Genomic DNA, 56,501 nt, shown 5'->3' with positions numbered 1-56,501 from the left:
CACAACACGCGGTCCATCATCAGCGGCGTGCGCACCTCGTTATAACCACCTTCGATCAAACGCGCGCGCATGTACTGCTCGACCTGTTGCCACAGCGTCCAGCCCTTCGGGTGCCAGAACACCATGCCGGGCGCTTCGTCCTGCATGTGGAACAGGTCCAGCAGCTTGCCGAGACGACGATGGTCGCGCTTCTCTGCTTCTTCCAGCATGTGCAGGTAAGCGTCGAGCTCTTCCTTCTTCGCCCAGGCCGTGCCGTACACGCGCTGCAGCTGGGCGTTCTTCGCATCACCGCGCCAGTAAGCGCCAGCCACCTTCATGAGCTTGAAGAATTTGAGCTTGCCCGTGGAAGGCACGTGCGGGCCGCGACACAGGTCGATGAAATCACCTTCGCGATACAGCGAAATCTTCTCGCCCGCGGGAATGCTTCCAATGATCTCGGCCTTGTACTTCTCGCCAATGCCATCGAAGAATTTCACGGCCTCGTCGCGATCCCAGACCTCGCGCGTGACGGGAATATCCTTCTTGGCCAGCTCGGTCATGCGCTTCTCGATGGCGGCCAGATCTTCAGGCGTGAAAGCGCGTGAGTAGGCGAAGTCGTAATAGAAGCCGTTTTCGATCACCGGACCGATCGTCACCTGCGCATCGGGGAACAGCTCTTTCACCGCGTAGGCCAGCAAGTGCGCCGTCGAGTGACGGATTACATCCAAACCATCCGCATCGCGATCCGTAACGATGGCGAGCGATGCATCCTTGTTCATCACATAAGAGGTGTCGACAACGACACCATCTACCTTACCGGCCAGTGCGGCTTTGGCAAGGCCGGCGCCAATCGAGGCGGCGACGTCGAACACGGAAACTGCTGCATCGAAGCTGCGGACCGAACCGTCAGGAAGCGTGATGTTGGGCATGATCTGCTCTTTATGAGTTATTCAAGTACGGCCGGGGTGTTACAAAACTGCGGACGAAAAAAAAGTGCGGGCAAGCCGCACTTTATTCTTTGCACCCGTTCTGCCGGGTGCGGAGTCTCTCGAAAAAATGTTCCGGCCTGATTACGAAGTTTGCACAGCCGTAGTTCGGAACATCATTTCTTACTCCATCTGATCTGGTAGGCGCGGAGGGATTCGAACCCCCGACCTCTTCCATGTCAAGGAAGCGCTCTAACCAACTGAGCTACGCGCCTGAAGAGCTGCGCATTATACGGACTGGCTCCGGCGTGTCAAACAAACTCTGCAATGAATGTGCAATCAATCTGCAGCAGGCAAGCGCAGGAAGGTGTCGCGGTAGTGTTTGAGCTCCTCGATGGATTCGAGAATGTCCGCCAATGCAGTGTGGGCACCACGCTTCTGCACACCTTTGAACACTTCGGGATTCCAGCGACGTGCGAGCTCCTTGAGCGTGCTGACATCCAGGTTGCGGTAGTGGAAATACGCTTCGAGTTGCGGCATCCAGCGCGCCATGAAACGGCGATCCTGGCCAATCGTATTGCCACACATCGGCGTCGTGCGCGCGGGCACGTACTGTTTCATCCAGTCGAGCAACACCTGCTCCGCTTCCGCTTCATTCATCGTCGATGCCTTGACGCGATAGATGAGGCCGGAGCGGCCATGCGTACCCTTGTTCCATTCATCCATTGCGTCGAGAACGCTATCGGGCTGGTGCACGACGATGACGGGGCTCTCGGCAATCGTATTGAGCTGCGCATCGGTAACGATCATTGCAACTTCAATAATGTGATCGGTGTCTGGTTCGAGACCAGTCATCTCCATGTCCAGCCAAACGAGGTAATTCTGGTCCTGTGCCATAATCCTTGCGCCATTCCTGATGATTCGGGTTCGGCATTCTCTCATGTGGCACCCGCTTGCCAAGCCCGGTTTTGCCCCAGCCCTGACGCCAAGAAATCTCATGACCGCTTCGATTTTCACAACTGTCTTCGTGCTTGCCCTGTTGATCAGCGTTTCGGTACGAGTGTGGTTGAGTCTGCGCCAGGCGAAACACGTGGCCCAGCACCGTGACCGCGTGCCCGATGCATTCAACGGCAGCATTTCGCTGACGGATCATCGCAAGGCCGCTGCCTACACATTGGCCAAAGGCAAGCTCGGACGCATCGAACTCGCACTGGGCACGATCTGGCTGCTGATCCTCACGCTTGGCGGCGGACTCCAGTTCCTGTCTCAGGTCGCCGCGGAATGGTTCGAGCCGAGCGGCCTGTGGCATGGCGTCGTGCTTTTCGGGCTACTGGCGGCGGTCGGATTCATCTATGACTTGCCGGCAACGCTGTATGGCATCTTCAAGCTTGAGGCCCGCTTCGGCTTCAATCGCATGACGCCCAGAATGTTTGTTGCGGATACGCTCAAGCAGCTCGTACTGGCCGTTGTCATCGGCACGCCCGTGCTGTGGGCCGTGCTTTGGCTGATGGGACGCATGGGCGCCAACTGGTGGATCTGGGTATGGGCCTTCTGGCTGGGGCTCAACCTCGTGACGATGATCGTTTATCCGATTTTCATCGCCCCCTTGTTCAACAAATTTTCGCCACTGGCGGATGAAAGCGTCAAGGCACGCGTCGAAGCCTTGCTGACCCGTTGCGGATTCCGCTCCAAAGGGCTGTTTGTCATGGACGGCTCGAAACGCTCGGCGCACGGCAATGCGTACTTCACGGGCTTCGGCGCAGGCAAGCGCATCGTGTTTTTCGATACGCTTCTGTCATCACTACAGCCATCCGAAGTCGAGGCCGTGCTCGCGCACGAACTCGGCCACTTCAAGCACCACCACCTGTGGAAGCGTATCGGCGTGATGGGCCTTGCCGTATTGGGCCTGCTGTGGGTGCTCGGCTTCGTCACGCAACAGGACTGGTTCTATCAAGGCCTCGGCGTGCAGACGCATAGCAATGCCATGGCGCTGATCCTGTTCTCCATGGCCTTGCCTGTTCTTCTGTTCCCGCTCACGCCGCTGACCAGCATGTGGTCGCGCAAGCATGAGTTCGAGGCGGACGCCTATGCCTGCAAGCAAGCCAACTCGCGCGATCTGGTCACAGCACTGGTGAAGCTCTACAAGGAGAACGCTTCAACGCTGACGCCTGACCCGCTGCACTCGCTGTTCTACGACTCGCATCCACCAGCGTCGATCCGCATTGCGCGGTTGCAAGCGCAATGAGCGCCGCTGCAGACACGAAACTGCATGGGCGCATCGTTGCAGCGTTCGGTCGCCACTATGAAGTCGTGCTCGAAGGCGGCGAACGCGCGGGCGACAAGCTGCGTTGCTTTCCCCGCGCCAAGAAGAGCGTCTACGCCTGTGGCGACCGCGTCGAAATCGCGCTGACGGGCGACAAGCAAGGCGTCATCGACGAGCTGATGCCGCGCGACAACATCCTGTATCGCGCAGATGCCTTCAAGGAAAAACTCATCGCCGCCAACCTCACGCAGATCGTAATCGTGGTGGCGACCGAGCCGAGCTTCAACGACGAACTGGTGACGCGCTGCCTGTGCGGCGCCGAGTCGCAAGAGGTGCCGATTCCTGCCCTGATCGTCCTCAACAAATGCGACATCACCCCTGCCCTGCCTGCCGCACGCGAAGCGCTGAAGCAGTTCTCCAGCATCGGCTACCCGGTACTCGAACTCAGCGCGATGTCGGACGTGAGCCTGCTACGCGAACGCCTCATTGGCCAGACGAGCCTGCTGGTCGGCCAATCCGGCATGGGCAAATCCACACTCACCAATGCGTTGATTCCAGAAGCTAACGCAGCAACGCGCGAGATTTCGGAAGTGCTCGACTCGGGCAAGCACACCACGACGCATTCGCGCCTGTATGACTTGCCGGAAGGTGGCGCGCTGATCGACAGTCCTGGCTTGCAGGTCTTCGCACTGGCGCACCTCGGCACGGGTGAGATCGAAGCGAGCTTCCGCGAGATACGTGAGGTGCTCGGCACCTGCCGCTTCCGCGACTGCAAGCACGAGAAGGAACCGGACTGCGCGGTGCGACTGGCCGTGGATGAAGGGCGCATGTCTCCACGCCGCTATCAGGCACTGCTCGCCTTGCTGGCGGAAAAGCGCTTCTCTGTCGTAGCAAAGTACTGAAGTCTGAAATGCCTTCTGACGGCGACCTCCTCGCGTTTCTCGAAGAGCTTGGCGCAGGTGCGATCACCCATATGCATGGCCCGCTCGCTGAACATCTGCGTGGCACGGCACAGCTACTAAGAGCTTGGGGAAATCGCGAAGCGCTGTGCCGCGCGGGTCTTTATCACGCGGTCTATGGCACCGATGGCTTCGACCAATCGCTGATCGACCTGAACCTGCGCAGTCGCATTTCAGCAGTGATCGGCGAAGAAGCGGAAACACTCGCTTATCTCTACTGTGCCTGCGACCGGAAGAAGTTCTATCCCCGCATAGGCACTCAGCAACAACTCACCTTCTGCGACCGCTTTACGAATGGCGAATACGCCATCAGCGAATCGCAGCTCCGTGACCTGTGCGAACTAACCTTGGCCAATGAGCTAGAGCTTGCGGAAGCCGACGCTGACTTCCGTGCGCAATACGGGGCAAGCCTGGCTCAATTGTTCGAGAGAATGCGGCCTTGGGTGAGTTCAACCGGCTTCGAAACATGCAACCGCCTGCTTGGCTGACCCGTAACCTGATTGATTCTTGACTATTAAGAACCAGGTTAGAGCGAGCGTGTGACAAGGCAGTCCGCAAAGAGCAGGCGAAGGACAGCGCGCGGGCCAACGCACGCGGCGTGCGCCCAGTCCTTTGCTTGCGCGCTCTAAAGCCCCGCCAGCCAATCCGGCCGCGGAAGTTCGTCGAAGGCGTGGCGCAAGGAGTCGCCCCAGCGCTGGCGCAAGGCTGAGAAATAAGGATTCGACGAATCGATGCTTTGATGAACTGCAATGCTGTACTCGTCGGTATGCACGCACACCAGATCAAGCGGCAAACCGACTGACAGGTTTGATTTGACGGTGGAGTCCATCGAGATCAGGGCGCATTTCACAGCATCGTCCAGCGAGGTCTTGCGTGTGATGGTGCGGTCGATGATGGGCTTGCCGTACTTCGACTCCCCGATCTGGAAATAGGTCGTCTCGGTCGTTGCCTCGATGAAGTTACCGGCAGCGTAAACCGTGAACAAACGTGGAGGCTCGCCCTTGATCTGCCCACCCAGGATGATGGATGCATTGAACTCGATACTGAACGCGGCCAAGCCTTCAGCATCGCGCTGATGCACTTCGCGCAGCGTATCGCCGACGTGGCGTGCCGCAGCGAACATGTTCGGCGCGTTGTAAAGGCTCTCGATATCGTCACCGGCATCCAGCTTCGACTTGAGCATCGACACCATGGCCTGGGTGACCGCCAGATTGCCGGAGGTCATGAGGACGAGCACACGTTCGCCTGGCCGCTCGAAGATGAAAGTCTTGCGGAAGGTGCTGATGTGATCGACCCCTGCGTTGGTGCGGGAATCAGAGAGGAAAACCATGCCTGCATCCAGCAGCATGCCTACGCAATACGTCATGCAAAAACCTGCGAAAAGTAGTGAACAGCCCGGATTTTAGGCGGGCTTACTGCACGGAACAAGCAATAGCTTGCCCGCTCCGCGCTACGCGGTAGTCGCTGTCTGGGTTTGCGACTGACTGACTTCGACGACTGGCACGAGGAAATCATTGGAGATCTGGTTGCCAAGGTCAGCCACGCGTCCAATGAATTCGGTCAGGTACTCATGCAAGCCCTCGCCGAAAATGTCGTCGATACGGCCAAAGCGCAGCGACGCAGCCAGCTCGCCCGCCCGTCGCTCCGTCTCGGCGGAACGCTGGTTGGCAACCTGTTGCAGGAGCTTGTAGACCTCTTCCATGCAGCACGCCAGCGAGCGCGGCATGTCACGACGCAGCATGAGCAGCTCGACGACGCGCTTCGGTGTGATGACGTCACGATAGACGCGGCGAAAAATCTCGAAACCCGACACGGAACGCAACATGGCGCTCCATTCGTAGTACTCCGCCGCATCGTCGTGCTTGCCCGAGGTGCTCAGTTCGTGGAACTTCACATCGAGCAGACGTGCCGTGCTGTCAGCCCGCTCGAGGAAGGTACCCATGCGCGTGAAGTGCAGGGAGTCGTCGCGCAGCATGGTGCCCACGGTGACGCCACGCGAGAGATGCGAGCGGAACTTGACCCACTCGAAGAACTCACTCGCGCCGTCACCTTCGAGCCCGACCTGGTTGAAGCTGCGCATGGCGATCCAGGTGGCGTTGGTGGTTTCCCACAACTCCGAAGTCAGCGTGCCACGCACCGCATGCGCGTTCTCACGTGCTGCGCGCAGGCAGGAGTAGATACTCGATGGATTGCTGCGATCAAGCACCATGTAGCGCATGACATCCAGCGCCTGGAAGGCACCACCGAGTTTCTGGTAGCTCTCCAGTTGCCCCATCGTATCCAGCGCCGTGCGCCATTGGCGCTCTACGTCAGAGGCGCTTTGCGGCAGCAAGGACATGCGGTAGTTGACGTCCAGCATGCGTGCGACGTTCTCGGCACGCTCCATGTAGCGCGCCATCCAGAACAGGTGATCTGCGGTTCTACTCAGCATTGCTCAGCTCTCCAGAACCCAAGTGTCTTTTGTACCGCCGCCTTGTGACGAATTCACGACCAGCGAGCCCTCTTTCAGCGCCACGCGCGTGAGGCCGCCCGGCACGAAGCGCACTTCCTTGCCGCCCGACAACACGAAGGGACGCAAGTCGATGTGACGCGGCGCGATGCCACGCTCGACGAAGGTCGGGCATGCCGACAAGGCCAGCGTTGGTTGGGCGATGTATTTCTCGGGCGCTGCGACGATGCGCTTGCGGAAGTCTTCGATCTGCTCCTTGGTGGAAGCAGGCCCCACGAGCATGCCGTAGCCGCCGGCTCCGTGAACTTCCTTCACGACCAGGTCGGCAAGATTGTCCAGCGTGTAGGCCAGATCGTCTTTCTTGCGCAGCATGTAGGTCGGCACATTGTTCAGCAGGGGCTTCTCGCCAAGATAGAAGTCGACCATGTCCGGCACATACGGGTAGATGGACTTGTCGTCCGCCACTCCTGTACCGATTGCATTGGCGAGCGTCACGTTGCCGTCACGATAGACATCCAGCAGGCCGGGCACGCCCAGCATCGAATCCTTGCGGAAGGCCAGTGGGTCGAGGAAGTCGTCGTCGACCCGGCGATAGATCACATCGACCTTCTGTGGCCCTTGCGTGGTGCGCATGTAAACATGGCCACCATCGACAAAGAGATCACGCCCCTCGACCAGCTCCACGCCCATTTGTTGTGCGAGAAAGGCGTGCTCGAAATAGGCACTGTTATAGGCGCCCGGCGTGAGTACCACGACCGTCGGGTCGGTCACGCCCTTCTGCGAGACTGCGCGCAAGGTGTCGAGCAACAGGTCGGGGTAGTGCTCGACCGGTGCTACGCGGTACTTGGCGAAGAGTTCAGGGAAGAGCCGCATCATCATCTTGCGGTCTTCGATCATGTAGGACACGCCGGAGGGCACGCGCAGATTGTCTTCGAGCACGTAGTACTCGCCGGCCCCGGCACGCACCACATCGATACCGGCAATGGCCGCATAGATATTGCCGGGGACGTCGACGCCCTGCATCTCCGGCCGGTACTGTGCGTTGTTGAGCACCTGCTCGGGCGGAATGCGCCCTGCCTTGAGGATTTCCTGATCGTGGTAGATGTCGTGAATGAAGGCGTTCAGGGCTTTCACGCGCTGGCGCAAACCTGCCGCCATATCGACCCACTCCTTGGCCGGAATGATGCGCGGGATGACATCGAACGGGATCAGACGTTCGGTACCCTCTGCCTCGCCATATACGGCGAAGGTAATGCCTCCACGATGAAACAGCGCATCGGCTGCCTCACGCTTGTCGGCGAGACGTTGTGGCGGCGTTGTCTGCAGCCAGTCCGAGAACTTCTCGTAATGAGGACGGGTCTCGCCGCTGAAATCCGTCATCTCGTTGAAGAATTGCGTCGCTGACATTCAGTTACCTCGTCGAGTCCATCAATTCTGTACAAAGCATAAGCGAAACGTATGCCATACGACGAAAAGGGAAATGCTTCGCGCTTCACGGCGGCGCTGCACCAAGCGCGCCCACCGCAATATTCATGCACTCAATGATGGCACCAGAATAGAGCATTCATATGAAGGCCGCGAAAAAACAAAGGCCCGCACGGTGGCGGGCCTTTATCTGGCGTCGGGAGACTCGCGCTCAGGCGCGCAGGTTCAGATCGTCCGCCGCGTAGATCACGGACAGGGGCTCGATCACCACCTGCTTCGGCCCGGCCTCGACGCGGCCAGCCACCCAGGCTTGCACGCCAACGGATTGCGCAATGCGCACCACATCATCGGCCTGCTCGGCTGCAACATAGAAGGCAAAGCCGGCGCCCATGTTGAGGCTGCCATAGGCTTCGCGGTCGTCGATGCCTGCATGCTCTTGGATGAAGGACAGTACCGGCGGCACGCTGGGCAGCGTGTGGATGCGATAGGTCAGTTCGGCTTGGTGACGCATGATCTTGCGCCAGCCATGGCCGGTGATATTGGCGCTGTAATGCGGCACGATGCCGGCCGCGAACAAGGCTTCGGTGACGGGTACATACAAGGCTGTCGCATCCAGCAGCGCTTCGCCATACAGACGACCATCGGACAGCTTGGTGGCATAGCCTTCGGGCAAGCGCTCGACGAGCTTGCGCGCCAGGCTCACGCCATTGGCATGGATACCGCTCGAGGCAAGGAACACGATCGCGTCGCCAGCGGCGAGCTTGTCGCCAAGCGTCAGGCGATCGCGCGAAGGAATGATGCCAACGCTGGATGCCGCCAAGTCGATGCGACCCGCTTCGACCACGCCCGCCAGGGCCGGCGTCTCACCACCGCCCCAGCTCACCTTGCAGACATCGCAAGCCTTCTGCCAACCCGCCACCAGATCACGCATGCGTTGTTCGTCGGCAAACCAATCGCTACCGCCGGCAGACCAGTAAGCATGTACGGAGAGGGGCGTGGCGCCGACAGTGATCAGGTCGTTCACCGCCATGGCAATGGTGTCCTGCGCGATGCTGTCGTAATGCGTCTTGCCGGTGATGGCACGCACGGCATCTGCAACCAGCGCCTTGGTACCGAGGCACTCGGTGATCGAGGCAATGAGCTGGCCACCCACTTCCATCACATATGCCGACTCGCCGCGCGAGGCTGGGATTTCGCTCACGCCATGCGCAGCAAGATTGCCCTTCGTACTGCTGGCAGCCTGCTGGGCCAGGATCTTGAGCGGATCGATCTTGCTGTAATCCACCCCAGCGGCGGTGTAATCAAGAGGCGCGCTGGAGGAAACATCGGGGGTGGCAGGGCTTTGAGACATTACGGCTTCCGGCAGGGAGAAAGACCGGCATTTTACCCGTTCAGCGCGGCGCCCATGAAGCAATCTGAGAATCACGCCCTCACACCCCGGTTTCCCCACCAGAACCCTCCTCCGCCCCACTGCTGGATATGCACTTTGATGCAAAGCGCCTTGCACCTTGGGACGATGGCGGCCGCCGCGACTGCCTGTAACGTCGCCCAGGCAGCGTCAGCTCGTCCGTCCGGCCCCCTGGGCCAACGGTCAGCCACGCGAATGCTTCGGGGCTTTCGATCAGTCGACACCCAAGGTACAGAGGGCCGACTCATCTACTTCAGAGGGAGTGCGCCATGCGGTTTCCGGGGAAAATCCTCATCGGCCTGGGCCTTGTCCTGTCGCTCACGGGCTGCCAGAAGAAAGAGGCTGCACAGCCCGCGGCGCCCCATGCTGCCGACGTGGTCGTGCAGACTATCCAGCCCAAGGACGCGCCGGTCACCTTCGAGTTCGTCGGCCAGACCGAAAGCTCGCAGCAGGTCGAGATCCGTGCCCGTGTCGATGGCTTCCTCGAGCAGCGTGTCTATCGCGAAGGCGCCGTGGTCAAGCCCGGCCAGACGATGTTCATCATCGACTCCAAGCCCTTCAAGGCCGATCTGGTAGCGGCCCAGTCAGAGCTCGCGCAGCAACAGGCCCGCCTTACCACGGCACAGGCAAACCTCAACCGCGTCCAGCCTCTCGTTGCACAGAACGCGCTTTCTCAGAAAGACCTCGACGATTCGAAGGGCCAGACCCAGGCCGCGGCCGCAGCGGTAGAGGCGGCCAAGGCCAAGGTCACCAACGCGCAGCTGAACCTCTCCTACGCCACCATTCAGTCGCCGGTAGCGGGCCTCTCTTCGTTCGCCAAGGTGCAGGACGGGGCCTACGTCAACGCCACCAATAACCTGCTGACCTATGTCGCCAAGCTCGACCCGATGCGCGTCAATTTCAGCCTGTCGGAGAACGAGCAACTGCGCGCGGCGGACGAGATGAAACGAGGCTTGCTCAAGGGCGCGCCGAACAATCGCTGGGGCGTGCAGATCGTCCTCGCCGACGGCAGCGTCTATCCGCATACCGGCCTGATCACGTTCGCCGATGCGGCTTTCAGCCAGGAAACCGGCACCTTCCTGATGCGTGCCGAGGTACCCAATCCACAAGGAATGCTGCGGCCCGGGCAATTCGTCAGGGTACGGGTGCTGAACGCGACGCGACCGAACTCCATCGTGGTTCCGCAGCGTGCCGTCCAGCAAGGACCCAAGGGGCCCTACGTGTGGCTGGTCGGCAAGGATAGCAAGGCCGAACAGCGCGCCATCGAAACCGGTGAATGGCAAGGCGATGACTGGCTGGTGACCAATGGCCTGCGCGCCGGCGAGCGCGTCGTGGTCGATGGCGGCATGCGCCTCGCCCCCGGCCTGCCACTCAAGCCCACCGAGTTGCAAGCCAGCGCAGCCTCGCCGGCAGCCTCCGGGAACGCTGCACCCGCAGCGTCGACCGCGCCCCCACCCAACCTGCCGCCGACGCTCCAGACGCAGGCGGCCACCACGCCACCGCCTGCCGCAGCACCTACCGCAGCACCTACGTCCGCCGCGCCTATTGCTGCCGCAGGCAACACGACGTCGATCTACTTCGAACGAGCCAGTGCCCGCCTCGACGCCACCGCGCAGATGTTGCTCGCGCAGCTTGCCCGACAAGCGCAAAGCGGTGCCAGCCCGATCATCGTCAGTGGTTATGTAGATAGCGAGGGCACGCCCGAGCGCAGAAGCCGCCTGGCCCTCGCTCGTGCCGAGACTGTGCGCCAAGCCCTGCAGGAAGCCGGTGTGCCGGCAGAACGGATCCGCCTGCAGAAGCCGCAGGACATCGTCGGCGATGAGGACAAGCGCCGCGCCCGTCGTGTCGATGTCACGGCGGAGTGAGCGACGATGAGCCTCTCCCACTTCTTCATCGACCGACCTGTTTTCGCCTCGGTCATCTCCATCGTACTGGTGATTGCCGGCGCGGTGGCGATGGTGAATCTGCCAATCGCACAGTTTCCGGACATCACGCCGCCTACCGTGTCGGTCACGGCCACCTACCCGGGGGCCTCGGCCGAGGTGGTGTCGCAAAACGTTGCCGCGCCGATCGAACAGCAGGTCAACGGCGCCGACAACATGATGTACATGTATTCGACGACCTCGGCGACGGGTGCCATGACGCTGTCGGTGTACTTCAACATCGGCACCGACCCCTCGCTCGCGCAAGTGGACGTGCAGAACCGCGTGAACCTCGCCCTGCCGCTGCTGCCCCAGGCCGTGTCAGCGCAAGGCGTGTCGGTACAGAAGCGCTCCTCAAGCTTCATGATGGTCATTGCCGTCTACTCGCCCGATAACAGCCTCGACCAGACCTACGTCTCCAACTACGCCAGCATCTACGTGCTGGACGCACTCAAACGCCTGCCCGGCGCCAACCAGGCCTCCATCATGGGCTCGCCCGATTACGCCATGCGCATCTGGCTGAAACCGGACCGCATGGCCAGCCTCGGCCTCACCGCCACTGACATCCAGAACGTAGTGGCGGCCCAGAACCAGCAGTACGCCGGCGGCCGCCTCGGCCAGTCACCCACCAGCCGCCCGGTTCAACAGACCCTGCCCGTCGTCACCGAAGGCCGCATGACCGAGGCACGCCAGTTCGACAACATCATCCTGCGCGCCAGCAACGAGAATGCCGCCATCGTGCGCATCAAGGACGTCGGCCACTCCGAACTCGGCGCCAAGGATTACTCGATGCGCGCCAAGTACAACGGCAAGACAGCCACGCTGATTGCCGTCTACCAGCAACCCGGTGCCAACGCGCTGGATGTGTCGAAGCAGGTACGCGCCACGCTCGATGAGCTGAAAAAGAGCTTCCCGCAGGGGCTGGACTACGCCGTGTCGCTGGACACCACCGAGTTCGTGCAAGAGTCCATCAACGAAGTGGTACACACCTTCCGCGATGCGGTGATTCTCGTGATCCTGGTCGTGTTTGTCTTCCTGCAGAGCTTCCGCGCGACGCTGGTGCCCATCCTCGCCGTGCCGGTATCCATCATCGGCACCTTCATCGGCCTCACCATCTTCGGCTTCTCGATCAACATGCTTACGCTATTCGGCCTCGTGCTGGCGATCGGCATCGTAGTGGACGACGCCATCGTGGTCATCGAAAACGTCGAGCGCAACATGGCGGAGTTTCATCTTTCGCCCAAGGAGGCAGCCAAGAAAGCCATGGATGAAGTCAGCGGCCCGGTGGTCGCCATCGTGCTCGTACTGTGCGCGGTCTTCATTCCGGTGGCCTTCCTGTCGGGCATCACCGGTCAGCTCTACAAGCAGTTCGCGGTGACGCTGGCCGTGTCGGTCGTGCTGTCGGGCCTTGTCGCGCTGACGCTGTCACCGGCGCTGGCCGCCATCCTGCTCAAGCCCGAGCACAAGGAGAAGCGCGGCTTCTTCAAGTGGTTCAACACCAGCTTCGACAAGCTGGCCACCCGCTACACCAGCCTGTCCGCACTGGTGATCAAACGCGTCGTGGTGTCGCTCATCCTCATCGGCGGGCTGATCTTCCTCATGGTCGGCCTGTTCAACCGCATCCCGAGTGCCTTCCTGCCGGTCGAGGACCAGGGCTATGTGCTGGGCGCCAACATCATGCCCGATGCCGCCAGCCTCGACCGCACCGAGTCCGTGATGGATCGCGCCGCCACCTGGTTCGAGAAGCACCCCGCCGTGCATGCCGTCGCCGCCGCCACCGGCTACAGCCTCATCGATGGACAGACCAAGTCGAACGCCGGCACGCTCTTCGTCTCGCTCAAGCCCTTCTCAGAGCGCAAGGACGACTCGCTGCATGCGAGCACCCTGCTGGCGTCTGCCCAGCATGAATTCGCGAGCATCCGCGAAGGCGTCATCGTGCCGGTCAACCCGCCATCGATTCCCGGTCTTGGCACCACTGGCGGATTCGAGTTCTGGTTGCAGAGCAAGGGCAACGCTTCCTTGCAGAAACTTGAGGAAGTCACGCGTGCCATCATCGCCAAGGCCCGACAGCGCCCCGAACTGCGCGGCGTGAACTCCACCATCAACACCAATTCACGGCAGTTGATGGTGGAGGTCGACCGCGAGAAAGCGGAGACGCTGGGCGTGCCCGTGCAGGACATCTACTCGACCCTGCAGACGCTATTCGGCTCGCTCTACGTGAGCCAGTTCCCGAAGAACAGTCGCCTGTTCCAGGTGATCCTGCAAGCCGAGCCGGACTACCGCACCAAGCCCGAAGACCTGCAGAACATGTACGTGCGCAACCACAGCGGCCAGATGGTGCAGCTCAAGGCCGTCACCCGATCGCGCTACACGAGCGGCGCCGACATCGTGACGCGCTTCAACAATTTCCCGGCAACCAAGATCTCCGGCGATGCGGCGCCCGGCTACAGCTCGGGCCAGGCGCTTGCCGCCATGGAGGAGATCGCCAAGGAAGTGATGCCGTCCGATTTCGGCTACGAGTGGTCCGGCCAGGCGCGCGAAGAAAAGAGTTCCGGCTCTACGGCTGCCGTGGTGTTCGCCTTCGCGCTGGTGATGGTGTTCCTGATCCTCGCAGCGCAGTACGAGAAATGGTCGCTGCCACTGGGCGTATTGCTCGCCGTGCCCTTCGCGTTGTTCGGTGCGCTGGTGGCGATCTGGTTGCGTGGCATCCAGAACGATGTGTACTTCCAGATCGGCCTCACCGTACTCATCGCGCTCGCCGCGAAGAATGCCATTCTCATTTTCGAGTTCGCCGTCGAGATCCGTGAGAAAGAAGGCAAGTCGCCCTACGACGCCGCGCTGGAAGCCGCCAAACTGCGCCTGCGCCCCATCGTCATGACTTCGCTGGCCTTCATCCTCGGCTGCATTCCGCTCGCCATCGCCTCCGGTGCCTCGGCTGCCAGCCGACACTCGCTGGGCACGGGCGTTATCGGCGGCATGCTGGGCGCGACGGTGATTGCCATCTTCTTCATACCGATGTTCTTCTGGGGACTGGAGACGCTCTCCTCCCGCGCGATGAAAAAGCCTCAAGCGCCCGTCGCGCCAGCCAGCACACATCCCGATACGGAGCAGCCATGAGCGCCCGCGACAGTCTCTGGATAAAGTCGCCGCACGAGGCGGAAAGGCAGCAGCGTTTGCCTGTAACGCGCTCCGCTCGGCTGGCCGTGACCGCGCTGGCAAGCATGCTGGCCGCCTGCACGCTGGGCCCCGATTACAGTCGCCCCGATGTAGAGGTGCCTGCCGCCTACCGGTCGCAGAACGCATCCCCCACCCCTGCCCCCAGCAACGCCGAGATCGCTGGCCAGCACTGGTGGCAAGCCTTGCAGGATCCCGCCCTCGATACGCTGATCGCAGAGTCATTGACCAATAACCAGGACCTGCTCGCCGCCACCGCGCGCATCGATGAGTACTACGGCATTCTCGGCACGACACGCTCGGCAATGTTCCCGCAGGTCGGCGGCGAGATCGACGGTGCGCGCCAGCGTGCCAGCGAACGTACCAACACCGGTGCGTCGCCCCGCAACCCCTTCAATAGCGTGCAGGCCGACGTGTTTGCCTCGTGGGAGATCGACCTGTTCGGCCGCGTGCGGCGCCAGACCGAGGCGGCGCGGGCCAATCTGCTGGCGACCGAGGAGGCCCGGCGCGGCGTCGTGCTGTCACTGACCGCGGCCGTCGCCAACGGCTACATCAATCTGCGCGACCTCGATCAGCAACTCGAGGTTGCCAAGGCCACGCTGGAGAGCCGGCTCCGCGCCTTCGAACTCTTCGACAAGCGCTACAAGGGTGGCGTGGTATCGGAGCTGGAATACAGCCAGGCGCGCTCCGAATACGCCTCCGCACTGGCCGCCGTGCCGACCATCGAACAAGCTATCGCGCTGCAGGAGAACGCCCTGTCGGTCATCGTGGGGCGCAACCCCGGGCCCATCGCGCGCGGCAAGCGTATCGACCAGTTGATCCCGCTCGCCGTGCCCTCGGGCCTGCCCTCCGACCTGCTCAACCGCCGGCCTGATGTCCTGCAAGCCGAGCAGAATCTCGTCGCTGCCAACGCCAATATCGGCGCTGCGCGCGCGCTGTATTTTCCGAGCATCTCGCTGACAGGGCTGTTCGGCGGCGCATCGACTTCGCTCAATGGCCTGTTCAGCGGCCCCGGCCGCGTGTGGAGCTTTGCCGCCAACGCCACCATGCCAATCTTCACCGCCGGCAACATCAGCGGGCAGGTGCAAGCCGCCGAAGCGCGCCAGCAACAGGCACTCGCCCAGTACCGCAAGGCCATCCAGACCGCTTTCCGGGAGACGGACGACGCGCTCATCGGCCTGCAGAAAACACAAGCCGCGCGTGACGCAGTCTTCACGCGCGTCGACGCATTGCGCAGCTACTCGCGCCTCGCCCGCCTGCGCTATGACGGCGGCTACACGAGCTACCTCGAAGTGCTGGACGCCGAACGCAGCCTGTTCAGCGCCGAGTTGCAACTCGCACAGTCGCAGGCTGACGCGCTGACGCAGTTCGTGAATATCTACAAGGCCATCGGCGGCTCATGGCAGGTGAGCGACGACGAGGGTGCCCCCAGGCCCGCAGCGCACTGACGCTGCTAGCGCGGCAGCTCTACAGGAAACCGGCCCTTCCCGATTCCCGGGCGGCGCCATGCCCGCTGCGGTAAAATCCGGCCCTCCTGGCCTCATCGACAGGCTCTTTTCCCTCGCCGCCGGAATTCCGCGTGAAGCAGCTCATTCTCGACGTTCGCCCCGATTTCACGCCCAGCCTCGCCAATTTTGTCCCCGGCGATAACGCTCCTTTGATCGCCGCGTTACGCGAGCAACTCAGCCGCCGCGATGGCAGCCTGCTTTATATATGGGGCCCGACCGGCAGCGGCCGCAGCCATCTGCTCCTTGCCGCCATTGCCGAAATACAAGGCCAGCGCCCGTCGCGCCTGGTCAGCGATGGTGACGACATGGCCTCGCCCGGCGACCAGGGATTGCTGTGCGTCGACGACCTCGGCGCGCAAAGCGAAGCCTCGCTGGCCGAACTGTTCCGCATCCTGATCAATGCGCGCGAGCGCCAGCAAAGCCTGATCGTCGCCGGCAGTGAGCCGCCCGCCAGCCTGGTGATGCGCGACGACGTTTCCAGCCGCATCGCGCAAGGCCTGATCTTCGAGATGCGCCCGCTGACCGACGAGCAGAAGATCGAAACCCTGATGCAGCACGCCGACAGTCGCGGCATGCGCTTCACGCGCGAGATGGTCGGCTACCTGCTACGTCGCAGCCGCCGCGACCTGCCCTGGCTGATGGCCGTGCTCGATGCACTCGACGAGGCCAGCCTGAGCCTCGGCCGCCCGATCACCCTGCCCTTGCTGCGTGAGATACTGCGCGCGGAATGACATCTGCAAACCTCGCTACACACCCACTGGAATTGAAATCATGAAGCTCGCCCTGTTCGACCTCGACAACACCTTGCTTCACGGCGACTCCGATCACGCTTGGGGCGAGTTTCTTTGTGAGCGCGGCGCGGTAGACGCTGCCGAGTACCAGGCGCGCAACAACGAGTTCTTCGAGCACTACAAGGCCGGCACGCTCGACAACGCCGCCTTCCTGCGCTTCGTGCTGGCCCCCCTGGCGGCCATCCCGCGCGCCGAGCTCGACAAGCTGCACGAAGATTTCATGCAGACCCGCATCAGCAAGATGATGCTGGCCAAAGGCAAGGATCTCGTGCGCCGGCATATCGAAGATGGCGAACTGGTCGCCATCGTCACCGCCACCAACGCCTTCGTCACCGGCCCGATCGCACGCGCCTTCGGCGTCTCGCATCTCATTGCAACGGTGCCCGCGCAGGAACATGGCCGCTTCACGGGCGAGGTGCGCGGCACGCCGGCTTTCAAGGAAGGCAAGCTGATCCGCGTCGAGGCCTGGCTGGAATCCATGGCGCTGAACTGGGATAGCTTCGAGGAGAGCTGGTTCTACAGCGACTCGCTCAATGACTTGCCGATGCTCAAGCACGTCACCCATCCTGTCGCCATCGATCCCGACACCACGCTGCATGCGCATGCTCTGGCGGCGGAGTGGCCGGTGATGAGCCTGCGCGGGTAACCGACGTAGCTTCGATCAATTGTCCGCAACGTTGTAGTGACGCCACTCCCAGGGTTGCAGAACAATCACTGAACCCTTGCGATGGCACACGTCTGCAGCTTCCCTCCCCTTGCTGCCCATAACGCCCGCCTGCTGATCCTCGGCTCCATGCCGGGCATCGCCTCACTCGATGCGCAGCAATACTATGCGCACCCGCAGAACCAGTTCTGGAAGATTCTCGGCAGTGTGCTGGGGTTCGACCCGGCGGGCAGTTATGCATCACGCGTGCAATCCGTGACAGAAGCCGGTATCGCCGTATGGGATGTGCTGGAAAGCTGCGTGCGTGAAGGCAGTCTGGACACGGCGATAGACAAGACTTCGGCAGTGCCCAACGACTTTATTGCGTTCTTTGCGAGCCACCCGGCGATACGTCGTGTGTGCTTCAACGGCACGGCCGCTGAATCGCTCTTCATGCGGCAAGTGCAGCCACACCTGCCGCTCTCGCTGACCTTGCAGTATGCGCGCCTGCCTTCGACCAGCCCGGCCAACGCAGCAATCCGGCTGGGCGATAAACTGGCAGTCTGGTCGGCAGCCCTGCGCCAGGACTGAAGACGCCCCCTCGCGTTCGACTGGTCGGCACTCCTTCTACGGCGTAAGCGGTACTAAGTCACGCATTAGGGATTTGCGCAAATTGCAGCGACAACCCCTGCGGACCAGCATGACTGCAGAAGCGCGGTAAACGCCACCGCAGGAGGGCCCATCATGCAACGTACAGCCCCGCAGGAAATGCATCTGCCACCAAGCCGGCTCAGCCGATGGGTTACTCCAGTCTGCCTCGTGGCCATCGTCATCAATGCCGCACTGGGAGGCACGTTCTTCGGAACAACTGGCGCCGGTATCGCAACCGCGAGCAGCGTGCTGATGTCGCTCTTGCTGATCTTCGTCTCCCGTCTGCAGCAAGCCGAGTCGAGCATCGAACGCAAACAGGCTGCCAGTGCGCTGGCCGCCACGCGTGCCTACTTCGTGCGCGTGCTCGATGCAATTCCGGCGACGATTTTCATGAAGGATGCGAACAGCCACTACACCTTTGTCAATGAGGCCTTCTGCGAGCTGCGCGCGATGAGCCGCGAGGAAATCCTGGCCGCGCCCATCAGCAAGATGCGCGATGAGCGTGGCCATGCGACCGAGTCCGAAACGGAAGACAAGCAGGTCTTCAGCGGACGCAGCATCCTCAAGGAAGAGCGGGTCTTTCATCCGGACAGCGGCCAGGAGATTTTCCGGACGGTCTCCAAACGCCTGTGTCACGACGAGCATGGACAGGCGCTCATCGTCGGCAGTACGCAAAACGTGTCGATGTGGCGGCAAGCCGAGCGCGAAGCCCAGACACAAGGCAACAAGCACCTGCGGCAGAACCATTTCCTGAGTTTCGTTCTCAACACCATCCCGATCCCGGTGTACGTGAAAGACGAAGAGCTCTACTACCTGATGGTCAACGAGGCCTTTGCCGAACTCATGGGTTTGCCGGCCGAGCAGATCATCGGCCGCCGCGCCAACGAGTTGACCGACAACGATGTCATCCTCGGCGACGAGATGCACGAGATGTCGATGCTGGCCCAGATGGATTCGCCGCAAATGGCCGAGCCTTGCTGGCTGATCGACGCCCTGGGCAACGCGCGCGCGCTGATGTCGCGCAAGACCGCCGGCCGCAACGCGGAGGGCAACCGCGTGCTGATCGGCACCTATACCGACCGCCCGGCACAGGCCGATCCCGCCCGGCCGCGTGACACGGCCAACCTGCCGCGCGCAGGCTTGCTCAATGGCGCACCGGTGAACAGCGGCCGGGCCCGAGCCTCACCCAGCTGAGTCACTGCGCGGGTGTCTCCCCACGCCTTCCCGCGACGGGAAGCACGGCGCGCGTAGCTTGTCAGGACGAGCCTTAGCGGACGGTTCCCCGCTATAATTCCTTGTTTTACAAGCTCCCCTGTCCGGACCCTGCCTGAATGATCCGCAAACTGTTGCGTCGCGTTTTCAAGCGTGAGACTGCCCCGCTGAATGCCCCTGCTCTGATCCCTGTCGCATTGCACGGCATCCGCCGCGAAGATCTATCCCCTGCCGCAAGACGCGTTTGCGCGGGCCTGCAGGAGGCCGGCTACAAAGCCTACGTGGTCGGCGGCGCAGTGCGTGACCTCATCGCAGGCATTCCGCCGAAGGACTACGACGTCGCTACCGATGCCACGCCGGAACAGGTACGCGAGCAGTTCCGCCGCGCACGCATCATCGGTCGTCGTTTCAAGATCGTGCACGTCATGGTCGGCAACGAGACCATCGAGGTCTCCACCTTCCGCGCCCTGCACGACGCCGATACGGTCACCGACGAACATGGTCGCGTACTTCACGACAATGTGTATGGCACACAGGCGGAAGACGCCACGCGCCGTGACTTCACGGTCAACGCGCTCTACTACGATCCCTCTACCGAAGTGGTGACGGACTACCACCATGGTGTTGCCGACCTCAAGCAGAAAACCCTGCGCATGATCGGTGACCCGGTACAGCGCTACCGTGAAGACCCGGTGCGCATGTTGCGTGCAGTACGCCTCGCCGCGAAGCTTGGCCTAATCATCGACCCCGCCGCGCGCAAGCCGATCACCGAGGTCTCGGAACTGCTCGAGAACGTACCCGCAGCGCGCCTCTTCGACGAGATGCTGAAACTGCTCACCAGCGGTTACGCCGTGGTGAGCCTCAAGCGCCTGCATTCGGAAGGCTTGCACAAGGGCCTGCTGCCGCTGCTCGACGTGATCCTGAATCAACCGCAGGGCGAAAAATTCGTCTGGTTGTCGCTGGAGAATACCGACCAGCGCATCCGCGATGACAAACCCATATCCGCTGGTTTCCTCTTCGCCACCTTGCTGTGGCACGAAGTGCTGGCCAACTGGACTGCCCGCCGCGAAAAAGGCGAACACACGACGCCTGCCCTGCTGGCCGCCATGAACGAAGTGCTGGAAATCCAGGCCGAGAAACTGGCCATCACGCGCCGGGTCTCGGCGGACATCACCGAAATCTGGGGCCTGCAACCACGCTTCGAAAAGCGCTCCGGCAAGATGCCTTATCGCCTCATCGAACAGCCACGCTATCGCGCCGGTTACGACTTCCTGCGCCTGCGTGCCGAGAGCGGTGAGATCCCGATGGAGTTGCCGGACTGGTGGGATGCCTTTGCGCATGCGAATGCAGAAGATCGCGAAGGCATGATGCAACCGGAGAAACTCGACCCGGGCCGCAAACGCCGTCGTCGCCCACGCAAGCCCAAGGCCGCTGGCAGCAATGCCGCGCCGGTAAGCAGTGATGGTTCCGCAGGCTGATGTTGTTAACGACTGTTCAGGCATGGATCGGAATCGGCGCCAACCTGGGTGAAGACCCGATCGGCACTGTCAGTGACGCGATTGCAGCGCTGGGCAAACAGCCGCACTGTCGCCTGCAGGCGCAGTCAGGGTTGTACCGCACGGCCCCGATGGGCGTCGCCGAAGGCAGCGACACGCAACCCGACTACATCAACGCGGTGGTGCGCATCGAGACCGCACTGGGCCCGACCCTGTTGCTCGAAACCTTGCTGGCCATCGAAAAGAGCTTTGGTCGCACACGCAGCGTACAGAATGCGGCACGCACCCTGGACCTCGACCTGCTCATCTATGCCGATCGCATCGTTGACCAGCACGGCCTGCAAGTACCTCACCCGCGCATGCACGAACGGGCCTTTGTACTGGTACCGCTCGCCGACATCGATCCGGACCTGGCAATTCCCGGCAAGGGCATCGTAAAGACCTTGCTGCCGGGCGTTGCCACGCAGGTCATCACGCCCGTCTGACATCCACCGCAGTTCACGAAACGAGGTCCGCCATGCCAACCTGGCTCCCGACATGGGCACCCACAGTTCTTCTGTTGACCGCTTCGAACGTCTTCATGACTTTCGCGTGGTACGGTCACCTGAAGAATCTTGGCAACCGCCCGTGGATCATCGCGGCACTGGTCAGCTGGGGCATCGCGCTGTTCGAATACCTGCTGCAGGTGCCTGCCAATCGCATCGGCGCGCAGACGATGACGCTGGGGCAGCTGAAGATCCTGCAGGAAGTCATCACCCTGTCGGTCTTCGTGCCCTTTGCTGTCTTATATATGGGTCAGCAGCTCAAGCTCGACTACCTGTGGGCCGGCCTGTGTATGCTTGGCGCCGTGTATTTCATGTTCCGCAGCTGAGTGCTCCTGGCGCTCGTTCACCCCACCATTCCGGAATTGAGCAATGCTCGAAAAAGCACGCTACGTTGTTGTTGAAGGCCCGATCGGTGCCGGCAAGACCACACTGACCAGACGCCTGGCCGAGCGTATGAATGCCAATGTGCTGCTCGAACAGCCCGAGATGAATCCCTTCCTCGGCCGCTTCTATCAAAGCATGGAGCGCTGGGCGCTGCCGACGCAGATCGAGTTCCTGTTCCAGCGCACCGATCTGCTGCGTGAGCTGGATCCGCTGCGCCGCGACGGGCAGCGTGTGGTCAGCGATTTCCTGCTGGAGAAAGATCCACTGTTCGCCAGCCTGACGCTTGTCGATAACGACGAAGAGCGCCTCTACCAGCGCCTCTACGAGAGCCTGCATCCGCAAGCACCGGCACCGGATCTTGTGATCTACCTGCAGGCGAAGCCAGAGACCCTCATCGAGCGCGTCAGGCGTCGCGGCATGGACAGCGAGCGCAAGATCACCGAGGGCTACCTCGAGCGCGTCGTCGAGCGCTATGCGCAGTTCTTCCACCAGTACGACCGCTCGCCCCTGTTCATCGTCAATGCCGAGGAACTGAATCCGGTCGAGCAGGACGAAGACTTCGAACTGCTCTACAAGCGGCTGTTTGCGATGCGCAGCTACCGCGAGTTTTTCGGCTATTCGGCGGCGCAGTAAGCCGTCGTATCAGAACGCAATCAAGGAGCCATCATGAGCGCCCAGGCAGAAATCCGCTCCATCACCCTGCATGACCTCGGCAAGATGCGCGCCGCTGGTGAAAAGATCGCCATGCTGACCTGCTATGACGCGAGCTTCGCATCACTGTGCGAGCGCGCCGGCGTCGACGTACTGCTGGTGGGCGATTCGCTCGGCAACGTGCTGCAGGGACAGAACAGCACCTTGCCCGTGACGCTGGAGCACATGGTCTATCACACAGCCAGCGTGGCCCGCGGCTGCAAACGCCCGTGGCTGATCGCCGATATGCCATTCGGGAGTTATCAGGAGAGCCCGGCGCAAGCCATGCACAACGCCGCGAAGCTGATGGCGGCCGGTGCGCACATGGTCAAGCTGGAAGGCGGCGCCTACATGGCCGAGACAGTGCGCTTTCTCGTCGAGCGCGGCGTACCGGTTTGCGCGCACATCGGGCTGACTCCCCAATCTGTTTTCCAGCTTGGCGGCTACCGCGTGCAAGGGCGGACGGACGAGAGCGCGGCAGACATGCTGGCTGATGCACGGGCGCTGGAAGCCGCAGGCGCCGCGATGATCGTGCTGGAGATGGTGCCTGCGCAGCTGGCCGCGACGCTGACCACCAGCCTCACGAGCATGGCGACCATCGGCATTGGCGCAGGTGCCAGCACCCACGGTCAGGTGCTGGTATTGCACGACATGCTGGGCATCTACCCCGGACATAAGGCACGTTTTGTGCGCAACTTCATGCTTGGCGCAGAAAGCATCGAGGCTGCTGTCGCCACTTACGTGCACGATGTAAAAAATGGTGGCTTCCCGTTAGCGGAGCACACCTATTGATGGATTCATGACAAAGGGGTTCTGGATGCGGGCAGGGAGGCGTTTTGCAACACTGGCGACGTCAGTGACACTGGTATTCCTGGCGTTTGGCGCACGCGCCGCAAGCCCTGACATCACGACCCTGGCGCAATGCTTCAAATTGCGCGGTAGCGAAACAGACGAAGTTCGTCTCAAGTGCTATGACAAGGCTTTTGCGGAGGCCGAAGGCGGCACCTTGCAGGTTTCAGCATTGCCTGACCCGCCGAAACCAGCCCATCTGCGCAACCTGTGGCGCGCCGACGACGAACAGGCTGATCGCAGCACGGTTTTCCGCCAGTACAAGCAGAACTACATCCTGCCCTGGGCCATCAGCAAATCGCCGAACGAGCAGCCAAGCAGCCCCAATGCGGCCAACACGCTCTCCGCCCCCACCTCGACCGACGCGGCCGAGCTCAAATTCCAGCTGAGCGTGAAGTCGCGCCTGCCCTTCACCAACAATGAATCGAAGCATTCATGGTGGTTGGCCTACACGCAGCAATCACACTGGCAGGTTTACGATACGGAGAACTCGCGGCCGTTCCGCGAAAGCAACTACGAGCCCGAGTTCATCTACTCCTACGACCTGTCGGAGAAAGATGCACCCGGCTGGCCGATGGCGCCGCAGTTCCTGAATTTCGGCCTGGTACATCAATCCAACGGCCAACCCAAACCGCGCTCGCGCAGCTGGAACCGCGTCTATGCGCAACTCGGCATGGAGCAGCCCGTCGGCAACGGCAGCCTGGCCTTGTTGATCCGCCCCTGGATCCGCATCCCCGAAAGCAACGACGACGACAACCCGGACATCACGCGCTATCTGGGCTACGGTGACCTGGAATTGAAGTACTGGCTCAACGGCAAGGTTTACTCGCTGCTGGCACGCAAGCGTTCGATCCAGCTCGACATCCCGGTGCCGTTCCTGACCGGCCGCTTCACATCCGGCTTCTCCTTGCAGTACTTCAACGGCTATGGCGAAAGCCTGATTGATTACAACCAGCGCCATCAAACCTTCGGGATCGGCTACTCGCTACCCTACGGCTTGTAGCAACACACCAGGCCGTGCTGTCCAACAGTACGGCCCAGCGTTCTCGGCCCCGCAGGGCACGCGGCTGCCGCCTCGTCCAAATCGCGAAAACGCCCTCTCGCGGCGAATTGCTCCATCCCGCGTCATGCCTCTTTCCAGTTCATCCGTACATCTGCGGCTTGAACTCAGGCCTGCACTTACCCTCCTCATCACAGGCTGGCGACAGTGGCAGCGCGGGGAAAGGCTTTTATAAACAACACACTAAACCCAAAAACAACACAAACAACAAATACGACGTAAATAATAGTTAAGAACTCGTATTTTCGTCTTTCGCGTATTGACGAGTCTCGTCGCGGATCAGCATAGTCGCCCCCAACAACAAAAGTCTGGATGAACAACTTTTGTTGTCAGACGCCCTTCAAGGGCGCTTCAAACAGAACGGAGACTCAGAACATGATTCGCAAGATCCTCATCGGCGCCGCCGCTGCGCTGAGCGTTGCGGGTGCCCACGCCGCAACCGACTATCCATCCGGCTACACGAAATGCGCCCAGGTCGGCAGCGCCTGCACCATGAGCGGCACGCACACTGTCGCGCTCGGCAAGTCCGGCTCCTTCGTCTATGCAACCCTGACAGGCAACTTCACCTGTTCGACCTCGCTGTTCCCGTCGAACAGCTTCTCGGAGAGCGCCTGGTGCTCGGTCGGCCCGACCGCTACCTCCAGCTCGTCAAGCGTCGCAAGCAGCGCGTCTTCCAGCAAATCGAGCTCCAGTTCCAGCGTGGCCAGCAGCTCGTCCTCGAGCAAGTCCAGCAGTTCGTCCAGCGTCGCTTCCAGCGTCTCCAGCAGCGCCGCCTCGTCGGCAGGCAGCAGCGCCTGCGTGGCCGGTGCCGTGCTTGACGGCGTGACCGTCGACTGCGGTGGCAAGACCCTCGGCACCTCCTGCCTGAGCGATGACGAAGGCCAGGCCGCCGTCATCTCGCTGCAGAATGGCGCCGTGCTGAAGAACCTGCACATCAAGGCAGGCGCTGGCGGCCATGGCATCTCGTGCCTGGCAGGCAACTGCACGCTGGACAACGTGACCTGGGATGAAGTGTGCGAACACGCTGCGGGCAACTACAGCGCAGGCGGCACCTACAGCATCCTCAACAGCACGGCGTACCAGAACCTCGACTCGCTGGCCATCGACGGCAACAAGCCCGACAAGTTCTTCCAGGACAACGCTGTCGGCTCGAAGATGTACGTGCGTAACTTCACGGCCATCATGGTCGACACCGACGGCAGCCTGTCGAGCTCCGGCAAGATCCTGCGCACCTGCGGTGACTGCTCGGCCAACGGCGGCCCACGTACCCTGGACATGGACGGCCTGACCGTCAAGCACGTTGCATCTGACCGTGTGACGCGCTCCAGCGGCCCTGGCATCAGCACCATCGTCGGTATCAACACGCAATGGGACAGCAGTGTTCCAAGCGCACAGCAAGTGCCTGACGTTGCCATCCTGCGCAACATCAAGATCCAGGACTACAAGCTGTCGAGCGATGGCGTGAAGAGCACGCCGAAGGTCTGCGACGCCTACGTCGGTTCGCGTACCCACAATGCATCGACCAACATCGGTCAGCTGTGGAACACCTCGTCTTGCAACGTCAAGACGACGGACGTGACCTCGTTCTGACCATCACCAGTCATCACCGTGTGTCTTCGGGCGAAAGCCCGCTTCAGCCCCCGGCTTTCACGAGCCGGGGGCTTTTTCCTGCCGACGGATTGATCGCGCCATGATCCCAGCTCCGGTTGCGATAGCCTGCGACGAGACCCGGCAACAAGAACAAGGCAATCCATGAGACAGACGCTTCGTACCGCGCTCCTGAGCTTACTCATCTGCGCCGCCCTTCCTGGCCATGCGGCAGATGCATCCCGGCCCCGCGCGCTCGAGCAGACACAAGTTCTCAGCGCCGAGATGCTCACCCTGTGGGGCGATGCCAGCAGCAAGCTCATGCTTGCCGGCGGACAGGACGGCGCCCTGCTGCGCTCCACCGATGCGGGCGAGCACTGGCAGCAAGTGGCTATCAGCGGCTCGCCGGAAATCAATGCGTTTGTCGCCGGTCCCGAAGGTGTCCTGCTGGCCGTTGCGTCCGGTCTGCTGCTGCGCTCGGTCGATGCCGGGCTGAGCTGGGCGCCAGTCGCGACCCCGGCCGGCAATCTCGTGACAAAGCTGATGTACCACGCCCGCAGCAATGCCTGGCTTGCCACGAGCGGCACCGGTGCTGTGCTGCGCAGTGATGACAATGGACTGAGCTGGCGCGCCATCGCCACGGGTAGCCAGGTGCCCTTGCTGGCCATGGGCGAAACCAGCAGCGGCATCCTTCTCGCCGGCGGCGCACAAGGCACCCTCCTGCGCTCGACCGATGGCGGCGAGCACTGGAACACGCTGAAAACCCATATGTCAGCGGGCATCGCCCGCTTCCTGTCACTGCCCGGCAAGGGCGGCATTCTTGCCCTGTGGGCCAACGGCGGCATCATTGGCCTGGACGATGACGGGCAGCACATGTGGCAAGCCATGACAGGCAATACCGAATTCATCTCGGCGGCTGGCTACGACGTTCATCGCAAACAAGCCTTGCTCGCCACGGCGCGCGGCCAGGTACTGCGGTCGAGCGACGGCGGTCATAGCTGGAAGATCGCAGCAGTCGTCGACAATGCTTATCTCAGCGGCATATCGGCCGACCCGCAGACGGGTGATATCACCGTCGTCGGCCATCGCGCCACAATCGCACGCTCGCGCGATGGCGGCGCCAGCTGGACACTCAGTCACGGCAATGCCTGGACCAGTCGGCTCAACACGCTGGCGATCGGCGATGCTGGTGGAACCATCGTCGCGGCCGGTGGTGGCGGGCTCATGCTGCGCAGCGTGGATCGCGGCACCAGCTGGACGGAAGCGCGGCCCGACCTCGCGCGCTACGTCAGCGACCTGCTCGCCGTGCCCGAAAGCAATGCGCTCATCGCCATTGGCGATGTCGGCCTCATGCTTCGCTCCACGGACACGGGGCGCACCTGGTCGGTCATCAACCCCGGCATGAAGTCGCCCGTTTTCCTGCAGTCACTCATCTACGAACCGCGCAACAAGGTGCTGCTTGCAGTGGGCCCGGTCGGCACCTTCCTGCGCAGCCGCGACGCCGGCCTCACCTGGCAAGCCACCCAGCCTGTTGCGAACGCAAGCGACAGCTTCCTGAAACAGATCGTTGCCGATCCGGATTCAGACACGCTCATCGCCGTCGGCAACCCCGGCGCCGTGCTGCGCTCGGCAGATGCCGGCCAGACCTGGAGCACCACCGACGCGGCAGCCGGTAACGGAATCGATCAGGTCGCGGCGCTGGGCAAAGGTATATTCATCGCAGCACGCGCCGACGGCGTGCTGCTCCGTTCGGACGACGGCGGCAGTCATTGGCACACCACGGCAGAGCCACTCAAAGGGCCCCTGACCGGCATCTACGCCGAGCCGCGGGACAATGCCGTGTGGGTCATGGGTCAGGGCCTCATGATGGACTCGCATGACGGCGGCCTGACCTGGCGCAAGGCACCGGTCGCGGCCGACACGAGCATGGCGTTCATGGTGCGCACGCCTGCGAAGACCTTGCTGGCCTTCGGCCGCGCCGGCACGGTACTGCGCTCGGAGGACAATGGTGCGAGCTGGCAGAGCATGCCGAGCGGGACGCAATCCATCTTGCGCAAACCGCTGGTCGACACCCGAAGCAACGTCATCTACGTACCCGGCCGCGACGGCACCCTGCTGCGCTCTAAAGACGATGGCAAGAACTGGGAAGCCATTCCCCTGCATACGAAAGCGCACGTGAACCGGGTCGCGCTGGATAGCGCCACGAACTCGCTGGTGGTCACGGGCGAACGCATCGTACGCGTGGTATTGCCGGAGTAGATTGGCAAGGCGGAACTCCGCCGGGTCAGGGTCAAAACGTACGCTGGGTGAAGCCGCCTTGCGGCGGCTGGCGGAACCTCCAAAGGAGTTCCACCCTACGCTGCCATTCCCGCAAACAGGCGGCGCGTATTGGCGCTCGCCGCGGTGGCAAGCTCTTCGACGCTGATCCCGCGCAGCTTCGCCACTTCAGCGGCAACATGCGGTACATACGAAGGCTCGTTCATCTTGCCGCGATATGGCACCGGCGCGAGATAAGGCGAGTCTGTTTCGATGAGCAGGCGATCCAGCGGGATGTTGGTCGCCACGCCCTTGATCTGCGTGGCGTTCTTGAAGGTCACGATGCCCGAGAAGGAAATGTAGAAGCCCAGCTCAATCGCGGCATCCGCCACTTCCTGCGTCTCGGTGAAGCAGTGCATCACGCCGCCCACTTCCTGCGCATTTTCTTCACGCAGGATGCGCAGTACGTCCTCCGCGGAATCACGCGTGTGGATCACCAGCGGCTTGCCACATTCACGCGCCGCACGGATGTGCACGCGCAAGCGCTCGCGCTGCCATTCCGGCTTGTCCTTGTGCCAGTAGTAGTCCAGTCCCGTCTCGCCGATGGCCACGACCTTGGGGTTGTCCGCCAGCGCCAGCAAGCGCGCCACGCTGGGCTCTTCGCATTCCGTATGCTCGGGGTGCACGCCGACCGACGCATAGATATTGTCGTGGGCTGCGGCCAGGCCCAGCACGCGCTCGATGTTCTCAAGGCTCACCCCGATACACACAGCCTGCGTCACCTGCGCAGCCGCCATGCGCTCGAACAAGGCTGAACCCTGTTCCGCGAGATCGGGGAAGTCGATGTGGCAGTGGGAGTCGATGAACATGTGAGGCGAGGGAGGAGAGATGAGTGGGGAGAGAGGAGGAAAGAGCGAGGACACTCATCCCTCCTCACTCATGACTCTTCACTGCATTTAAAGCGTATGCGTCGGACGATTCGAGCCAAGCGCTGCACCCAGCACCTGCTCGATCTTGATCTTGCCCTGCTGGCCGCCTTCATCCGCGGCGAACTGCACGCCAACGCCCTGGGTCTTGCCGTTCTGCGCATTCGGCGGGGTGATCCAGATCACCTTGCCCTTGATCGCCAGCTTGGCCGGGTCGTCCATCAATTGCAGCAACAGGAAGACTTCGTCGCCGGGGTTGTAGGTCTTGGGCGTGGGAATGAACAGGCCGCCGTTTTTCACAAAAGGCATGTAGGCGGCATGCAGCGCGGAGCGCGAGTTGATGTTCAGCGACATCACGCTGGGGCGGGCAACGGCGGGACGAGCTTCCATTCACGACCTCGATTCAGATGACGAGCAGCCCACGCTGCCCTGGATTGCACAGACCTATTTACCGCCAGTCCCACGCGCTACCCGCAACAACACGTCTTCGAGAAACAGCCGTGCGTTCAAGGGGTGCTGCGCCACGCGGCGATACGCCAGCAATTCATTGTAACAAGCGATCCAGTTTTCACTGCGCCCGGCGCTCAGCGCGCCGAGTTGTGGTGCGAAATCACGGAAAAACCGGGCGCTGCTCCCCGCAGCCAGCCTTGCGCCGTCCGACAGCCAACGCTGCAACCAGCCCACCAGCAAGCTCATCGACAGGCCCATCTTGTCGGCATCCTTGCCCTTGAGCCAGGTCTCCCACTGCCCTGCCAGCTTCAGCGGGTCGGTCTTCGGCAAGGAAAGCATGTCTTTCGCGAAACGCTGGCGGGCCTCCGCGAGCGGCCCCTCAACAAATGTCAGCGCCGCGAGCGGCAGGCCGCTGGCAAAGCCGAGCACGGCGTCCGGACTCTTGGCTCCCCGCGCTTGCAACCACTGCGTTGCAACCGCCGGGTCCGGCACCGGAAAATCCCAGACCTGGCAGCGGCTGCAGATCGTCGGCAGCAAGCGCCGCGGCGCATGCGTTACCAACAGGAATACGGCATCAATCGGCGGTTCTTCAAGACTCTTGAGCAAGGCGTTGGCCGCAGCGGGATTCATCGCCTCGGCCGGGTCGATCAGCACCACGCGCCGACCGCCCTGGTGGCCGCTGATTTCCATGAGGGCCTGCATGTCGCGCAGCTGGTCGATGCGGATCTGGTCGGACTTCTTCTTTTCCTTCTTGCCGCTGTCTTCAGCTTCGGCTTCGTCTTCGGCCTCTTCGCTGGCCGGCACGATGCGATGCATGTCCGGATGGTTGGCCGCACCGAACCAGCCGCAGGAGCCGCACACGCCGCAGGCAAAGCCCTGTGCATCGCGGTTGTCGCACAACAGGCTCTGCGCCAGCTTCTCGGCGAACAGACGCTTGCCACTACCGGGCGCTCCGGCCATCAGGATGGCGTGCGGCAGACGCGCGCCCTGAGAGAACGCGCGCGCCCACAAAGGCATCAGCCAGGGCGGGAGATCAGCCGCGACGCTCATGACAAACGCGAACCCAGCACGTCCAGCACGTCGGCGGTCACGACATCCAGCGCACGTGCCGCGTCGATCACGGCGATGCGCCCGCCACTCTCTTCCGCGCGACGCAGATAGGCTGCGCGCACGCGCTCGAAGAAGTCGCGCTGCTCGCGCTCGAAACGATCCGTATCGCTACGGCCTTGCGCGATACGCTGCGCAGCCACGGCCGGATCAACATCAAAAAGAAAAGTCAGGTCGGGTTGCAACTGCGGATGCACCCAGCTTTCGAGTGTGCGGAACTTCTCGTCACTCAAGCCGCGACCGCCCACCTGATAGGCATAGGTCGCATCGGTGAATCGATCACAGACTACCCATGCGCCACGCGCCAGCGCCGGCTCGATGACGACTGCCAGATGCTCGCGTCGCGCCGCAAACATCAGCAAGGCCTCGGTCTCGAGGTTCATGGTTTCGTGCAGCACCAGCTCGCGCAGCTTTTCCGACAATGGCGTGCCACCCGGTTCACGGGATTGCACGACTTCGTGACCACGCTGGCGCACACGCTCGACCACGGCTGCGATCTGCGTGCTCTTGCCCGCACCGTCGATGCCCTCGAATGTGATGAAGCGTCCCCGACTCATCGTCCCTTGCCTTTCTGGTAGCGCGCCACGGCACGGTTGTGCTCTTCCAGCGAGCGCGAAAACTGGCTGCTGCCGTCACCTCGCGACACGAAATAGAGGAAGTCGGTACGCGCCGGATTGAAAGCCGCACGCATGGCAGCAAGACCCGGCATGGCGATCGGCGTCGGCGGCAGGCCGCGTCGCGTATAGCTGTTGTAGGGGTTGTCTGCCTGCAGATCACGACGGCGCAGGTTGCCATCAAAATTCACGCCGATCCCATAGATCACCGTCGGGTCGCTCTGCAAGGGCATGCCGATGCGCAGACGATTCACGAACACTGAAGCCACCTTGTCACGGTCGGCGGCCGTGCCCGTTTCCTTCTCGATCACCGACGCCAGCGTCAGGCCTTCATAGGCGGTATTCACCGGCAGGCCGGGCGAGCGCTGCGCCCATTCGCGATCCAGCACTTTCTGTAATTGCTCATGCGCACGACGCAAGACCTCGAGATCACTGACGCCACGTGAAACAAAATAAGTATCGGGGAAGAACAGGCCCTCAGGACTCGCATCCTGCATGCCAAGTTTTGCCAGCACATCGGCGTCGGACAGCCCGAGCGTGTCGTGATTCAGATCGGGCATCGCGTCGAGCGCGGCACGCAACTGGCGGAAATTCCAGCCCTCGATGAAAGCGACCTGTGCATAGGAAGTCGAGCCGCTCGACAGCAACATGATCAGCCCCCAGGGGGTGATGCCCTGCTCGATGCGGTAGTTGCCGGCCTGCATGCGGTTGGCACGGCCACTCAGCCGTGCGGCCCACACGAGGAAGGTCGGCGACACGTCGATGCCCTGCTGCGAAATCTGGCGCGCGACATCGCGCATCGTGCCGCCGCGTGCGACTTCGACATCGAGCACCGTCGCACGCTGCGACAGCGGTTGCAGCGCATACCAGACGGCCAGACCCGCGACGACAATCGCGCAGACGATGCCCCACCAGAACAAACGAGAAAACAGTCGGAGCATGAGACGAGGTCAACAGAACATGAAGCGGAAAACAGGAAACACTGCGAAGAAATACGGCGGAGAAAAAACCGCGGTCGCAGCAACTTGTTGCAAGATCAACAATTGCAACATCGGCACGCACAGGGAACCGGGGTGCCGCAATTAGTGCCAAAGTGATCACGCAGGCATGGGGCGTGCGGCGCCTATAATAGCTGAAACACCCCATCTGCTTTCCCACCGTTTCTTGCAGCAGGAAGCTCACGACCATGCAGTCCCCCTGGCTAGTTTTTCTCGATGAAATCGGCGCCCGTTTTGAAGAGGGTCCTGCAGGCGTTGTGCACTTTGGCGACGAACGCGCCGAAGTTGCACATGCAGCATCCGGCACCGTGCTCGTCCCGCTCACACACACCAGCCTGATCCGCGCAGAAGGCGAAGACACGGCCGTCTTCCTGCACAACCTGCTGTCCAACGACGTCAAGAAACTGCCCCTGCACGGCGCGCAATACACCAGCTTCAACACGCCCAAGGGCCGCATGCTGGCCAACTTCACCTTGTGGCGCGACAACACCGGCTACTTGCTGCAGCTGTCGACCGACCTGTTGGCCGCAATCCACAAGAAGCTGTCGATGTACGTGATGCGCTCCAAGGTGCGCCTCAGCGACATCACTCCCGAATTCGCGCTGATCGGCGTGGCAGGCGCCGACGCGGCTGCGGCGCTCGACGCAGCAGGCGTGTCGCTGCCACCGGAAGTCTTCACCGTCTCGCAAGGCACGGTACAGGTGGTGCGTGTCGACGCGAGCCGCATGGTGCTGATCGTCCCCGTCGGCCAGGCCGCTAGCTTGTGGCAGAAGCTCGCCAGCCGTGGCGCCAAGCCTGCCGGCACGGCTGCCTGGCGCTGGCTCGAAATCCAGGCCGGCGTGCCGCAGATCACCGCCACGACGCAAGATGAGTTCGTTGCCCAGATGATCAACTTCGAGGTGATCGGCGGCGTGAATTTCCAGAAGGGTTGCTACCCCGGACAGGAGATCGTTGCCCGCACGCAATATCTCGGCAAGCTCAAGAAGCGCATGTATCTCGCGCATCTCGATGTCGCCGAGGCTCCCGCCCCCGGCAGCGATCTGTTTGCGCCCGAATTCGGCGATCAAGCCTGCGGCAAGCTGCTTTCCGTCGCGCCTGCACCACAAGGCGGTTTCGACGCGCTGGCTGTATTGCAGATCGCCAGCTTCGAGGGCGCACAGGTTCACCTCGGCTCACTCGAAGGCCCTCTGCTGACTTTCGGCAAGCTGCCCTATGTCGTGAGTTGATGCGGGTCAGCTTCTACGTCTATTACAAGCTGGAAGCAACGCAGGACGAGGCCGCGCGCCTTGCAGTGTGTCGCCTGTTCGAAGCCTTGCAACACAGCGAAGGCATCACCGGACGCTTGTCGAGACGCGTGGACGACCCGGGGACGTGGATGGAGACCTACGAAGGCGTCACTGACCGCGCAGGCTTCCGCGCCGCGCTCGAAGCCGCAAGTGAGCGCAGCGGGCTCAGCGCCTTGCTGCGCGGGGAACGCCACATCGAAGAGTTTCAGGAAATGGACGAACCCGGCAGCGCGCGTCTTCAACCGCCCCCTGCCTGAGCTCTACGCAGCTCGGCAGCGCCCGCTCACAGGAACTTGCGCATCTGCACGTGCAGGATGCCTGCCTCAATGAAAGTTTCGTCCGCAGCAACGAAACCCAGGCCCTGATAGAACGCCAGCGCGCTCAGCTGGGCGTTCAACCACGCGGCCAATAGCCCCTGATCACGGGCAGCCTTGCACAGGACTTCCATCACCCGCATGCCGACGCCCTGGCGGCGCCATGCGGCGCGGACGGCAATGCGCCCGATGTGCCCGTCCCGCAGGATGCGCCCGGTCGCGATGGCCTCGCCGGCGGCATCCCAGGCGACAACGTGCATGGCCTGTTCGTCCATGTCGTCCATTTCGAGGTCGAGGGGCACGCCCTGCTCGACCACGAAAACCTCGTGCCGGATCGCCGCAGCCCGGGCACCCAGATCACGCCAATCCCCGGCCTGAAGAGTCAATTGCGCCATCGGTTCAAGTCTGCCGTCGGTTCACGGAAGTGCATCCTGCCGGAAGCCGTACTCCATCGCGTAGCCTGAAGCATCCGCACGCAGACGTGCATAGCCTCCGACGGGCAGACTCAGCTTGTCGGTCACATGGCCATGCATCAGGCCGGAAAATACTGGCACCCCGAGCTTGTCCTGCCAGTGCGCAATGACATCGCCAAGGTCGTAACCGTTGTCCCGCTCCGTCAGGCGATAGTCGCCGAACTGGCCGAAGACGATCGCGCGCTGCGCCTGGAGAATGCGCGCGTGCCAAAGCTGATACAACAGGCGCTCGAGGCGGAATGGCGTTTCGCCCGCATCCTCGATGAACAGCACGCCGTCGGAAATCTGCGGGCAATGCGGGCCGCCGACCAGATGCGCGAGCATGGTGAGATTGCCGCCCCACAGCAGACCGGAGACTTCGCCTGTCCAGCCGGGTGCGACCGGCACTGCGACGCTGTCGTAGGCCTCTTCGAACCAGCGGCGAAAGTGCGCGAGCGTGAAAGCACTGAGATGCTCGCCGCCGAAATCCGTCGCTGCCATCGGGCCCGCCAGGCTGGCGTGGCCGGTGTGCTGCAGCAACGCAAGCTGGAACGCCGTGAAGTCACTATGCCCGACCCACAGCTTGTTGCCCGCGGCGATGCGCGAGAAATCGAGATCGTCCAGCAGCCGGCTCATGCCGTAACCACCGCGCAAGGCCATCACGACGTTGACTTCCGGATCTTCGGCCGCGGCATAGAGCGCGGCGATGCGCTCGGCGTCCGGTGCGGGAAAGCGTTCGCTACGCCCGATCAATGCGGCGCGGTCGTAGCGCAGTTCCCAGCCTTGGGCCTGCATGGCCGCAACAGCGCGATCGAGAGACTCGATTTCGGGCAGAAAGGCCGAGGGCGCCACGATAGCGATCACGGGTTTGACCGCCGCAGCGGCTTGCACGGGGGGCACTTGGCTGGCTCTGGTTTTCATGGCCCGGCAAGCTTACACCGCGACATGTGGCAGAACGCCACCTGGGGGACGAAAGGGCAAGCAGCCGATTATGCCAAGGACGTGCGCTGGCGCTTGGCCGCGAAGAAACTCGACAGCAGGCCACCGCACTCTTCGGCCAGCACGCCGCCTTCAATGCTGGCATGGTGATTCAGGCGCGTCTCGGCATAGAGATCCAGCACGCTGCCCGCCACGCCGGTTTTGGCATCTCGTGCTCCGAAAACCACGCGGGCAATGCGCGCATGCATGATCGCGCCGGAACACATCATGCAGGGCTCCAGGGTCACATAGAGATCGCAGCCCGGCAGGCGGTAATTGCCGAGGTTCCGGGCCGCATCGCGCAGGGCCATGACTTCGGCGTGCGCAGTCGGGTCGCTGCTGAAAATCGGCTGGTTGTAGCCACGACCGACAATCTGCCCGTCAAGCACCACGACGGCCCCCACCGGCACCTCGTCAAAACTGCCCGCCTCTCGTGCCAGCGCGAGTGCTTCGCGCATGAAATATTCGGCCCGTTCGCGGCTTTCCGGCTGCATCTCCGTTTGCCCCATCTTGTTTCTACTCCACGATTAATCCTGGCCCGATGACGCTGGCGGCATGGGCGATTGCGACGATACGCGCTGTCCAGCGCCATGGCGTGCGGGCGCGGCTTCGTTCAGGACGCTGCCCGCCTCCTCCGAAATGCTGCGCAGATGCAGATCGTACTGGATGTACGGAATCTCTATCCCGGCTTCGTCGAGTGCACGCAGAACACGCGTAAACAGCTCGCTGCGGATGGCTGTCCAGTTATCGAAATCATAGGTCCAGGCGCGCACCACGAAGTTGAGGGCACTATTGCCATAGCCGATCATCAGGGCGTTGGCAGCAGGGTCACTGGCTACGCCAGGCGTATCGCGTGCCACGCCCGACAACAACTCCAGCACCTGCACCGGATCCGAACCATAGGCAACGTTCACCGCCACTTCAAAGCGACGCTTGTTGTCCATCAGCGTCCAGTTGGTGAGGTTACCCGCGAGCAGCGAGCCGTTGGGCACCACCACGTCAGCACCATCGAAAGTGCGTATGAGCGTAGCGCGCATGCCGATCTGGCGCACCTCTCCGGAGACACCGGTAATGTCGATGACGTCGCCGGGCTGGATGGGCCGCTCGAACATCAACACCAGACCCGACACGAAATTGGCGACGATATTCTGCAGGCCGAAGCCGATCCCCACGCCCAGTGCGCCAAACACGATCGCCAGTTGGCTGACCTGAAAACCAGCCGCAGAGAGCGCAACCAGGAAACCCAGTATCAGCACCGCGTAGTAGGAAAGCGACGCCACGCTATTGCTCACGCCACGCGGTAGCGACATGCGCGCCAACACTTCGTCGCGCAGGATGAGGCGAATGAACCCTGCAACCCAGGCGGCCACCAGAACAGAAAGGCCGAAAATGACCACGTTGCCAAGACTGATGGAGATCTTGCCGATCTCGAAATCACGACCGAACACATCCGCGAGGATCGACTGAACCGGCCTCAGCACCCGGAACCGGTCCATGGAATAGATTACCCAGAACAGTACAGAGGTCAGCGTCAGCACCCGTTGCAGCTGCCGCAGGAGTTCCGCTGCGTGCGTGCGCAGGAAAGGCAACCCCGCCACGGCGGGCTGCGCGAGCGCGCTGCGCAGCAAGGCCGTACCCACCGTCAGACCCGCATGCAGCAGCAAGCCCAGATAGGCGCTGTCTATCACACCGCGTGCCAGCGTTTCCGCGAGCGAGACGTTACCGAATACATTGCTCACGATCGAAACGCTCAGGAGGGTCACGCATACCCAGGCGAGGCGACGCACCCAGATCCGCAATGGCTCGGCTTCCATCTGCCCGCGGCGCCGCCACAGCAGCCACAACGTTATGACAAGTGTCAGGCTGGCCATGCCGAGCTGGAACAGCCGGTAGAAATAGCTGCTGTCCATCACCAGAAAGCCAAGGTGGTTCAGCAGGTACAGGCCGATGGCCACGTAAGGCCATACCCCCAGGGTGCGCAGGCTGTGCCGGGGGAGCAGACGCAACACCGGCACCAGCGCGATGAGCATTGCAGCTTCGCTCACCAGCAAGGGAGCGTCGGCCTCGAAAACCATCACCGCCAGCATCGCCAGCAAGACCCAGGACGACAATGGCCGGCGCAATACCAGCATTGCAGAGTCGTCACTGCCTGCCGGGGCTGGCTGGCGCCGATGCCGCCACGCGAGCCATAGCAACAGGAGCAGCAGCAGGCCCTGCAGCAATCGGACGCCTCGCACGGCCCCCGCGTTGCGGCCGTACTCCCGCGAGAAGCGCGCCTCGATGTCGAGGCCCTTCTCGATGGATTGCACGGAATCCCGACCGATCGCCTGCGTCGGCGTCGCCGCCCACAAGGGTGGCGCGTCAATGCGCAACAGGCGCTGATCAATATTCTCGATCGCTGCGGCGACCTCGGCCCGGTTGCTCTGGATGCGCGCGCTGACGGCGCTTGCACGGTGGCCCAGCTCGATCAGTTGCGAAAGCGGCGCCGAGAGGCTCTTTTCCGCGGCAGCAATGTCCGTCAGCATCGCCGGAATGCGGCGCCCCAGAGCCTCCGGCAAGCCGCTGACCCAGGGGCTCGCCTGTGTGGCTTCCCACTCGCCCTGCCGGCGCGACAGCTCGGCCATGATGTCGGAATATGGCTGCGAGGCTTGGCGCAGCTCGAGTTGCAGGCGCTCGATGCGGCGCGCGTCAAACTCCCAATGCCGCTCGAGGCTTTCCAGCCGCATCACCGGCAAGCTGCGCAATTCATCGGAATGAAAAGCCGCCAGTTTCTCGTCGACAGAGCGCGAAATCCCGTCCAGCGTGGTCGAGAGGCGCGCGCTCGCATTCGGCTCCCGCGCCTTGCGGGCGGCCCGCGCCAGCTCCCGCTCATCGTCATCGGCGCGGTTGAGGATGTCAGTGATGGGGATGGCGACGATGGCCGCGTTTTTCGGCTCAGCCGCCATCGTCGAACTCGACGAGGCTTGTGCATTGGCCGCCAGTCCCCATGTAGTGAAGAGCGCCGCCAGCACGACCAGCAGCGCGCTGCGCCACAGCTGCGGTGCGGAGCGCGTCACGACCCGGCCTCCGGGAGTCGGGCACGAAAAAGCGTATCTGTTTTGCATTTGCGCAGGAGAGTCGTCAAATGTTTCTTCGGATGAGAACACCATAGGCGCCACCGTGTTCCGTTTCAGCCGAGACTGTACGCCATCGCTGCGGAGTCCTGATACCTCGCGCAGCGATTGACGGCAGTGCTATCGTGGTCTGATGAAGGCTTGTCGACCGGGCCTTGCTCAGCACGTCCCATTGAGTATCACCAGGAAGGAGCAGAAATGTCGCGGTACCAGAAATCACCCGAAGCCATTGCCAGGCTCAGCCCCGAGGAGTTCCGCGTCACGCAGCAGAGCGGCACCGAACGCCCCGGCACCGGCAAATACCTCAACAACAAGGCCGCCGGCATCTACGTCGATATCGTGTCCGGCGAGCCCTTGTTTGCCTCCTCCGACAAGTACGAATCGGGCTGCGGCTGGCCAAGCTTCACCAAGCCCATCGAGCCCGCCAACGTCAATGAGCTACGAGATGTATCGCATGGCATGGTGCGCACGGAGGTCCGCTCGGCATCGGGCGACAGTCATCTCGGCCACGTTTTCCCCGACGGCCCCAGAGACCGCGGCGGCCTGCGCTACTGCATCAACTCAGCCTCCTTGCGCTTCGTTCATCGTGACGACATGCAAGCCGAAGGCTATGGCGACTATCTCGATCAAGTGGAGGACGTGTAATGGCAACGAATCAGGAACGTGCCGTGCTGGCAGGCGGCTGCTTCTGGGGCATGCAGGATCTGATCCGGCGCCAGCCCGGCGTCATCGGCACGCGCGTCGGCTACTCCGGCGGCGATGTGCCGAATGCCACGTATCGCAACCACGGCACGCATGCCGAAGCCATCGAGATCATCTTCGACCCGGCCCGCATCAGCTACCGCCGCTTGCTGGAGTTCTTCTTCCAGATCCACGATCCGACCACACTCAATCGGCAGGGCAACGATCGTGGCACGAGCTACCGCTCGGCCATTTACTTTACGAACGACGAGCAGGAAAGCATTGCCGAAGACACGATTGCCGATGTCGAAGCATCAGGCCTGTGGCCCGGAAAAGTCGTCACGGAAGTCGCGCCTGCTGGCCCGTTCTGGGAAGCCGAGCCGGAGCATCAGGATTACCTCGAGCGCATCCCGAACGGATATACCTGCCACTTCATCCGGCCAAACTGGAAATTGCCGGTGCGTCAGGCCTGAAGCGGCCAACGCCCCAGCACTTCGTAGCGACTCTGTCCGATGAGACTACGGACGAGGACGAACTCGCGAGCAGTCCAGATGACAGGCTCGATACTTTCATCGAGCATCACCGCATCCTCGTAGAGCAAGGTGAGGTGCGGTGTGAAGCCCGCAGGTCCTGCGGGCTTCAATCCTTTTAAACGCATCGCACGCACCAGATCGCTCTGGAAGTCATTCAAGGCAGCGAGGTCTTCACTACTTCGGAGAACAAGCGCGCGTTTGTCGTGCCCGAACTTCTGGACACGATCAAACCTCACCTCAAATGGAGCCGCTTTCAAAGCATCGCCGGTGGTGACAGCGCTCGAAACTACAGATTGGGGCACGCCTGAAAAAGCGCCGAGAAAGGTCAGCGTAACGTGCAGGCGCTCCGCCGGGATCGGAATCCCTTTGATGCCGCGCTCCGCTCGCAATCGCCGAGTAAGCTCGGCGATGCGGCTCGCGGTTTCGGCATTTGGCTGAAGAGCAAAGAAGAAGCTGTCCGTAAATACTGCGGGCTCGAATCCGCCCAGGGAAAGTTGAGCACTCATTTCAGACACCTCGCTTTTCTGCTCTTTCAGGGAATCACTCCCACTCGATCGTTGCCGGCGGCTTGCCGGAAACGTCGTAGACCACGCGATTGATGCCACGCACTTCGTTGATGATGCGATTGCTGACCTTGCCGAGCAGCTCATAGGGCAGATGCGCCCAGTGGGCCGTCATGAAGTCTTGCGTCTGCACGGCACGCAAAGCCACCACGTAGTCATAGGTACGACCATCGCCCATCACGCCGACGCTCTTGACCGGCAGGAAGACGACAAAGGCCTGGCTGGTCAGTTCATACCAGGTCTTGCCGGAAGCCGCATCGACAGCCTTGCGCAACTCTTCGATGAAGATCGCATCGGCACGGCGCAACAGGTCGGCGTATTCCATCTTGACGTCGCCAAGGATACGCACGCCCAGGCCCGGCCCCGGGAAGGGATGACGGTAGACCATGTCGTGCGGCAGGCCCAGCGCCACGCCCAGCTCACGCACTTCGTCCTTGAACAGTTCGCGCAGCGGCTCGAGCAGCTTGAGGCCAAGTTGCTCCGGCAAGCCGCCGACGTTGTGGTGGCTCTTGATGGTGGTGGCCTTCTTCGTCTTGGTGCCGCCGCTCTCGACGACATCCGGATAGATCGTGCCTTGGGCGAGGAAGGCCGCGCCCTTGTGGCCACCGTCTCCCGCCTTGAGCTTGGCGGCCTCGGCTTTGAAGACATCGACGAACAAGCGACCGATGATCTTGCGCTTCTGCTCGGGATCGCTGACGCCAGCGAGTTCGCCCATGAAGAGATCGGCAGCATCGACGCGGATGACTTTTGCATGCAACTTGCCGGCAAACATCTCCATCACCATGTCACCTTCATTGAGGCGAAGGAGACCATGGTCAACGAACACGCAGGTCAGCTGGTCACCGATGGCGCGGTGGATCAACGCGGCAGCCACCGAAGAGTCGACACCACCGGAAAGGCCGAGAATGACTTCCTCGTCGCCCACCTGCTCGCGGATCTTCGCAACTGCCTCTGCAATGTAATCGCCCATGATCCAGTCACCGGCACAACCGGCGATTTCGCGAACAAAGCGCGTGAACATCGCTGCGCCCTGCACGGTGTGCGTCACTTCCGGGTGGAACTGGACCGCGTAGTAGCCCTTCTCTTCGTTCGCCATGCCGGCGATCGGGCAGCTCGGCGTGGAGGCCATCAGCTTGAAGCCGGGCGGCAAGGCAGTGACCTTGTCGCCGTGACTCATCCACACCTTGAGCATGCCGTGGCCTTCGGCCGTCGCAAAGTCCTGTATGTCCTGCAGGAATTTCGTGTGGCCATGCGCACGCACCTCGGCGTAGCCGAACTCGCGCGTATCGCTCCAGCTCACCACGCCGCCCAATTGCACGGCCATGGTCTGCATCCCGTAACAGATGCCCAGCACCGGCACGCCAAGATCCCACACTGCTTGCGGCGCGCGCAGTTCGTGGTCCTCGTAGGTCGAGGCATGGCTGCCTGACAGGATGATGCCCTTGGGCGCAAAACTGCGGATGAACTCGTCCGACACGTCGTTCGGATGGATTTCGCAATAAACGTTTGCCTCGCGCACCCTGCGCGCGATGAGCTGGGTGACCTGGGAGCCGAAATCGAGGACGAGGATCTTGTCGTGCATGGCGTTGCTCGGATACGTAAAAATAGTGTCTGTAAAAGCAAGACGGTCGGCTTAGCCGACCGTCCCGTTCATCTTGCAGCTGCCATCATTCCTGATGGTAGTTCGGTGCTTCCTTGGTGATCTGCACGTCATGCACGTGCGATTCGCGAATACCTGCCGACGTGATCTCAACGAACTCCGCCTTGGCATGCATGATGTCGATGCTGGCACAACCCACATAGCCCATCGAAGCGCGTACGCCACCGCACAGCTGGTGAATCACGGCACCCACGGGCCCCTTGTAGGCAACGCGACCTTCGATGCCTTCAGGCACCAGCTTGTCGGCATTGTTCTCGGCATCCTGGAAGTAGCGGTCTGCAGAGCCCTTCTCCATCGCGCCGAGCGAACCCATGCCGCGATAGGACTTGTAGGAACGCCCCTGGAACAGCACCGTCTCACCCGGCGCTTCTTCCGTACCGGCAAACAAGCCGCCGAGCATCACGCAGTTCGCGCCCGCAGCAATCGCCTTGGCAATGTCACCCGAATAGCGGATGCCACCGTCAGCAATCATCGGCACACCCGTACCAGCCAATGCACGCGAGACATTGTCGATAGCCGTCATTTGCGGCACGCCGACACCTGCAACGATACGTGTTGTACAGATCGAGCCAGGGCCGATACCCACCTTGACGCCATCGGCGCCATGATCGATCAGCGCTTTGGCTGCAGCACCCGTGGCGATATTCCCGCCAATCACATCAACGTGCGGGAAGTTTTTCTTCACCCACTGAACACGGTCCAGCACGCCTTTCGAATGGCCGTGCGCGGTATCGACGACGATCACGTCGACGCCCGCATCGGCAAGCATCTCGCAGCGCTCTTCGGTACCTGCGCCGACGCCAACCGCTGCGCCGACACGCAGACGACCATGCGAGTCCTTGGCTGCGAACGGATGCTCCGTTGCTTTCTGGATGTCCTTGACCGTAATCAGGCCGTAGAGCTCGCCATTGTCCTTGAGCACCAGCACGCGCTCCAGGCGGTTACGGTGCATCAGGGCTTTGGCTTCATCGAGCGTCGCGCCTTCATTCACCGTCACCAGCCGCTCACGCGGCGTCATGATGGCGGACACGGACTGGTCGAGATTGGTTTCGAAGCGCAGGTCACGGTTGGTGACGATGCCCACCACGCGCTTGCCATCGACGACCGGCACGCCCGAGATGCGATGCTGGCGCGTCAGGGCGACAACTTCACGTACGGACAAGGTCGGTGGAATAGTGATCGGGTCGCGCAGCACGCCCGACTCGAAGCGCTTCACCATCGCAACCTGCTGAGCTTGTTGCTTGGCGGTGAGGTTCTTGTGGATGATCCCGATTCCGCCCTCTTGCGCCAGCGCGATTGCGAGGCGCGACTCCGTCACGGTATCCATGGCGGCAGAAACGAGGGGAATGTTTAGCTGAATATTACGTGTCAGGCGCGTGGCTAGGCTCACATCACGCGGCATCACATCGGAATGGGCAGGAACCAGCAGGACGTCATCAAACGTCAGCGCCTTCTGGATCAAACGCATGTCTATAATCCTTCCCGGCAAATGACTATTATACGTTCGTCAGCCGGCTCTGGCAAAACCTCCCGGAGCGGCCCAGTATCCGGGCAGGAGACCCTACATGCATTCTTGTGCCACGCTTGTTCGCCCCATGACCGCCCATCGCCCCCTCGCCTGCCTGTTCATCGCCATTTCCGGTCTGCTCTTCGCCTCCTCGGCGACGGCTCAGGTATATACATGGAAGGATGCCAGCGGCCGCGTTCATTACTCGGACCAGCCGCCACCAAACGGCGACAACAAGCCAGCCAAGGCTGCACCCGCAGCGAAATACGCACCCGCCACGCCGGAGCCAGCGGCTTCGCAGTCCGGCGCGGCAGCACAACCGGACACCAAACCTCCTGCAGCGACGCAATCCGGGCCAAAGACCTGGCAGGAAAAAGACCTTGAAGCCAAGCAGAAGCGCGCAGCAGACCAGGAGGCGGAAGCAAAGCGCAAACAGGAAGCCGACCGGGCAGATGAGAAAAAGCGTTATTGCGAGAGTCTGCGCAACAACCTGACCATGCTTGAGCGTGGCGGCCGTGTCACTACGACAAATGCTGCCGGCGAACGTATTTTCCTGGATGACAGCCAACTCAAACAGGAAGCAGAACGCACACGCGTCCAGCTATCGCGCGACTGCAAGTAACAATCGAAGCGTCAAAGTAACTAACGCCGACAGGCGGTGGGGTCAGCTCTCGATGAGCGGCCCGCCGCCTTTTTTCATGGCCTTGCCCTCTGCCGCACGCTGACGCCTGACCTCCTTCGGGTCAGCGATCAACGGTCGGTATATCTCGACCCGATCACGATCGCGCAATCCGGAGTCGAGCGAAACCAGTCGAGCGAAGATGCCAACCTTGTTGATATCGAGATTGATGTCCGGATAGCGCGCCAGCAGCCCTGACGCACGAATCGCCTGCAAGACACTTGCACCCGACTCAAGCTCTACACTGACCAGCTCCTGGGCGTGCGGCAAGGCATAGCAGACTTCGACTTTGATCCGCTCGAGCATCACTTCGTGCCCGACCCGTAGACCTGATCAGCGCGTTTGACGAATGCGTCGACGAAAGTATTGGCAATGTGATTGAACACGGGGCCCACGACCTTCTCGAGCAGCTTGCTGGAAAATTCGTAATGCAGCCTGAACTCTATTTTGCAGGCACTTTCACCCAAGGCCTTGAAAAGCCACTCACCTTCGAGCTGACGAAACGGCCCCTCGCGCAGACGCAACTTCATCGACGTCGGAAACTGCTTGTCATTGGCGGTCGAAAACTGCGAGCGGATACCGTGGTAGTTGATCTTCAGGATCGCCACAGTCAGCACCTCAGTACGCTCGACAACCTCGCTCCCGCCACACCATGGCAAGAATTTTGGATAGTCCTCAACGCCATCGACCAGTGCAAACATCTGCTCCGGACTACGCTCGACCAGTACGACTTTCCTGACTTCAGACATCGGGGATCCAGACCGCCAGACGCGGTGCTGCTAAAATCAGCATTCTAGCGCAAGCGCCAATTCCCCCGCCCCACCCACTCATGAGCATCATCGACAATCGCAAGGCCTTTCACGAATACTTCATCGAGGAGCGATTCGAAGCCGGCATGGTGCTCGAGGGTTGGGAGGTCAAGGCGATTCGCGCGGGCCGCGCCCAGATCAAGGAGGCCTACGTCGCGTTGCGTGGCGAAGAAGTGATCGTACACGGCATGCACATCAGCGCCCTGCTCTCGGCGTCAACACACGTCAAGCCAGACCCCGTGCGTATCCGCAAGTTGTTGCTCAAGGGCCACGAGATCTCAGGCTTGATCGGCAAGGTCGAACGCGCGGGTTACACCCTGGTGCCGCTGGATCTGCATTACAGCAAGGGACGCGTGAAGATGGAAATCGGCCTCGCCAAGGGCAAGAAGCAGTATGACAAACGCGAGACCGAGAAAGAGCGCGACTGGCAGCGCGAGAAGCAACGCCTGGTCCGCGACAAGCGCTGAACTGCGTCAGTGCTTTCTTTGCCTGAGTTGCTCGAACAGACACACCGCCGCTGCGGCAGCGACATTCAAGGACTCGATTCCGCCAGGCATGGGAATGCGCGCCAGATCTGTTGCGCGAGCAATCAGGCTGGCACTCAAACCAGAGCCTTCCGATCCGAACATCCAGGCCGCCTCTGGCCGCAAGTCGAGGTCGAACAGGTCCTGCGAGCGGACATCAAGAGCCGTCGCGATGATCTTGCCCTGCCAGCCATCGAGCGCTGCATTCAGGTCAACATGCTCGGCGATCGACAGGACAAAATGAGCGCCCATCCCGGCTCGTAACACCTTCGGCGACCAAGCCTGCGCGCAATGCTCGCTCAGCCAGACACGGCGAATCCCCACCGCCGCCGCCGTGCGCAACAAAGTTCCAAGATTGCCCGCATCCTGCACGGCCTCGATCACCAGGACATCACCCAAGGCTGAAGGCGAAACTGCGTCAGGAATGGCGATCTCGCCAAGAATACCGCTGGGCGTCTCAACCGGACTCAGAGCACGCAGCAATGCTTCGGGCATTTCAATGATTTCACTGCCCGTCGCTGCGAGCGCATTCACCAGACGGCCGATCTCCTGCATCTGCAAGGCCCTGGCGGTGACGACTACACGGCGGATGGCGCACTGCGCCGCCCTGGCTGCTTCGATGAGGTGAACGCCGTCCAGCACCGCAGCCTGCTCAAGGCGTCGGTAGCGGCCATCCTCCAGGAGGGCGCGCAGACGTTTGAAGGTCGGGTTATCGCGCGACGCAATCTGTTTCATGCACGCTTACTCGAACAAGCACCGCTGCGAAACAGCCTGACGCACGGGAGCAAAACTCATGCGGTGATGAGGCGTTGGCCCCAAGCGTGCCAGCACCGCCAGGTGCGCAGCCGTGGGATAGCCCTTGTGCTGGTCGAAGCCAAATTCCGGATATTGCGTATGCAATTGAAGCAGCTGCGCATCGCGATGCGTCTTGGCTAGAATGGACGCTGCAGAAATAGCCGGTTCGAGAGCATCGCCCTTGACAATCGCACGAGCAGGCAACGACAGATCGGGTACACGATTGCCATCAACGAGGACCTCGTGCGGCAGCTTGTCCAGCGCTTCGACCGCGCGTTTCATTGCCAGCATGGTTGCATGCAGGATATTGAGTCGATCGATCTCTTCGACATTTGCTTCAGCGATTGCCCAGGCCAGTGCGTCCCGTTTGATGATGGGCGCAAGCCGATCACGCGCACGCTCCGTCAGCTTCTTCGAATCAGCCAGTCCAGCAATGGGACAAGCCGGGTCGAGGATGACTGCAGCCGCCACGACGGATCCACACAGCGGACCGCGGCCCGCTTCATCCACGCCGCACACCAGAACAATGCTCATCTCATCCACGCATGCCCAGCAGGGGCAAGATCGCGCGAGCCGCGCGCTGAGCATGATTCTGGCGCAGTTCAAGATGCATGGCAGTAAAGCGCTCGATCAATCGCTCGCAAGCCTCGCGATCCAGCAGCCACTTCTCCAATCCATCTGCCAGTGCTTCCGGCGTCACGGCATCCTGAATGAACTCCGGCACCAGAAACTCCCCGGCCAGGATATTGGGGAGCCCCACATAAGGCAGGTAAGCGAGGCGCTTCATGATGCGATACGACAGATTGGCCAAACGATAGGCGATCACCATCGGACGCTTCAGTAACGCAGCCTCCAGCGTCGCCGTCCCGCTGGCCACCAGCACCACGTCGGCCGCCGTCATGGCATCTTGCGAGTGCCCGAACAGAATGCGGAGGGGCAGCTCGTGCGCTTCGGCGCGATGGATGGCCTGCTCGAACAAATTGCGGGTCTCGCGCGTCACGAGCGGCACGACGAAACGCAAATCCGGATCCGCCTCGTGGAGACGCTTCGCGGTACCGACGAAACTGTCGGCCATGCGGGCCACCTCGCCATTGCGGCTGCCGGGCAACATCGCAACGACCTTGGCTGCCAGCGGAATGTTCAGGAGCTCGCGCGCAGCATCACGATCCGGATCCAACGGAAATTCGTCAGCGAGCGGGTGGCCTACGAAATGGGCATTCACACCGTGCTTTTCGTACAGCGCCGGTTCAAACGGGAACAGGCACAGTACGCAGTCGGCCGCGCGCTTGACCTTGAACACGCGCCGGCCACGCCAGGCCCAGATCGACGGACTGACGTAGTGCACGGTGGGCACACCTGCGCCGCGCACTTTCTCTTCGAGCCAGAGATTGAAGTCCGGCGCATCGACGCCAATGAAGAGATCGATATTGCCCTGACGCTTGTCTTCTTTCAGGCGGTTGAGCAGGCTCTTGCGGATGCCGGACAGTTCTCTGTAGCGCTTGAGCGCATCCACGTAACCATTCACTGCCAGTGTCTCGGCAGGCCACCAGGCTTCAAAGCCTTCGGCCTCCATCTTGGGACCACCAATGCCCACGAACTGCGCGTCCGGCAGGTGCACTTTGAGTGCGCGCATGAGGTGACTGGCCAGCAGGTCGCCCGAGGCCTCGCCCGCAACCATCGCAATACGCATGATCGGGTCTGCTCCGCTGCGCGTCAGCGGACAATGCCGCGACCAGAGGCGGCAATGAAATCGCTGAAAATCTGCAACTCAGGCGTAATCACCGCCATCTCGGCAATTGCGGCACGCGCCTCGTCCATCGACAGCCCCTGGCGGTACAGCACCTTGTAGGCCCGCTTGATCTGCGCAATCGCTTCAGCCGAGTAGCCACGACGCTTCAGGCCTTCGCTGTTGATGCCATGCGGCGACGCAGGATTGCCCGACACCGTCACAAACGGCGGCAGATCTTGCGTCAGGACCGTGCCCACGCCGCAGAAACTGTGAGCGCCAACACGACCGAACTGGTGCACGCCGGTGAATCCGCCAAGAATGGCCCAGTCACCAACCGTCACATGCCCGGCCAGCGTGGCGTTGTTGGCAAAGATCGTATGGTCACCCACGACGCAATCGTGCGCGACGTGAACGTAGGCCATGATCCAGTTGTCATTACCGACACGCGTCACCCCCGTATCCTGGACGGTACCGACGTGCATCGAGACGTATTCGTGGATCGTGTTGTTGTCGCCGATGATGAGCTCGGTTGGCTCACCCGCGTACTTCTTGTCCTGCGGCTCTTCGCCGATGGAGCAGAACTGGTAGAAGCGGTTGGCGCGTCCGATACGCGTGTGTCCGGTGATCACCACATGGGGGCCGATGACGGTGTCGTCACCGATCTCGACGTGCTCGCCGATGATGCTGTAAGGCCCGACCTTGACGCGCTCGCCTAGACGCGCGCCCGGGCTGACTAGGGCTGTCGGATGGATCATCAGATTTGCTTGATAGCGCACATGAGCTCGGCCTCGACCGCAACATCGCCGCCAACCCTGGCGACGCCCTTGTACTTCCAGATGCCACGCATGGTGCGCGTGATGCTCACATCAAACAGCAGCTGGTCGCCCGGCACGACCGGGCGCTTGAAACGGGTGTTGTCGATGCCGGCAAAGTACAGCACGGAGTTTTCATCGGGCACGATGCCCTGGGTCTTGAACGACAGGATCGCCGCGGCTTGCGCCATGGCTTCAATGATCAGCACGCCAGGCATCACCGGCGCATGCGGGAAATGACCAGTGAAGAACTCTTCGTTAACGGTCACGTTCTTCAGCGCCAGCACGCGCTCGCCTGGCACCAACTCCAGCACACGATCAATCAGCAGGAACGGATAGCGATGCGGGAGGTACTTCATGACCTCCTTGATTTGCATCACACCCAAGTCCTGACCAAGCACCGCGTTATTCGTTTCGCTCACTTACCACTCCCAGTTTCGTTCGACTCGCCACGCGCAGTGTCGAGCCTTTCCAGTTTTTTCTCGAGTTGCTTGATGCGATCAGCCATCTCGTCCAGATGCTTGATATGAACGGCGTTGCGCAGCCATTCATTGTGCTGGATGGCCGGTATCGTCGAAGTGTAGACGCCCTTCTCGGTTGCCGACTTGCTCATGAAAGAACGACTCGACACGACAACATCGTCCGCCACTTCGATGTGGCCCATGATGCCGGCCTGACCACCGACCATGACGCGCTTGCCCAGCTTTGCGCTACCTGCCATGCCCGCAAAAGCGGCCATGGCGCTGTTCTCCCCTACGCGGCAGTTGTGCGCGATCTGGATGAGGTTATCGAGCTTGACCCCGTTCTCGATCACAGTGTCGTCCAGCGCACCGCGATCAATCGTCGTATTGGCTCCAACCTCGACGTCATCGCCCAGAATCACACGGCCGATCTGCGGAATCTTCTCCCAGCTCGCATCCTTGCGACGCGCAAAACCGAAGCCATCGCCACCGATCACGGCGCCCGAGTGCAACACGCAGCGCGCCCCAATCTCGCTACCCGCATAGACCACGACTTTGGCGTGAAGCAAGGTGTTCTCGCCGATCACACAACCGCGCTCGACAATCGACCCAGGGCCGATGACTGCGCCGACGCCTATGCGACATCCTTCCCCGATGAACGCCAGAGGGCCAACGCCAACACCGGCGGGCAATTCGGACAAGACGACCGCAGTCGGATGCACACCGGTGTAGTCATTCGCTGCAGGATTCAGCAACTGCGTAACGCGCGCAAAGTACAGGTAAGGATCATCCACGACGATTCGCGTGCCGGCCCAGGCATCGGCCAGGCTGCGCGGCAGGATCAGTGCGCCGGCGCGCGTCAGTTCGAGGGCTTTGCGGTACTTTGCATGTGCGACAAAACCGATCTCGGAGCCTGTTGCGCGCTCCAGCGGTGCCACCTGCGTGATGGCAACGGAATCGTCGCCAACCAGATCACCGCCCAAGGCATCGACGATCTGGCGAACGCTCAGAGAAACAACGGTCATTTCGAGGACGATACGGCAGTGGTGTCGGTCAAGGCCTTTATGACCTTGTCGGTAATGTCGAGACGCGGATTGAAATACACCGCTTCCTGAATGATCAGATCGAACTTTTCCGCTTCGGCCACTTGCCGGATGGCTCTGTTTGCACGATCGAGGACACCCGCCATCTCTTCATTCTGGCGTTGATTGCGATCTTCGAGATACTCGCGGCGCCGACGCTGGAAATCGCGGTTCAGATCATTGAATTCGCGGTCACGTGCACGCCGATCTGGCTCGGCCATTGTCACCGAGTTCTTCTCCAGATTGTCCTGCATGGTCTGCAATTGCTTCGCAACACGCTGCAGCTCCTGATCCCGCTTCTCGAATTCCTTCTCGATTTTCTTCTGGACCCGCAGGGCGGGCGCCGACTCACGCATCACGCGATCCGCGTTGACGAAACCGATACGACTCGGCTCGACCGCCGCCTGGGCCACCGTCGCCAACACCGCGCAGAAAAGCAATGGAATCAAGCGATACACCGCGTATCTCCTAGAAAATCTGGCCAATCTGGAACTGGAATTTCTGCGTATCGTCGCCGTCCTTCTTGTTGACCGGGAAGCCGAGACTGAACTTCAGCGGCCCGACCGGAGAAGTCCAGCTGAAAGCAAAACCGTACGAGAAACGCAAATCGGACCAGCGAATCTTCTCTCCATCCCCCCAAACCTGACCACCATCCAGGAAGGTACTCAAACGCATGCTACGGTCCTTCTCTTTCATACCCGGCACTGGAAACAGGAATTCTGCGCTACCCGTGATCTGACGCGTACCCCCCAAGGCCTCGCCATTGCTTTGCGGGTCAGTGGATTTGGGGCCGAGCGTGGAGTCCTTATAGCCACGCACCGTCCCGATACCACCAGCATAGTAGTTCTTGTAGAAAGGCAACTCCTTGTCACCATAGCCGCTCGCCCAACCAAGATCCGTCGCCAGCATCAGGGTGGTATTGGTCGTCAAAGGCGTGAAGTTCTGGATGGAGTAACCAATACGCGCGTAACGCAATTCTGCAGGCGGCAAGGCCAGCTCCGCATAGACCCTCTGGTATGCACCCTTTGTCGGGTACACAAAGCTGTCGCGATGGTCACGCGCCCAACCCACATTGGTCAGCAAGGTGGTGGCCGAATTGCCGTTTTCCTTGACGAAGTCCTTGTACTTGAGCGGGCTGTTGTCGAAGGTATTGACGTCGGTAATATCAGCGGACAGACCGTAGTTGATCGTGTCGTCTTCGGAGATTGGCACGCCAAAACGCACGCCCACCCCTGTCGAACGCGTCGCATAGCGACCCACATCGAGCTCGCCGGTATCGACCTTACGGTGATACAGGTCGAAGCCGCGACTGACGCCATCCTTGGTGTAGTACGGGTTGGTGTAATTCAGATTGAAGTTCTGGTTGACGCGACCCGTGCTCGCCTGGAGGGTCAGCGAGTTACCCGTACCAAACAGATTGTTCTGCGCGATAGATCCGCTCAGGACCACTTTCTCGGTCTGCGAGTAACCGACGCCAACGGACAGGTTACCCGTCGAGCGCTCTTTCACCTTGACGTTCAGATCGACCTGGTCGCTGCTCCCCGGCACGGCCTCCGTATCGATGGCCACTTCCTCGAAGAAGCCGGTGCGCTCAACACGAATCTTCGAGCGATCAATGCGCTCGCGGTCGTACCAGGAGCTCTCCATCTGCCGGATCTCGCGACGGATGATTTCACTGCTTGTGCGGTTGTTGCCGACGATGTTCACACGATTGACATACGCGCGACGGCCCGGATCCACGAAGAAAGTAAGCGCTGCAGTGCGGTTCGTCTTGTCGAGCTCCGGGATCGGATTGACTGTGGCAAAGGCATAACCGTCATTCCCCAGACGGTCGCTCAGTCTCTTGGAAACCACGTTGATGTGCTCGCGCGAGAAAACCTCGCCCGACTTGATATCCACCAGTGGCGACAGCTCGGTTTCAGGAACCAGAAAGTCACCAGCCAGCTTGACGGATGAAATCTTGTAGACCTGCCCCTCGGTGATGGCGATCGTCATGTAAACATCGCGCTTGTCCGGCGTGATCGACACTTGAGATGAGTCGATATTGAAATCGGCATACCCGTGATTCAGGTAGTGCGAGCGGATTTCCTCGAGATCCCCCTGCAGTTTCTGCTTGGAATAACGATCATCCTTGCTCAACCACGACCACCAGCCCGTTGTCGACAAGGACATCAGCTTCAGCAGCGTACTTTCCGAATAGGCCGAGGCACCAATGATGTGGATCTGCTTGATCTTCGCGATCTCGCCTTCCTCGATTTCGATGTTGATCGCCACGCGATTGCGCTCCAGCGGCGATGCTGTCGTGCGTACGCTCAGGGAGTAGTAGCTCTTGGTGAGATAGAGCTCCTTGATCTCCTGCTCGACCTTGTCGAGCACCGAACGGTCGAAGTTCTTGGATTCGGAGATGCCGGCATCCTTCAAGCCTTTGAGGAGGACATCATTCGAGAACTCCTTGTTGCCCGAAATCGTGATCTTCGAAATAGCCGGACGCTCGTCAACGATCACCACCAGCACATCTTTGTCTGACTCGATGCGCACGTCTTTGAAAAAACCCGTCGCATACAGGGATTTGAGTGCCTGGCTGATGCGCTGGTCGTCAACGGTCTCGCCAATACGGATAGGGAGATAGTTGAAGACCGTACCGGCTTCGACGCGCAGCGTCCCCTCGACACGAATGTCCTTGACTACAAACGGGGTAATAGCGAGAGCAAAAGGTGAGAACAATGCGGCAAGTGCCGCAGAGATAATTGTCTTGGTCATCAGCCTGGGCCGGGAAACTGGCGATTGATGTCGTTGAAAAAGGCCAGCAGCATCAGGCCCCCGAGGAGCGCAATGCCGACGTTCTGTCCAAGCAGCATGAAGCGCTCGGAGACGGGCTTGCCGCGAATGAATTCGACCACATAATACAGCAAGTACCCACCGTCCAGAATTGGCACGGGCAGCAGGTTCAGCACGCCAAGACTGATGCTGATCAAGGCGATAAAGGTGATATAGGGCTCAAGGCCCGCTTCGGCACTTTTGCCTGCATAGTCGGCAATCGTGATCGGTCCACTGACATTGCGCAGCGAAACCTCACCCGTCACCATCCGCCACATCACCTTGAGGCTGAAGGTCGTGGTAGCCCAGGTTTGTGACAGCGCATGCGAGATCGCCCCCAGCGGTCCATAACTCACCTTGACCAGATTTTCGCGGCCGGCATCGGCAGGGATTTTCGGCGCAATACCGATGCGTCCACGCGCCGGCTTCGCATCCTTCACCGCCTCGGGCGTCATGCGCAGGCTCAGCTCCTTCCCCTGACGCCGCAGCATGACTTCGATTTCCTGACCTGGCTTGCGCGCCACGGCCGCAGCGAATTCATGAAAATACGGCACCGCTACGCCGTCGACGCTGAGCATTTCATCGCCGGGAAGAACGCCGGCGCGCTCGGCCACACTTCCCTTCACGACTTCAGCAACCACGGGAGGCAACTTCGGCACAGGCATCTCGATGCCGAGCTGAGCCATCGGATCGGGCTGGCGGTCATCGATCTTCACATCACCCAACGGCAACTCATGCAGTACCTGGGCGCCGCTCGGGCTTCTGGCATCAAGCGTGATGGCACGACCGTCAAGCGCACCTTCCATGACAGCCCAGCGCAGATCCGTCCAGGACTGTATGGCCTCTCCGTTGACTTTCGCAATGCGCTCGCCGCTGACCAGACCGGCGCGCTCTGCGATAGAGCCGCTCTTGATCTGCCCGACAACAGGTGCAAGCTCGGTGGTGCCGACCAGGAACAGCGCCCAGTACACGACTATGGCCAACAGGAAATTGGCAAGCGGTCCGGCAGTCACGATCATGGCGCGCGACGCCAGAGACTGGCTCTGAAAGGTCCGGTGTTGTTCGGCCGGCGCGACGCCCCCCTCCTGATCATCAATCCACGACACATACCCGCCGAGTGGCAAAGCGGAAATGGCCCACTCGGTCTGATCTGCACCGAAACGTCGCGACCACACGACCTTGCCGAAACCCAACGAGAAGCGCGCCACCTTGACGCCGCACCAGCGCGCCACGAGGTAGTGGCCCAGCTCGTGGATGAGCACCAGAATGCCCAAGGCAAAAACGAAAGACAGAACGGTTTGCAGCAGTTTCATGATCAGCCCCTGGCCAGCGACTGGACGACCGCGCGCGCGCTCATGCGCGCCTCTTCATCTGCGTCCATCACGGCTCGCAGATCGGACAGACGCTGTGCAGGCAAGTTCTCCAGTACCGCTTCAACGACCTGCGCGATCTGATCGAAACGTACGGAGCCGTCGAGAAAGGCGGCCACGGCGAGTTCGTTGGCTGCATTCAGCGTCGTTGGCCCGCTGCCTCCAATGCGCAGAGCTTCATAGGCCAGTCGCAGGCATGGGAAGCGCTGCAGATCGGGCTCTTCGAAAGTCAGCTTGCCGACACGACACAGGTCGAGACTCGACACACCCGAATCGATCCGCTCCGGATAGCTCATCGCATGTGCAATCGGCGTGCGCATGTCGGGGTTACCCAATTGCGCCATCACCGACCCATCGTTGTAATCCACCATCGAGTGGATCACGCTCTCTGGATGGATCAGCACCTTGATGCGGTCGGCCTCCACGCCGAACAGCCAGCGCGCCTCGATGACTTCCAGCCCCTTGTTCATCATGCTGGCCGAATCCACCGAGATCTTGCGCCCCATCACCCAGTTGGGATGCGCGCACGCCTGCTCTGGCGTCATCGCGGCCAGCTGCTCGAGCGGTGTCTGGCGGAACGGCCCGCCAGATGCAGTCAGGATGATGCGCCGCACCCCACAAGCATGCAGGCCATAGTCGAAGCCAGGCGGCAGGGACTGGAAGATGGCGTTGTGTTCGCTGTCGATGGGCAACAAAGTTGCGTCGGCATCGCGCACGACGTCCATGAAAACCTCGCCTGCCATCACCAGCGCTTCCTTGTTGGCCAGCAGCAGACGCTTTCCCGCCCGTGCCGCAGCCAATGACGAGGAAAGCCCTGCCGCACCGACAATGGCAGCCATCACCGTTGTCACTTCCGGCGCGGCTGCGACGTCATCCAGCGCTACAGCGCCATGCAACACCTCTACCGTCGATTGCGCCCCCAGCAGTTCGCGCAAGCCACGCGCCTCATCGGGCCCGGCCACGACGGCATAGCGCGGCTCAAAGCGACGACACTGCTCGGCCAGAATCTGTATGCGGGAATTGCCGGTCAGGGCAAAGACTTCAAAACGATCCGGATGCCGCCCCACAACATCGAGCGTGCTGACACCGATGGAGCCGGTCGCTCCGAGAATCGTCAGTACCTGTTTCTGCATGATTGCTGCAAACCTGACGGAAAGAACTTCAGTCGATCACGACACGCCGGCCAATGCGAACTGGCCACGCGACCTTAGTGGAAGATCATCCACAACAAGCCCGCTAACGGCATGGTGGAAAGCAGGCTGTCGACGCGGTCGAGTACCCCGCCATGACCAGGAAGCAGCGTCCCGCTGTCCTTCACACCGGCTTGGCGCTTGAGCAGCGACTCGAATAGATCGCCCGCGATACTCAGGCAGGCAAAGACGAGCGCCAAGCCGATAACCAGAAACAGATTGACCTGGCTGGCCAGACCGGGCGCGAACAAATGCATCCCGACGGCATACAAGCCGACAGCCACCAGAGCCCCCAGCGCACCTTCGCGACTCTTGCCGGGGCTGATGGTCGGCGCAAGCTTCACCCGCCCCCACTTGCGGCCCACGAAGAAGGCGGCGACGTCTGCAATCCACACGGGCAGCATGAAACAGATCAATACCCATGGACCGGCGCGGCGCAGTTCAATCAGGGCCAAAGCCGTCGAAACCAGAATCAGCAAGCCGTAACCGAAGCGCGCGTAAACGCCATCCAGCCGAATCTGGAAACGCAGAAAGACCGGCACGGAAAACACCCACAAGGCGAGTGACGCAACATAGGCGGCTCCCAGCAGAATCTCGTCGCTCTTGGCAAAACTCCATGCCACGATCGGCAGCACTGCGAGCACGCCAAATACGTAACGCCCGACCGGGCTGGCATGAACGAGGCGCGACCATTCGCCACTGGCCAGCCAGACGATGGCGGCAATGGTCAGCCCCCACGCCCAGTCAGGCGCCAGAAAAACCAGCAGCAAGAGGACTGCAACGAGCCCGAGGGCCGTAAGAATCCGGGTCTTAAGCATGTTTGGCTGGGCTTTCGTCGCTGTCGAGTTTGACTTGTTCACTGGTGCGGCCAAAA

The 56,501-nt window shown here is 61.5% G+C and carries 56 protein-coding genes and 1 tRNA gene (2 of these 57 running past the window's edge); 24 read left to right on the top strand and 33 right to left on the bottom strand.

What is annotated here, in order from left to right; translation table 11 throughout:
- The 3 genes from thrS to orn form a co-directional block, all read right to left on the bottom strand.
- Positions 1-908, bottom strand: partial view of a threonine--tRNA ligase gene (gene thrS / locus VVD49_RS12495; protein WP_327599511.1) — the 5' portion only. It extends 1,009 nt beyond the left edge of the window; 908 of the gene's 1,917 nt are visible here — the first part of the coding sequence; the start codon lies at positions 906-908; its stop codon lies off the left edge, out of view.
- Positions 909-1,103: 195 nt separating this feature from the next.
- A tRNA-Val gene (locus VVD49_RS12490) sits at positions 1,104-1,180 on the bottom strand.
- 64 nt (positions 1,181-1,244) lie between these two features.
- Positions 1,245-1,802: an oligoribonuclease gene (orn, locus tag VVD49_RS12485; protein ID WP_327599510.1), complete on the bottom strand. Its 558-nt coding sequence runs from the start codon at positions 1,800-1,802 to the stop codon at positions 1,245-1,247.
- Between the two features lie 100 nt (positions 1,803-1,902).
- On the opposite strand from orn, the gene VVD49_RS12480 reads away from it, so the two are divergent.
- Genes VVD49_RS12480 through VVD49_RS12470 form a run of 3 tightly spaced genes read left to right on the top strand, consistent with a single transcriptional unit; the run spans position 1,903 to position 4,615 of the window.
- Positions 1,903-3,150 (top strand): M48 family metallopeptidase, encoded by a 1,248-nt coding sequence (locus tag VVD49_RS12480; protein WP_327599509.1) that lies wholly within the window; start codon positions 1,903-1,905, stop codon positions 3,148-3,150.
- On the top strand, positions 3,147-4,070 hold the full coding sequence (gene rsgA / locus VVD49_RS12475) for a ribosome small subunit-dependent GTPase A (RefSeq protein ID WP_327599508.1): 924 nt from the start codon (positions 3,147-3,149) through the stop codon (positions 4,068-4,070). The genes VVD49_RS12480 and rsgA overlap by 4 nt, the downstream gene beginning before the upstream one ends.
- Before the next feature lie 8 nt (positions 4,071-4,078).
- Positions 4,079-4,615, top strand: a complete 537-nt coding sequence (locus VVD49_RS12470) for a DUF6817 domain-containing protein (protein WP_327599507.1) — start codon at positions 4,079-4,081, stop codon at positions 4,613-4,615.
- Positions 4,616-4,752: 137 nt separating this feature from the next.
- Here VVD49_RS12470 and VVD49_RS12465 read toward each other — a convergent pair whose 3' ends face one another.
- The 4 genes from VVD49_RS12465 to VVD49_RS12450 form a co-directional block, all read right to left on the bottom strand.
- Entirely contained in the window at positions 4,753-5,493 is a 741-nt protein-coding gene (locus tag VVD49_RS12465) for a proteasome-type protease (RefSeq protein WP_327599506.1), read from the bottom strand.
- Between the two features lie 84 nt (positions 5,494-5,577).
- Entirely contained in the window at positions 5,578-6,558 is a 981-nt protein-coding gene (locus VVD49_RS12460) for an alpha-E domain-containing protein (protein WP_327599505.1), read from the bottom strand.
- A gap of 3 nt (positions 6,559-6,561) precedes the next feature.
- Positions 6,562-7,983, bottom strand: coding sequence for a circularly permuted type 2 ATP-grasp protein (locus tag VVD49_RS12455; protein ID WP_327599504.1), 1,422 nt, complete (start codon positions 7,981-7,983; stop codon positions 6,562-6,564).
- A 229-nt stretch (positions 7,984-8,212) separates the two neighbouring features.
- On the bottom strand, positions 8,213-9,352 hold the full coding sequence (locus tag VVD49_RS12450) for an AIR synthase-related protein (RefSeq protein WP_327599503.1): 1,140 nt from the start codon (positions 9,350-9,352) through the stop codon (positions 8,213-8,215).
- Positions 9,353-9,678: 326 nt separating this feature from the next.
- Between VVD49_RS12450 and VVD49_RS12445 the strand changes: the two genes are divergently transcribed.
- The 15 genes from VVD49_RS12445 (at position 9,679) to VVD49_RS12375 (ending at position 28,180) form a co-directional block, all read left to right on the top strand.
- Positions 9,679-11,274, top strand: a complete 1,596-nt coding sequence (locus tag VVD49_RS12445; RefSeq protein ID WP_327599502.1) for an efflux RND transporter periplasmic adaptor subunit — start codon at positions 9,679-9,681, stop codon at positions 11,272-11,274.
- Between the two features lie 6 nt (positions 11,275-11,280).
- A complete protein-coding gene (locus tag VVD49_RS12440; protein WP_327599501.1) occupies positions 11,281-14,448 on the top strand; it encodes an efflux RND transporter permease subunit in 3,168 nt (1,055 codons plus the stop codon).
- Positions 14,445-15,953, top strand: a complete 1,509-nt coding sequence (locus VVD49_RS12435) for an efflux transporter outer membrane subunit (RefSeq protein ID WP_327599500.1) — start codon at positions 14,445-14,447, stop codon at positions 15,951-15,953. Before VVD49_RS12440 ends, VVD49_RS12435 begins: the two co-directional genes overlap by 4 nt.
- Before the next feature lie 131 nt (positions 15,954-16,084).
- Entirely contained in the window at positions 16,085-16,744 is a 660-nt protein-coding gene (locus VVD49_RS12430; protein ID WP_327599499.1) for an HdaA/DnaA family protein, read from the top strand.
- A 40-nt stretch (positions 16,745-16,784) separates the two neighbouring features.
- Positions 16,785-17,450 carry a histidinol-phosphatase gene (locus VVD49_RS12425; RefSeq protein WP_327599498.1) on the top strand — a complete coding sequence of 222 codons (666 nt, stop codon included), beginning with the start codon at positions 16,785-16,787 and terminating at the stop codon, positions 17,448-17,450.
- A gap of 81 nt (positions 17,451-17,531) precedes the next feature.
- Positions 17,532-18,038, top strand: coding sequence for a DNA-deoxyinosine glycosylase (locus VVD49_RS12420; protein WP_327599497.1), 507 nt, complete (start codon positions 17,532-17,534; stop codon positions 18,036-18,038).
- 153 nt (positions 18,039-18,191) lie between these two features.
- Positions 18,192-19,292 carry a PAS domain-containing protein gene (locus VVD49_RS12415; protein WP_327599496.1) on the top strand — a complete coding sequence of 367 codons (1,101 nt, stop codon included), beginning with the start codon at positions 18,192-18,194 and terminating at the stop codon, positions 19,290-19,292.
- A 137-nt stretch (positions 19,293-19,429) separates the two neighbouring features.
- Positions 19,430-20,788 carry a polynucleotide adenylyltransferase PcnB gene (gene pcnB, locus VVD49_RS12410; protein ID WP_327599495.1) on the top strand — a complete coding sequence of 453 codons (1,359 nt, stop codon included), beginning with the start codon at positions 19,430-19,432 and terminating at the stop codon, positions 20,786-20,788.
- Complete coding sequence (gene folK / locus VVD49_RS12405; protein WP_327599494.1) at positions 20,788-21,291, top strand: 2-amino-4-hydroxy-6-hydroxymethyldihydropteridine diphosphokinase; 504 nt, start codon at positions 20,788-20,790, stop codon at positions 21,289-21,291. The genes pcnB and folK overlap by 1 nt, the downstream gene beginning before the upstream one ends.
- Before the next feature lie 32 nt (positions 21,292-21,323).
- Positions 21,324-21,677, top strand: coding sequence for a DMT family protein (locus VVD49_RS12400; protein WP_327599493.1), 354 nt, complete (start codon positions 21,324-21,326; stop codon positions 21,675-21,677).
- A 43-nt stretch (positions 21,678-21,720) separates the two neighbouring features.
- Positions 21,721-22,368, top strand: coding sequence for a deoxynucleoside kinase (locus tag VVD49_RS12395; RefSeq protein WP_327599492.1), 648 nt, complete (start codon positions 21,721-21,723; stop codon positions 22,366-22,368).
- A 33-nt stretch (positions 22,369-22,401) separates the two neighbouring features.
- On the top strand, positions 22,402-23,217 hold the full coding sequence (panB, locus tag VVD49_RS12390; RefSeq protein ID WP_327599491.1) for a 3-methyl-2-oxobutanoate hydroxymethyltransferase: 816 nt from the start codon (positions 22,402-22,404) through the stop codon (positions 23,215-23,217).
- 64 nt (positions 23,218-23,281) lie between these two features.
- Positions 23,282-24,277, top strand: a complete 996-nt coding sequence (locus tag VVD49_RS12385) for a phospholipase A (RefSeq protein ID WP_327599490.1) — start codon at positions 23,282-23,284, stop codon at positions 24,275-24,277.
- A gap of 432 nt (positions 24,278-24,709) precedes the next feature.
- A complete protein-coding gene (locus VVD49_RS12380; protein WP_327599489.1) occupies positions 24,710-25,924 on the top strand; it encodes a pectate lyase in 1,215 nt (404 codons plus the stop codon).
- A gap of 282 nt (positions 25,925-26,206) precedes the next feature.
- Positions 26,207-28,180 carry a WD40/YVTN/BNR-like repeat-containing protein gene (locus VVD49_RS12375; RefSeq protein WP_327599488.1) on the top strand — a complete coding sequence of 658 codons (1,974 nt, stop codon included), beginning with the start codon at positions 26,207-26,209 and terminating at the stop codon, positions 28,178-28,180.
- Positions 28,181-28,275: 95 nt separating this feature from the next.
- On the opposite strand, the gene VVD49_RS12370 is transcribed toward VVD49_RS12375, so the two are convergent.
- The 5 genes from VVD49_RS12370 to mltG all read right to left on the bottom strand — a co-directional run bounded on the left by VVD49_RS12370 (position 28,276) and on the right by mltG (position 32,215).
- Complete coding sequence (locus VVD49_RS12370) at positions 28,276-29,046, bottom strand: TatD family hydrolase (RefSeq protein ID WP_327599974.1); 771 nt, start codon at positions 29,044-29,046, stop codon at positions 28,276-28,278.
- Between the two features lie 87 nt (positions 29,047-29,133).
- Positions 29,134-29,493, bottom strand: a complete 360-nt coding sequence (locus VVD49_RS12365) for a PilZ domain-containing protein (RefSeq protein ID WP_327599487.1) — start codon at positions 29,491-29,493, stop codon at positions 29,134-29,136.
- Positions 29,494-29,547: 54 nt separating this feature from the next.
- Positions 29,548-30,603 carry a DNA polymerase III subunit delta' gene (gene holB / locus VVD49_RS12360; RefSeq protein WP_327599486.1) on the bottom strand — a complete coding sequence of 352 codons (1,056 nt, stop codon included), beginning with the start codon at positions 30,601-30,603 and terminating at the stop codon, positions 29,548-29,550.
- Positions 30,600-31,217 (bottom strand): dTMP kinase, encoded by a 618-nt coding sequence (gene tmk, locus VVD49_RS12355; protein WP_327599485.1) that lies wholly within the window; start codon positions 31,215-31,217, stop codon positions 30,600-30,602. The genes holB and tmk overlap by 4 nt, the downstream gene beginning before the upstream one ends.
- Positions 31,214-32,215, bottom strand: a complete 1,002-nt coding sequence (gene mltG / locus VVD49_RS12350; RefSeq protein WP_327599484.1) for an endolytic transglycosylase MltG — start codon at positions 32,213-32,215, stop codon at positions 31,214-31,216. Before mltG ends, tmk begins: the two co-directional genes overlap by 4 nt.
- A gap of 245 nt (positions 32,216-32,460) precedes the next feature.
- Between mltG and ygfZ the strand changes: the two genes are divergently transcribed.
- Positions 32,461-33,498, top strand: a complete 1,038-nt coding sequence (gene ygfZ / locus VVD49_RS12345) for a CAF17-like 4Fe-4S cluster assembly/insertion protein YgfZ (RefSeq protein ID WP_327599483.1) — start codon at positions 32,461-32,463, stop codon at positions 33,496-33,498.
- A complete protein-coding gene (locus VVD49_RS12340) occupies positions 33,498-33,815 on the top strand; it encodes a DUF4936 family protein (protein WP_327599482.1) in 318 nt (105 codons plus the stop codon). Before ygfZ ends, VVD49_RS12340 begins: the two co-directional genes overlap by 1 nt.
- 26 nt (positions 33,816-33,841) lie before the next feature.
- On the opposite strand, the gene VVD49_RS12335 is transcribed toward VVD49_RS12340, so the two are convergent.
- The 4 genes from VVD49_RS12335 to VVD49_RS12320 form a co-directional block, all read right to left on the bottom strand.
- Positions 33,842-34,267, bottom strand: a complete 426-nt coding sequence (locus tag VVD49_RS12335; RefSeq protein ID WP_327599481.1) for a GNAT family N-acetyltransferase — start codon at positions 34,265-34,267, stop codon at positions 33,842-33,844.
- A gap of 21 nt (positions 34,268-34,288) precedes the next feature.
- Positions 34,289-35,245, bottom strand: a complete 957-nt coding sequence (locus VVD49_RS12330) for an LD-carboxypeptidase (RefSeq protein ID WP_327599480.1) — start codon at positions 35,243-35,245, stop codon at positions 34,289-34,291.
- 68 nt (positions 35,246-35,313) lie between these two features.
- Positions 35,314-35,796, bottom strand: coding sequence for a tRNA adenosine(34) deaminase TadA (gene tadA / locus VVD49_RS12325; RefSeq protein WP_327599479.1), 483 nt, complete (start codon positions 35,794-35,796; stop codon positions 35,314-35,316).
- A gap of 33 nt (positions 35,797-35,829) precedes the next feature.
- Positions 35,830-38,358, bottom strand: a complete 2,529-nt coding sequence (locus tag VVD49_RS12320; RefSeq protein ID WP_327599478.1) for a mechanosensitive ion channel family protein — start codon at positions 38,356-38,358, stop codon at positions 35,830-35,832.
- Between the two features lie 255 nt (positions 38,359-38,613).
- On the opposite strand from VVD49_RS12320, the gene msrB reads away from it, so the two are divergent.
- Together msrB and msrA are read left to right on the top strand one after the other, a co-directional pair.
- Positions 38,614-39,060, top strand: coding sequence for a peptide-methionine (R)-S-oxide reductase MsrB (gene msrB / locus VVD49_RS12315; RefSeq protein WP_327599477.1), 447 nt, complete (start codon positions 38,614-38,616; stop codon positions 39,058-39,060).
- A complete protein-coding gene (gene msrA / locus VVD49_RS12310; RefSeq protein WP_327599476.1) occupies positions 39,060-39,569 on the top strand; it encodes a peptide-methionine (S)-S-oxide reductase MsrA in 510 nt (169 codons plus the stop codon). The genes msrB and msrA overlap by 1 nt, the downstream gene beginning before the upstream one ends.
- Here msrA and VVD49_RS12305 read toward each other — a convergent pair.
- The 3 genes from VVD49_RS12305 to guaB form a co-directional block, all read right to left on the bottom strand.
- Positions 39,560-40,135 carry a 2'-5' RNA ligase family protein gene (locus VVD49_RS12305; protein WP_327599475.1) on the bottom strand — a complete coding sequence of 192 codons (576 nt, stop codon included), beginning with the start codon at positions 40,133-40,135 and terminating at the stop codon, positions 39,560-39,562. The genes msrA and VVD49_RS12305 overlap by 10 nt on opposite strands.
- A 34-nt stretch (positions 40,136-40,169) precedes the next feature.
- On the bottom strand, positions 40,170-41,774 hold the full coding sequence (gene guaA / locus VVD49_RS12300) for a glutamine-hydrolyzing GMP synthase (RefSeq protein WP_327599474.1): 1,605 nt from the start codon (positions 41,772-41,774) through the stop codon (positions 40,170-40,172).
- An 85-nt stretch (positions 41,775-41,859) separates the two neighbouring features.
- Complete coding sequence (guaB, locus tag VVD49_RS12295; RefSeq protein WP_327599473.1) at positions 41,860-43,320, bottom strand: IMP dehydrogenase; 1,461 nt, start codon at positions 43,318-43,320, stop codon at positions 41,860-41,862.
- 97 nt (positions 43,321-43,417) lie between these two features.
- Here guaB and VVD49_RS12290 point away from each other — a divergent pair, with 97 nt between their 5' ends.
- On the top strand, positions 43,418-43,981 hold the full coding sequence (locus VVD49_RS12290) for a DUF4124 domain-containing protein (RefSeq protein WP_327599472.1): 564 nt from the start codon (positions 43,418-43,420) through the stop codon (positions 43,979-43,981).
- Positions 43,982-44,023: 42 nt separating this feature from the next.
- On the opposite strand, the gene VVD49_RS12285 is transcribed toward VVD49_RS12290, so the two are convergent.
- Together VVD49_RS12285 and VVD49_RS12280 are read right to left on the bottom strand one after the other, a co-directional pair.
- Positions 44,024-44,344: an RnfH family protein gene (locus VVD49_RS12285; RefSeq protein WP_327599471.1), complete on the bottom strand. Its 321-nt coding sequence runs from the start codon at positions 44,342-44,344 to the stop codon at positions 44,024-44,026.
- Positions 44,344-44,787, bottom strand: coding sequence for a type II toxin-antitoxin system RatA family toxin (locus tag VVD49_RS12280; protein ID WP_327599470.1), 444 nt, complete (start codon positions 44,785-44,787; stop codon positions 44,344-44,346). The genes VVD49_RS12285 and VVD49_RS12280 overlap by 1 nt, the downstream gene beginning before the upstream one ends.
- Positions 44,788-44,867: 80 nt before the next feature.
- On the opposite strand from VVD49_RS12280, the gene smpB reads away from it, so the two are divergent.
- Entirely contained in the window at positions 44,868-45,314 is a 447-nt protein-coding gene (smpB, locus tag VVD49_RS12275) for an SsrA-binding protein SmpB (RefSeq protein WP_327599469.1), read from the top strand.
- A 6-nt stretch (positions 45,315-45,320) separates the two neighbouring features.
- On the opposite strand, the gene VVD49_RS12270 is transcribed toward smpB, so the two are convergent.
- The 12 genes from VVD49_RS12270 to uppS all read right to left on the bottom strand — a co-directional run.
- Positions 45,321-46,106: a TrmH family RNA methyltransferase gene (locus VVD49_RS12270; RefSeq protein WP_327599468.1), complete on the bottom strand. Its 786-nt coding sequence runs from the start codon at positions 46,104-46,106 to the stop codon at positions 45,321-45,323.
- A gap of 6 nt (positions 46,107-46,112) precedes the next feature.
- Positions 46,113-46,700 (bottom strand): ribonuclease HII, encoded by a 588-nt coding sequence (rnhB, locus tag VVD49_RS12265; protein ID WP_327599467.1) that lies wholly within the window; start codon positions 46,698-46,700, stop codon positions 46,113-46,115.
- Between the two features lies 1 nt (position 46,701).
- The gene (gene lpxB, locus VVD49_RS12260; RefSeq protein ID WP_327599466.1) at positions 46,702-47,856 is read right to left on the bottom strand and encodes a lipid-A-disaccharide synthase; all 1,155 of its coding nucleotides are present in this window, start codon (positions 47,854-47,856) and stop codon (positions 46,702-46,704) included.
- A gap of 23 nt (positions 47,857-47,879) precedes the next feature.
- On the bottom strand, positions 47,880-48,650 hold the full coding sequence (gene lpxA, locus VVD49_RS12255; protein WP_327599465.1) for an acyl-ACP--UDP-N-acetylglucosamine O-acyltransferase: 771 nt from the start codon (positions 48,648-48,650) through the stop codon (positions 47,880-47,882).
- Complete coding sequence (gene fabZ / locus VVD49_RS12250; protein WP_327599973.1) at positions 48,650-49,084, bottom strand: 3-hydroxyacyl-ACP dehydratase FabZ; 435 nt, start codon at positions 49,082-49,084, stop codon at positions 48,650-48,652. The genes lpxA and fabZ overlap by 1 nt, the downstream gene beginning before the upstream one ends.
- Before the next feature lie 41 nt (positions 49,085-49,125).
- On the bottom strand, positions 49,126-50,193 hold the full coding sequence (gene lpxD, locus VVD49_RS12245; protein WP_327599464.1) for a UDP-3-O-(3-hydroxymyristoyl)glucosamine N-acyltransferase: 1,068 nt from the start codon (positions 50,191-50,193) through the stop codon (positions 49,126-49,128).
- A complete protein-coding gene (locus tag VVD49_RS12240; protein WP_327599463.1) occupies positions 50,190-50,699 on the bottom strand; it encodes an OmpH/Skp family outer membrane protein in 510 nt (169 codons plus the stop codon). Before VVD49_RS12240 ends, lpxD begins: the two co-directional genes overlap by 4 nt.
- 19 nt (positions 50,700-50,718) lie before the next feature.
- Positions 50,719-53,010 carry an outer membrane protein assembly factor BamA gene (bamA, locus tag VVD49_RS12235; protein WP_327599462.1) on the bottom strand — a complete coding sequence of 764 codons (2,292 nt, stop codon included), beginning with the start codon at positions 53,008-53,010 and terminating at the stop codon, positions 50,719-50,721.
- On the bottom strand, positions 53,010-54,380 hold the full coding sequence (rseP, locus tag VVD49_RS12230) for an RIP metalloprotease RseP (protein WP_327599461.1): 1,371 nt from the start codon (positions 54,378-54,380) through the stop codon (positions 53,010-53,012). The genes bamA and rseP overlap by 1 nt, the downstream gene beginning before the upstream one ends.
- A 2-nt stretch (positions 54,381-54,382) precedes the next feature.
- Positions 54,383-55,570, bottom strand: coding sequence for a 1-deoxy-D-xylulose-5-phosphate reductoisomerase (gene ispC, locus VVD49_RS12225; protein WP_327599460.1), 1,188 nt, complete (start codon positions 55,568-55,570; stop codon positions 54,383-54,385).
- A gap of 74 nt (positions 55,571-55,644) precedes the next feature.
- Entirely contained in the window at positions 55,645-56,445 is an 801-nt protein-coding gene (locus VVD49_RS12220) for a phosphatidate cytidylyltransferase (protein ID WP_327599459.1), read from the bottom strand.
- A protein-coding gene (uppS, locus tag VVD49_RS12215; RefSeq protein WP_327599458.1) for a polyprenyl diphosphate synthase crosses the window boundary here: on the bottom strand, positions 56,438-56,501 show its 3' end. It continues 722 nt past the right edge of the window; the window shows 64 of its 786 coding nt (coding positions 723-786); its start codon lies off the right edge, out of view; the stop codon is at positions 56,438-56,440. Before uppS ends, VVD49_RS12220 begins: the two co-directional genes overlap by 8 nt.

It is taken from the genome of Uliginosibacterium silvisoli (assembly GCF_036017035.1).
Lineage (GTDB): Bacteria > Pseudomonadota > Gammaproteobacteria > Burkholderiales > Rhodocyclaceae > Viridibacterium > Viridibacterium silvisoli.
This window is presented reverse-complemented; position numbering and strand designations above follow the sequence as displayed.

Coding starts and splice junctions, on each gene's coding strand:
- orn (WP_327599510.1), bottom strand. CDS start 1,802: ATGGCACAGGACCAGAATTACCTCGTTTGGCTGGACATGGAGATGACT.
- VVD49_RS12480 (WP_327599509.1), top strand. CDS start 1,903: ATGACCGCTTCGATTTTCACAACTGTCTTCGTGCTTGCCCTGTTGATC.
- rsgA (WP_327599508.1), top strand. CDS start 3,147: ATGAGCGCCGCTGCAGACACGAAACTGCATGGGCGCATCGTTGCAGCG.
- VVD49_RS12470 (WP_327599507.1), top strand. CDS start 4,079: ATGCCTTCTGACGGCGACCTCCTCGCGTTTCTCGAAGAGCTTGGCGCA.
- VVD49_RS12465 (WP_327599506.1), bottom strand. CDS start 5,493: ATGACGTATTGCGTAGGCATGCTGCTGGATGCAGGCATGGTTTTCCTC.
- VVD49_RS12460 (WP_327599505.1), bottom strand. CDS start 6,558: ATGCTGAGTAGAACCGCAGATCACCTGTTCTGGATGGCGCGCTACATG.
- VVD49_RS12455 (WP_327599504.1), bottom strand. CDS start 7,983: ATGTCAGCGACGCAATTCTTCAACGAGATGACGGATTTCAGCGGCGAG.
- VVD49_RS12450 (WP_327599503.1), bottom strand. CDS start 9,352: ATGTCTCAAAGCCCTGCCACCCCCGATGTTTCCTCCAGCGCGCCTCTT.
- VVD49_RS12445 (WP_327599502.1), top strand. CDS start 9,679: ATGCGGTTTCCGGGGAAAATCCTCATCGGCCTGGGCCTTGTCCTGTCG.
- VVD49_RS12440 (WP_327599501.1), top strand. CDS start 11,281: ATGAGCCTCTCCCACTTCTTCATCGACCGACCTGTTTTCGCCTCGGTC.
- VVD49_RS12435 (WP_327599500.1), top strand. CDS start 14,445: ATGAGCGCCCGCGACAGTCTCTGGATAAAGTCGCCGCACGAGGCGGAA.
- VVD49_RS12425 (WP_327599498.1), top strand. CDS start 16,785: ATGAAGCTCGCCCTGTTCGACCTCGACAACACCTTGCTTCACGGCGAC.
- VVD49_RS12420 (WP_327599497.1), top strand. CDS start 17,532: ATGGCACACGTCTGCAGCTTCCCTCCCCTTGCTGCCCATAACGCCCGC.
- VVD49_RS12415 (WP_327599496.1), top strand. CDS start 18,192: ATGCAACGTACAGCCCCGCAGGAAATGCATCTGCCACCAAGCCGGCTC.
- pcnB (WP_327599495.1), top strand. CDS start 19,430: ATGATCCGCAAACTGTTGCGTCGCGTTTTCAAGCGTGAGACTGCCCCG.
- folK (WP_327599494.1), top strand. CDS start 20,788: ATGTTGTTAACGACTGTTCAGGCATGGATCGGAATCGGCGCCAACCTG.
- VVD49_RS12400 (WP_327599493.1), top strand. CDS start 21,324: ATGCCAACCTGGCTCCCGACATGGGCACCCACAGTTCTTCTGTTGACC.
- VVD49_RS12395 (WP_327599492.1), top strand. CDS start 21,721: ATGCTCGAAAAAGCACGCTACGTTGTTGTTGAAGGCCCGATCGGTGCC.
- panB (WP_327599491.1), top strand. CDS start 22,402: ATGAGCGCCCAGGCAGAAATCCGCTCCATCACCCTGCATGACCTCGGC.
- VVD49_RS12380 (WP_327599489.1), top strand. CDS start 24,710: ATGATTCGCAAGATCCTCATCGGCGCCGCCGCTGCGCTGAGCGTTGCG.
- VVD49_RS12375 (WP_327599488.1), top strand. CDS start 26,207: ATGCTCACCCTGTGGGGCGATGCCAGCAGCAAGCTCATGCTTGCCGGC.
- VVD49_RS12370 (WP_327599974.1), bottom strand. CDS start 29,046: ATGTTCATCGACTCCCACTGCCACATCGACTTCCCCGATCTCGCGGAA.
- VVD49_RS12365 (WP_327599487.1), bottom strand. CDS start 29,493: ATGGAAGCTCGTCCCGCCGTTGCCCGCCCCAGCGTGATGTCGCTGAAC.
- holB (WP_327599486.1), bottom strand. CDS start 30,603: ATGAGCGTCGCGGCTGATCTCCCGCCCTGGCTGATGCCTTTGTGGGCG.
- tmk (WP_327599485.1), bottom strand. CDS start 31,217: ATGAGTCGGGGACGCTTCATCACATTCGAGGGCATCGACGGTGCGGGC.
- mltG (WP_327599484.1), bottom strand. CDS start 32,215: ATGCTCCGACTGTTTTCTCGTTTGTTCTGGTGGGGCATCGTCTGCGCG.
- ygfZ (WP_327599483.1), top strand. CDS start 32,461: ATGCAGTCCCCCTGGCTAGTTTTTCTCGATGAAATCGGCGCCCGTTTT.
- VVD49_RS12340 (WP_327599482.1), top strand. CDS start 33,498: ATGCGGGTCAGCTTCTACGTCTATTACAAGCTGGAAGCAACGCAGGAC.
- VVD49_RS12335 (WP_327599481.1), bottom strand. CDS start 34,267: ATGGCGCAATTGACTCTTCAGGCCGGGGATTGGCGTGATCTGGGTGCC.
- VVD49_RS12330 (WP_327599480.1), bottom strand. CDS start 35,245: ATGAAAACCAGAGCCAGCCAAGTGCCCCCCGTGCAAGCCGCTGCGGCG.
- tadA (WP_327599479.1), bottom strand. CDS start 35,796: ATGCAGCCGGAAAGCCGCGAACGGGCCGAATATTTCATGCGCGAAGCA.
- msrB (WP_327599477.1), top strand. CDS start 38,614: ATGTCGCGGTACCAGAAATCACCCGAAGCCATTGCCAGGCTCAGCCCC.
- msrA (WP_327599476.1), top strand. CDS start 39,060: ATGGCAACGAATCAGGAACGTGCCGTGCTGGCAGGCGGCTGCTTCTGG.
- VVD49_RS12305 (WP_327599475.1), bottom strand. CDS start 40,135: ATGAGTGCTCAACTTTCCCTGGGCGGATTCGAGCCCGCAGTATTTACG.
- guaA (WP_327599474.1), bottom strand. CDS start 41,774: ATGCACGACAAGATCCTCGTCCTCGATTTCGGCTCCCAGGTCACCCAG.
- guaB (WP_327599473.1), bottom strand. CDS start 43,320: ATGCGTTTGATCCAGAAGGCGCTGACGTTTGATGACGTCCTGCTGGTT.
- VVD49_RS12290 (WP_327599472.1), top strand. CDS start 43,418: ATGCATTCTTGTGCCACGCTTGTTCGCCCCATGACCGCCCATCGCCCC.
- VVD49_RS12285 (WP_327599471.1), bottom strand. CDS start 44,344: ATGCTCGAGCGGATCAAAGTCGAAGTCTGCTATGCCTTGCCGCACGCC.
- VVD49_RS12280 (WP_327599470.1), bottom strand. CDS start 44,787: ATGTCTGAAGTCAGGAAAGTCGTACTGGTCGAGCGTAGTCCGGAGCAG.
- smpB (WP_327599469.1), top strand. CDS start 44,868: ATGAGCATCATCGACAATCGCAAGGCCTTTCACGAATACTTCATCGAG.
- VVD49_RS12270 (WP_327599468.1), bottom strand. CDS start 46,106: ATGAAACAGATTGCGTCGCGCGATAACCCGACCTTCAAACGTCTGCGC.
- rnhB (WP_327599467.1), bottom strand. CDS start 46,700: ATGAGCATTGTTCTGGTGTGCGGCGTGGATGAAGCGGGCCGCGGTCCG.
- lpxB (WP_327599466.1), bottom strand. CDS start 47,856: ATGCGTATTGCGATGGTTGCGGGCGAGGCCTCGGGCGACCTGCTGGCC.
- lpxA (WP_327599465.1), bottom strand. CDS start 48,650: ATGATCCATCCGACAGCCCTAGTCAGCCCGGGCGCGCGTCTAGGCGAG.
- fabZ (WP_327599973.1), bottom strand. CDS start 49,084: ATGCAAATCAAGGAGGTCATGAAGTACCTCCCGCATCGCTATCCGTTC.
- lpxD (WP_327599464.1), bottom strand. CDS start 50,193: ATGACCGTTGTTTCTCTGAGCGTTCGCCAGATCGTCGATGCCTTGGGC.
- bamA (WP_327599462.1), bottom strand. CDS start 53,010: ATGACCAAGACAATTATCTCTGCGGCACTTGCCGCATTGTTCTCACCT.
- rseP (WP_327599461.1), bottom strand. CDS start 54,380: ATGAAACTGCTGCAAACCGTTCTGTCTTTCGTTTTTGCCTTGGGCATT.
- ispC (WP_327599460.1), bottom strand. CDS start 55,570: ATGCAGAAACAGGTACTGACGATTCTCGGAGCGACCGGCTCCATCGGT.
- VVD49_RS12220 (WP_327599459.1), bottom strand. CDS start 56,445: ATGCTTAAGACCCGGATTCTTACGGCCCTCGGGCTCGTTGCAGTCCTC.